This window comes from Rothia sp. P100, assembly GCF_023712425.1.
Classification (GTDB): domain Bacteria; phylum Actinomycetota; class Actinomycetes; order Actinomycetales; family Micrococcaceae; genus Rothia; species Rothia endophytica.
In genome coordinates this window covers 229,506-287,176 of record NZ_JAMAYG010000001.1, presented here as the reverse complement: position 1 = coordinate 287,176, position 57,671 = coordinate 229,506, and the positions used below count along the sequence as shown (strand labels likewise).

General features: G+C 55.8%; 50 protein-coding genes and 1 tRNA gene (1 of these 51 only partly in view). 40 read left to right on the top strand and 11 right to left on the bottom strand.

The window, feature by feature from the left end:
* Window positions 1–46: 46 nt before the first annotated feature.
* Together M3668_RS01355 and M3668_RS01350 are read right to left on the bottom strand one after the other, a co-directional pair.
* Window positions 47–646, bottom strand: coding sequence for a GDSL-type esterase/lipase family protein (locus M3668_RS01355; RefSeq protein ID WP_251379037.1), 600 nt, complete (start codon window positions 644–646; stop codon window positions 47–49).
* A 182-nt stretch (window positions 647–828) separates the two neighbouring features.
* The gene (locus M3668_RS01350; protein ID WP_251379036.1) at window positions 829–4,581 is read right to left on the bottom strand and encodes a multifunctional oxoglutarate decarboxylase/oxoglutarate dehydrogenase thiamine pyrophosphate-binding subunit/dihydrolipoyllysine-residue succinyltransferase subunit; all 3,753 of its coding nucleotides are present in this window, start codon (window positions 4,579–4,581) and stop codon (window positions 829–831) included.
* 488 nt (window positions 4,582–5,069) lie between these two features.
* On the opposite strand from M3668_RS01350, the gene M3668_RS01345 reads away from it, so the two are divergent.
* The 5 genes from M3668_RS01345 (at window position 5,070) to M3668_RS01325 (ending at window position 10,407) form a co-directional block, all read left to right on the top strand.
* Complete coding sequence (locus M3668_RS01345) at window positions 5,070–6,413, top strand: hemolysin family protein (RefSeq protein ID WP_251379035.1); 1,344 nt, start codon at window positions 5,070–5,072, stop codon at window positions 6,411–6,413.
* Window positions 6,410–7,495, top strand: a complete 1,086-nt coding sequence (locus tag M3668_RS01340; RefSeq protein WP_251379034.1) for a hemolysin family protein — start codon at window positions 6,410–6,412, stop codon at window positions 7,493–7,495. Before M3668_RS01345 ends, M3668_RS01340 begins: the two co-directional genes overlap by 4 nt.
* Before the next feature lie 151 nt (window positions 7,496–7,646).
* Window positions 7,647–8,603 (top strand): metal ABC transporter substrate-binding protein, encoded by a 957-nt coding sequence (locus tag M3668_RS01335; RefSeq protein ID WP_251379033.1) that lies wholly within the window; start codon window positions 7,647–7,649, stop codon window positions 8,601–8,603.
* Window positions 8,604–8,608: 5 nt separating this feature from the next.
* Window positions 8,609–9,493, top strand: a complete 885-nt coding sequence (locus M3668_RS01330) for a metal ABC transporter ATP-binding protein (RefSeq protein ID WP_251379032.1) — start codon at window positions 8,609–8,611, stop codon at window positions 9,491–9,493.
* A gap of 2 nt (window positions 9,494–9,495) precedes the next feature.
* Complete coding sequence (locus tag M3668_RS01325; protein WP_251379031.1) at window positions 9,496–10,407, top strand: metal ABC transporter permease; 912 nt, start codon at window positions 9,496–9,498, stop codon at window positions 10,405–10,407.
* Window positions 10,408–10,450: 43 nt separating this feature from the next.
* Here M3668_RS01325 and M3668_RS01320 read toward each other — a convergent pair whose 3' ends face one another.
* Window positions 10,451–10,864 (bottom strand): Fur family transcriptional regulator, encoded by a 414-nt coding sequence (locus tag M3668_RS01320; RefSeq protein ID WP_251379030.1) that lies wholly within the window; start codon window positions 10,862–10,864, stop codon window positions 10,451–10,453.
* A 175-nt stretch (window positions 10,865–11,039) separates the two neighbouring features.
* Here M3668_RS01320 and M3668_RS01315 point away from each other — a divergent pair, with 175 nt between their 5' ends.
* Window positions 11,040–11,690: an MBL fold metallo-hydrolase gene (locus tag M3668_RS01315; RefSeq protein ID WP_251379029.1), complete on the top strand. Its 651-nt coding sequence runs from the start codon at window positions 11,040–11,042 to the stop codon at window positions 11,688–11,690.
* Between the two features lie 11 nt (window positions 11,691–11,701).
* Complete coding sequence (locus M3668_RS01310) at window positions 11,702–12,127, top strand: HIT family protein (protein ID WP_251379028.1); 426 nt, start codon at window positions 11,702–11,704, stop codon at window positions 12,125–12,127.
* Window positions 12,128–12,145: 18 nt separating this feature from the next.
* Here the strand turns inward: M3668_RS01310 and hrpA are convergent, their stop codons facing one another.
* The gene (gene hrpA, locus M3668_RS01305; RefSeq protein WP_251379027.1) at window positions 12,146–16,528 is read right to left on the bottom strand and encodes an ATP-dependent RNA helicase HrpA; all 4,383 of its coding nucleotides are present in this window, start codon (window positions 16,526–16,528) and stop codon (window positions 12,146–12,148) included.
* 141 nt (window positions 16,529–16,669) lie between these two features.
* Between hrpA and M3668_RS01300 the strand changes: the two genes are divergently transcribed.
* Complete coding sequence (locus tag M3668_RS01300; RefSeq protein WP_251379026.1) at window positions 16,670–16,873, top strand: hypothetical protein; 204 nt, start codon at window positions 16,670–16,672, stop codon at window positions 16,871–16,873.
* Entirely contained in the window at window positions 16,873–17,547 is a 675-nt protein-coding gene (locus tag M3668_RS01295; RefSeq protein WP_251379025.1) for a rhomboid family intramembrane serine protease, read from the top strand. Before M3668_RS01300 ends, M3668_RS01295 begins: the two co-directional genes overlap by 1 nt.
* Before the next feature lie 40 nt (window positions 17,548–17,587).
* On the opposite strand, the gene deoD is transcribed toward M3668_RS01295, so the two are convergent.
* Window positions 17,588–18,319, bottom strand: a complete 732-nt coding sequence (gene deoD / locus M3668_RS01290; RefSeq protein ID WP_251379024.1) for a purine-nucleoside phosphorylase — start codon at window positions 18,317–18,319, stop codon at window positions 17,588–17,590.
* A gap of 61 nt (window positions 18,320–18,380) precedes the next feature.
* Here deoD and M3668_RS01285 point away from each other — a divergent pair, with 61 nt between their 5' ends.
* Window positions 18,381–19,364 (top strand): GNAT family N-acetyltransferase, encoded by a 984-nt coding sequence (locus M3668_RS01285; RefSeq protein WP_251379023.1) that lies wholly within the window; start codon window positions 18,381–18,383, stop codon window positions 19,362–19,364.
* A 42-nt stretch (window positions 19,365–19,406) separates the two neighbouring features.
* On the opposite strand, the gene M3668_RS01280 is transcribed toward M3668_RS01285, so the two are convergent.
* Window positions 19,407–19,479, bottom strand: a tRNA-Arg gene (locus M3668_RS01280).
* Window positions 19,480–19,751: 272 nt separating this feature from the next.
* On the opposite strand from M3668_RS01280, the gene M3668_RS01275 reads away from it, so the two are divergent.
* The 9 genes from M3668_RS01275 to M3668_RS01235 all read left to right on the top strand — a co-directional run bounded on the left by M3668_RS01275 (window position 19,752) and on the right by M3668_RS01235 (window position 31,855).
* Window positions 19,752–20,648 (top strand): alpha/beta hydrolase, encoded by an 897-nt coding sequence (locus M3668_RS01275; RefSeq protein WP_251379022.1) that lies wholly within the window; start codon window positions 19,752–19,754, stop codon window positions 20,646–20,648.
* Window positions 20,649–20,811: 163 nt separating this feature from the next.
* Window positions 20,812–22,473 (top strand): arginine--tRNA ligase, encoded by a 1,662-nt coding sequence (argS, locus tag M3668_RS01270; RefSeq protein ID WP_251379021.1) that lies wholly within the window; start codon window positions 20,812–20,814, stop codon window positions 22,471–22,473.
* A gap of 1 nt (window position 22,474) precedes the next feature.
* Window positions 22,475–23,959: a diaminopimelate decarboxylase family protein gene (locus M3668_RS01265; protein ID WP_251379020.1), complete on the top strand. Its 1,485-nt coding sequence runs from the start codon at window positions 22,475–22,477 to the stop codon at window positions 23,957–23,959.
* 29 nt (window positions 23,960–23,988) lie between these two features.
* Entirely contained in the window at window positions 23,989–25,281 is a 1,293-nt protein-coding gene (locus tag M3668_RS01260) for a homoserine dehydrogenase (protein WP_251379019.1), read from the top strand.
* 30 nt (window positions 25,282–25,311) lie between these two features.
* The gene (gene thrB, locus M3668_RS01255; protein WP_251379018.1) at window positions 25,312–26,316 is read left to right on the top strand and encodes a homoserine kinase; all 1,005 of its coding nucleotides are present in this window, start codon (window positions 25,312–25,314) and stop codon (window positions 26,314–26,316) included.
* 303 nt (window positions 26,317–26,619) lie between these two features.
* Window positions 26,620–28,674, top strand: coding sequence for a transcription termination factor Rho (rho, locus tag M3668_RS01250; protein ID WP_251379017.1), 2,055 nt, complete (start codon window positions 26,620–26,622; stop codon window positions 28,672–28,674).
* Window positions 28,675–28,778: 104 nt separating this feature from the next.
* Window positions 28,779–29,858: a peptide chain release factor 1 gene (gene prfA / locus M3668_RS01245; protein WP_251379016.1), complete on the top strand. Its 1,080-nt coding sequence runs from the start codon at window positions 28,779–28,781 to the stop codon at window positions 29,856–29,858.
* A gap of 3 nt (window positions 29,859–29,861) precedes the next feature.
* Entirely contained in the window at window positions 29,862–30,779 is a 918-nt protein-coding gene (prmC, locus tag M3668_RS01240; protein WP_251379015.1) for a peptide chain release factor N(5)-glutamine methyltransferase, read from the top strand.
* The gene (locus tag M3668_RS01235) at window positions 30,779–31,855 is read left to right on the top strand and encodes an L-threonylcarbamoyladenylate synthase (RefSeq protein WP_285835623.1); all 1,077 of its coding nucleotides are present in this window, start codon (window positions 30,779–30,781) and stop codon (window positions 31,853–31,855) included. The genes prmC and M3668_RS01235 overlap by 1 nt, the downstream gene beginning before the upstream one ends.
* Before the next feature lie 227 nt (window positions 31,856–32,082).
* Here M3668_RS01235 and M3668_RS01230 read toward each other — a convergent pair whose 3' ends face one another.
* Window positions 32,083–33,156 carry an NAD-dependent epimerase/dehydratase family protein gene (locus tag M3668_RS01230; RefSeq protein ID WP_251379013.1) on the bottom strand — a complete coding sequence of 358 codons (1,074 nt, stop codon included), beginning with the start codon at window positions 33,154–33,156 and terminating at the stop codon, window positions 32,083–32,085.
* Window positions 33,157–33,393: 237 nt separating this feature from the next.
* Here M3668_RS01230 and M3668_RS01225 point away from each other — a divergent pair, with 237 nt between their 5' ends.
* The 13 genes from M3668_RS01225 to M3668_RS01165 all read left to right on the top strand — a co-directional run bounded on the left by M3668_RS01225 (window position 33,394) and on the right by M3668_RS01165 (window position 46,020).
* Window positions 33,394–35,253 (top strand): glycosyltransferase, encoded by a 1,860-nt coding sequence (locus tag M3668_RS01225; protein ID WP_251379012.1) that lies wholly within the window; start codon window positions 33,394–33,396, stop codon window positions 35,251–35,253.
* Complete coding sequence (locus tag M3668_RS01220; RefSeq protein ID WP_251379011.1) at window positions 35,246–37,108, top strand: polysaccharide biosynthesis protein; 1,863 nt, start codon at window positions 35,246–35,248, stop codon at window positions 37,106–37,108. The genes M3668_RS01225 and M3668_RS01220 overlap by 8 nt, the downstream gene beginning before the upstream one ends.
* A 3-nt stretch (window positions 37,109–37,111) precedes the next feature.
* Window positions 37,112–38,140: an MraY family glycosyltransferase gene (locus M3668_RS01215; RefSeq protein WP_251379010.1), complete on the top strand. Its 1,029-nt coding sequence runs from the start codon at window positions 37,112–37,114 to the stop codon at window positions 38,138–38,140.
* A 16-nt stretch (window positions 38,141–38,156) separates the two neighbouring features.
* Window positions 38,157–38,549: a Cg1360 family ATP-synthase-associated protein gene (locus M3668_RS01210; protein WP_486374957.1), complete on the top strand. Its 393-nt coding sequence runs from the start codon at window positions 38,157–38,159 to the stop codon at window positions 38,547–38,549.
* Window positions 38,550–38,566: 17 nt separating this feature from the next.
* Complete coding sequence (locus M3668_RS01205) at window positions 38,567–38,827, top strand: hypothetical protein (RefSeq protein WP_251379008.1); 261 nt, start codon at window positions 38,567–38,569, stop codon at window positions 38,825–38,827.
* Between the two features lie 96 nt (window positions 38,828–38,923).
* Window positions 38,924–39,727 carry a F0F1 ATP synthase subunit A gene (gene atpB, locus M3668_RS01200; RefSeq protein ID WP_251379007.1) on the top strand — a complete coding sequence of 268 codons (804 nt, stop codon included), beginning with the start codon at window positions 38,924–38,926 and terminating at the stop codon, window positions 39,725–39,727.
* A gap of 118 nt (window positions 39,728–39,845) precedes the next feature.
* Window positions 39,846–40,049, top strand: a complete 204-nt coding sequence (gene atpE, locus M3668_RS01195) for an ATP synthase F0 subunit C (RefSeq protein WP_237204036.1) — start codon at window positions 39,846–39,848, stop codon at window positions 40,047–40,049.
* A 54-nt stretch (window positions 40,050–40,103) separates the two neighbouring features.
* Window positions 40,104–40,649, top strand: a complete 546-nt coding sequence (locus M3668_RS01190; RefSeq protein ID WP_251379006.1) for a F0F1 ATP synthase subunit B — start codon at window positions 40,104–40,106, stop codon at window positions 40,647–40,649.
* On the top strand, window positions 40,649–41,461 hold the full coding sequence (locus M3668_RS01185; protein ID WP_251379005.1) for a F0F1 ATP synthase subunit delta: 813 nt from the start codon (window positions 40,649–40,651) through the stop codon (window positions 41,459–41,461). The genes M3668_RS01190 and M3668_RS01185 overlap by 1 nt, the downstream gene beginning before the upstream one ends.
* 164 nt (window positions 41,462–41,625) lie before the next feature.
* Window positions 41,626–43,251, top strand: coding sequence for a F0F1 ATP synthase subunit alpha (atpA, locus tag M3668_RS01180; RefSeq protein WP_251379004.1), 1,626 nt, complete (start codon window positions 41,626–41,628; stop codon window positions 43,249–43,251).
* Window positions 43,252–43,329: 78 nt separating this feature from the next.
* Window positions 43,330–44,250 carry a F0F1 ATP synthase subunit gamma gene (locus M3668_RS01175; protein ID WP_251379003.1) on the top strand — a complete coding sequence of 307 codons (921 nt, stop codon included), beginning with the start codon at window positions 43,330–43,332 and terminating at the stop codon, window positions 44,248–44,250.
* 46 nt (window positions 44,251–44,296) lie between these two features.
* Window positions 44,297–45,760 carry a F0F1 ATP synthase subunit beta gene (gene atpD, locus M3668_RS01170; RefSeq protein WP_251379002.1) on the top strand — a complete coding sequence of 488 codons (1,464 nt, stop codon included), beginning with the start codon at window positions 44,297–44,299 and terminating at the stop codon, window positions 45,758–45,760.
* Window positions 45,761–45,762: 2 nt separating this feature from the next.
* A complete protein-coding gene (locus tag M3668_RS01165; RefSeq protein ID WP_251379001.1) occupies window positions 45,763–46,020 on the top strand; it encodes a F0F1 ATP synthase subunit epsilon in 258 nt (85 codons plus the stop codon).
* Between the two features lie 109 nt (window positions 46,021–46,129).
* On the opposite strand, the gene nucS is transcribed toward M3668_RS01165, so the two are convergent.
* Window positions 46,130–46,846 (bottom strand): endonuclease NucS, encoded by a 717-nt coding sequence (gene nucS, locus M3668_RS01160; protein ID WP_251379000.1) that lies wholly within the window; start codon window positions 46,844–46,846, stop codon window positions 46,130–46,132.
* A 69-nt stretch (window positions 46,847–46,915) separates the two neighbouring features.
* Here nucS and M3668_RS01155 point away from each other — a divergent pair, with 69 nt between their 5' ends.
* The gene (locus M3668_RS01155; RefSeq protein WP_251378999.1) at window positions 46,916–47,251 is read left to right on the top strand and encodes an Rv1322 family protein; all 336 of its coding nucleotides are present in this window, start codon (window positions 46,916–46,918) and stop codon (window positions 47,249–47,251) included.
* A 20-nt stretch (window positions 47,252–47,271) separates the two neighbouring features.
* Here the strand turns inward: M3668_RS01155 and M3668_RS01150 are convergent, their stop codons facing one another.
* On the bottom strand, window positions 47,272–48,453 hold the full coding sequence (locus tag M3668_RS01150) for an AI-2E family transporter (protein ID WP_251378998.1): 1,182 nt from the start codon (window positions 48,451–48,453) through the stop codon (window positions 47,272–47,274).
* Window positions 48,454–48,731: 278 nt separating this feature from the next.
* Between M3668_RS01150 and M3668_RS01145 the strand changes: the two genes are divergently transcribed.
* From M3668_RS01145 to M3668_RS01125, 5 genes are all read left to right on the top strand, one after another.
* Window positions 48,732–49,670 carry a tetratricopeptide repeat protein gene (locus tag M3668_RS01145; protein ID WP_251378997.1) on the top strand — a complete coding sequence of 313 codons (939 nt, stop codon included), beginning with the start codon at window positions 48,732–48,734 and terminating at the stop codon, window positions 49,668–49,670.
* A 94-nt stretch (window positions 49,671–49,764) separates the two neighbouring features.
* The gene (locus M3668_RS01140) at window positions 49,765–50,655 is read left to right on the top strand and encodes an ABC transporter ATP-binding protein (RefSeq protein ID WP_251378996.1); all 891 of its coding nucleotides are present in this window, start codon (window positions 49,765–49,767) and stop codon (window positions 50,653–50,655) included.
* The gene (locus M3668_RS01135; RefSeq protein ID WP_251378995.1) at window positions 50,637–52,238 is read left to right on the top strand and encodes a hypothetical protein; all 1,602 of its coding nucleotides are present in this window, start codon (window positions 50,637–50,639) and stop codon (window positions 52,236–52,238) included. Before M3668_RS01140 ends, M3668_RS01135 begins: the two co-directional genes overlap by 19 nt.
* 50 nt (window positions 52,239–52,288) lie before the next feature.
* Window positions 52,289–52,576, top strand: a complete 288-nt coding sequence (locus M3668_RS01130) for a DUF3039 domain-containing protein (RefSeq protein WP_251378994.1) — start codon at window positions 52,289–52,291, stop codon at window positions 52,574–52,576.
* Between the two features lie 288 nt (window positions 52,577–52,864).
* Window positions 52,865–54,649 (top strand): DEAD/DEAH box helicase, encoded by a 1,785-nt coding sequence (locus M3668_RS01125; RefSeq protein ID WP_251378993.1) that lies wholly within the window; start codon window positions 52,865–52,867, stop codon window positions 54,647–54,649.
* Window positions 54,650–54,745: 96 nt separating this feature from the next.
* Here the strand turns inward: M3668_RS01125 and M3668_RS01120 are convergent, their stop codons facing one another.
* A complete protein-coding gene (locus M3668_RS01120) occupies window positions 54,746–55,372 on the bottom strand; it encodes an isochorismatase family protein (RefSeq protein ID WP_251378992.1) in 627 nt (208 codons plus the stop codon).
* Between the two features lie 35 nt (window positions 55,373–55,407).
* A complete protein-coding gene (locus tag M3668_RS01115) occupies window positions 55,408–56,715 on the bottom strand; it encodes a nicotinate phosphoribosyltransferase (protein ID WP_502948941.1) in 1,308 nt (435 codons plus the stop codon).
* A gap of 122 nt (window positions 56,716–56,837) precedes the next feature.
* Between M3668_RS01115 and clpS the strand changes: the two genes are divergently transcribed.
* Window positions 56,838–57,170: an ATP-dependent Clp protease adapter ClpS gene (gene clpS / locus M3668_RS01110; protein ID WP_251378991.1), complete on the top strand. Its 333-nt coding sequence runs from the start codon at window positions 56,838–56,840 to the stop codon at window positions 57,168–57,170.
* Window positions 57,170–57,671, top strand: partial view of a DUF2017 domain-containing protein gene (locus M3668_RS01105; RefSeq protein ID WP_251378990.1) — the 5' portion only. 56 nt of this gene lie beyond the right edge of the window; the window shows 502 of its 558 coding nt (coding positions 1–502); it begins with the start codon at window positions 57,170–57,172; its stop codon lies beyond the right edge, outside the window. The genes clpS and M3668_RS01105 overlap by 1 nt, the downstream gene beginning before the upstream one ends.

The following is a 57,671-nucleotide window of genomic DNA, read 5'->3' as shown; positions in this document are numbered from 1 at the left end:
AGGTTGTGAACGTAAGCTCGGTGAAAGGGGCGCCTGATTCTCGTGTTTAAACAGGTTCTGAAATCTGCAACCAGTTGTACCAGCCGCGGTGCAACACCAGCCATGCGATGAGGCCGTAGCCTGACTGGCCAGGGCGCCCGTCATTAGCGGCTAGATCGTTACGCCACTGTTCGTGATGCAGAAGCGGGTTGAACGTATCAACATAGACGTGGTTACGGCGGGTCACCACATCCGCGTAAGCGGCTGAGAGGTCAGCAATTTTGCGGTTACGCTCAGTATCGAGAGTGGGGGGCGGGCCCACAACAAGGACCTTGACGTTATTCTGCGACGCCATATCCACCATGTTGGCAAGATTGAGGCGTGAGCGGGCACTGGTCATGCCTAAATCAATGTCATAGCTAGAAGGCGCAATGACCAGACGGTTTTCATGACCCTGCGCGAAACGACGAGATGCCTCTTCAAACCAGCGGCTGTTGAGCATCTCACTACCTTCACCAGGAGCAGCCAGGTTGTAAGCAGCAATCGAAGCTGAGGTCTGAGGGGTGCGCGCCATGACTCGACCGAACCACCCGAGGGTGCGGGGATCCCCGACGCCTGCGAGCAGATCATCGCCAACGGCTACAAGACGAATTTTTCGCTGATCCACGTATATCTTTCTGGTCAGTTGGCGCCTAGTGGCACCGCTGTGAATATGTACAGTTCTAACCCAGTCTAAACCCTCCTGCAGCCTCTGTGCACACCGTGACATCACTCAACACTGCACAAGAGACAGAAAATGGGCGGCCACCTCATAAAGGCTGGCCGCCCGTTTTCCTCAGTGCCTAGCTTTTAGCGGTCAAAGACCTCTGAAATGAGGTTATCGAGCTCGCGCTGGTGGCGCTTACCGGTACCAGCAGCGGGGGACGCCGCGGCAGGACGCGAGATAAGACGAATCTTATAATCCACCAGAGGCATAAGGTTCAGCGCCATGAAAGGCCACTGACCCTGGTTGGCCGGCTCATCCTGAGCCCACACAAGCTCTGCGTTGGGGTAGTTTGCAATCTGCTCTTTAATCTCTGCTACCGGCAGCGGGTAGAGCTGCTCTACTCGTACCAGGGCGGTGCTCTGGTCCTTGCGCTTGGCCCGCTCTGCTTCAAGATCGTAGTAGAGGCGGCCCGAAACGAAGACCAGGTTGGTTACCTCGTTGGGGGACAGGTTAGCTTGATCCTCGATGACCGGTTTGAAGCTGCCCTGAGTGAAGTCTTCCACCGAGGAAGCCGCCGCTTTGAGACGCAGAAGCTGTTTAGGAGTAATCACAATGAGGGGCTTATGGGGGCGTGAGTGTGCCTGGCGCCGCAACAGGTGGAAGTAGGACGCCGGGGTGGATGGCACAGCTACCGTCATGTTGTTCTCGGCGCACAGCTGCAGATAACGCTCCATACGGGCAGATGAATGGTCAGGGCCCTGGCCCTCAAAGCCGTGGGGAAGGAGCAGCACGAGGGATGAGCGCTGAGCCCATTTCTGCTCTGCCGATGAAATGAACTCATCAACGATGGTCTGCGCACCATTTGCAAAGTCACCGAACTGAGCTTCCCAGAGCACTAATGAGTCGGGGCGTTCAACGGAGTAGCCGTACTCGAAGCCCATCACACCGTATTCCGAGAGGAAGGAGTTGTAGATGGTGTACTTACCCTGGGTGGGTGAGAGGTTCTGCAACGGGTTCCACTCTTCATCGGTCACGCTATCGTGCAGCACAGAGTGACGTTGCACGAAGGTGCCGCGCTGAACGTCCTGACCGGTCAAACGAACATTCTTACCCTCAAGAAGTAGGGAAGCGAAGGCAGCAAGCTCGCCGAAGCCCCAGTTGATGCCACCTTCAGTCGACATCGCTATACGCTGTTCAAGGAGCTTCTTAAGCTTCTTGTGCACGGTAAAGCCTTCAGGGACATTGCCGAAAGCCTGACCGATCTGTGCGAGAACTTCAGGTGAAATTGCCGTGGAACCTGCCACCTGGACGGAGTCTTCGTTCTGCTGGGCAGCAGGACGCTCAATGTTTGAAACAGCAGCTGCGTCAGCGGTCACCAGCGGAGCGGATGAGGACTGAGCTTCGTGGGTCTCGGTAAAGATCTGCTCCAAGCGTCCCTGGTAGTCACGCAGTACGCGCTCAGCTTCTTCCTTGGTAATGTCACCACGGCCAACCAGGGCCTCGGTGTAAATCTTGCGGGTAGAAGGGATTTGCTCAATCTGCTGGTACATCTTGGGCTGGGTCATCGAGGGATCATCAGCCTCGTTGTGACCACGGCGGCGGTAGCACACCAGGTCAATGACGACATCTTTATTGAAGGCTTGGCGGTACTCAAAAGCGATGGCGCCTGCGCGGACGACGGCCTCGGGGTCATCTGCATTGACATGCAGAACAGGAGCCTGAACCATACGAGCGATATCGGTGGAGTAGGTGGCGGTGCGTCCTTCACGGGGAGTGGTGGTGAAGCCAACCTGGTTGTTAACCACGATGTGAACGGTGCCGCCGGTGGTGAATCCGTCCAGCCTTGACATCTGCAGGGTTTCCATGACAATACCCTGGCCAGCAAAGGCCGCATCGCCGTGAACCAGGATGGGCAGAACGGGGTAGCCGCCCACACCCTGCTCGGCCAGAACATCCTGCTTTGCGCGGACGATGCCCTCAAGCACAGTATTGACCGCTTCGAGGTGGGAGGGGTTAGCTGCCAGGTAGACCTGTGTCTGGTTACCGTTGTGGGAGGTGAAGAGACCTTCAGTGCCCAGGTGGTACTTCACATCGCCAGAGCCGCCGGTGAGGCGGGGGTCCATCTGACCCTCGAACTCACGGAAAATCTGGGCATAGGACTTACCGGCAATGTTGGTTAACACGTTGAGACGACCGCGGTGAGCCATGCCAATACCAACACCGTTGAGGCCGGAATCCGCTGCCTCAGAAATCACTGAATCCAGAAGAGGAATCAGGGATTCGCCACCTTCTAGTGAGAAGCGCTTCTGACCAAGGTATTTGGTCTGCAAGAAGGTTTCGAAGGCCTCAGCAGCATTGAGGGTGCCAAGAACGCGGAACTGCTCATCACGGCTGGGTTTGGTGTAGCCGTGCTCTAGGCGCTCCTGGAACCAGGCGCGCTCCGCTGGGGTTTCGATGTACATGTACTCCACACCCAGGGTTCCGGTGTAGGCCTCACGCAGCAGCTCCAAGATGGTGCGTAGAGCCAAGGTTTCGTTCTCACCGAAGCCACCGGTAGGCCAGTGGCGATCCAGATCCCACAGAGTAAGGCCGTAGTTCTCTAGGCGCAGGTCTGGGTGGGAGAGCATCTCGTAGCCGATGGGATTGGTCTGGGCGACCAGGTGACCGCGCACGCGGTAAGCGTGAATCAGCTGCTGGATGCGGGCAACCTTGGAGACCTCTGATTCAGGGTTTACCTGGTTATCACGGGCCCAGCGGACCGGTTCAAAGGGGATACGAAGATCCTGGAAAATCTGGTCGTAAAAGCCATCTCCACCTAAGAGGTAGTGCTCAACGATCTTAAGGAATTCACCCGAGCCAGCACCCTGGATGACGCGGTGGTCATAGGTGGATGTGAGGGTCAGTATCTTGGAGACGCCATTGCGGGCGATGACCTTCTCTGAGGTGCCGCGGTATTCAGCGGGGTAGTCCAATGCACCTGCGCCGATAATCGCGGCTTGACCCTTTGAAAGGCGGGGGACCGAGTGGACGGTGCCGATACCGCCGGGATTAGTCAGTGAAACAGTGGTGCCCTTGAAGTCTTCGACGCTCAGCTCACCATTGCGCCCACGCTTAACGATGTCGTTGTATTCATTCCAGAACTCTGAGAAGGAAAGTTTCTCAGCTCCCTTGATGTTGGGAACGACCAGATTGCGGGAACCGTCAGGGCGAGGAAGGTCAATGGCTAGGCCAAAGTTGACGTGAGCGTGTTGGATAGCAGCAGGCTTGCCCTTGGCGTCCTCGCCGTAACTGACATTCATGGAGGGGAAGTTCGCCAGGGCGCGAATGATGGCGTATCCGATGATGTGGGTAAAGGAAACCTTTCCACCACGAGTTCGGGTGAGGTAGCTGTTAATCTCAGTGCGGTTATCGATGAGAAGCTTGGCGGGAATCGCGCGCACCGTGGTGGCGGTAGGGACGCTCAGGGACTCGTCCATATTGGTGGCTACAGCCTTAGCTGGCCCGCGGAGGGTTACGACCTTATCCTCTTCCGGTGCTTCGGGCGCCTTCGCAGGTCTCTGAGAAGTTTCCTTGGAGGGGGCAGTAGTGGACTTTGCCACCGGCTGCTTAGTGGCAGGCTTAGATTCCTGAGCCGCAGGAAGAACCGCTGAACCAGACTTTTCGACCTTGGCTACGGTCTCTGGGCCGGGGGAAACAGTGTCGGGTGTCTGCTCTATAGGGGTTGACTTCTGATCGGTTTCAGAGCTAGCGCCGGTGCCAGCCCACTGATCGAAGAGGGGCCACCACTTTTCATCGACCGAGTTTCGGTCTGTCTCGAACTTCTCAAAAAGCTCTTCGACAAGCCATTCGTTACCCGCGAACTCTTCGGGTACTGTGCGCTCTGACTGGTTTGGCACTGGACTTACGCCTCTTCCATCTCTTGTGATTACAGTTAACGCACCGACTGGCGCGCCTGCGAGTTCATCGCACACTCCATTGGGTGCGTGATGTAACGCATATCTTTGTACAGTTTAGAAGTGATAAGGCCATACGTCCAACACAGCGAACGATATATGACACGCAGCGTGCAATATTTTCAGGTGAAAGCTTTGCCAACTGGCGGTCAAAATGACCAATACATTACCTTTGGGGTGCGTTTTGGTGGAAACTTAACTGGTATAGAGTCGCTCACCTAACGCTTTTCGCAGGCAGAGAACTTGGCTCTTGACCGTGCAAGCCTCCACAAGTTTTAGCTAGAATAAGACACCATGGACGATCCTTACAGTTGCCGCCCTAAGATGCGGCCTCACGAGGTTAGAGCCTTCACGCTCACCTCGCAGCCCCTGGCCACTTCGAAGTCTACATTCGCTCTCAGAGTGACGAAAACTCAAGGAGTGACAATCTAGTGGAATGGCTACTTCTCATCTTCGGTCTTCTGCTCATCCTGGGCACCGGTTTTTTCGTAGCGGTCGAATTCGCACTGGTAGCACTGGATCAGACCAAGGTGCAACAGGAAATTGAACGCGGCGATAAAGCGGGAGTTAAGGTTCTAGCCTGCCTCAAGTCCCTGTCTACTCAGCTCTCCAGCTGTCAGCTTGGTATCACTCTCACAACTCTGCTGACCGGTTATACCCTGGACAGTGCACTGCAGGCTCTGACGACCGACACCATCGCCTCCTGGGGTTTCTCCGAGGGTGCTGCTCGTCTAATCTCGCTGGTGGGCGCGATGGTCTTTGCAACCCTCCTTTCCATGATTATTGGTGAGCTGATTCCCAAAAACCTCGCTATCGCTGAAGCCTATCGCGTAGCGAGGGTTCTAGCACCCGCTCAGTTGCTCTTTACCAAGATAATGGGCCCTATCGTCCGTTCAGCTAATGGCTCGGCTAACTGGGTTCTTCACCGCTTCGGCATGGAGGCCAAAGAGGAACTGTCTGCCGCACGCTCACCTGAGGAACTATCATCCATGGTGCGTCGCTCAGCAGACCTCGGCACTCTGGACTCAGATACCGCCCGATTCGTGGATAAAACCCTTTCCTTCTCTGAACTAACCGCAGCAGACGTGATGACCCCTCGCCGCAAGGTCATCATGCTTGAAGATATTGCTCCGGTGAGCGATGTTATTGATCTGGCGCGCACCACTGGGCATTCCCGCTTTCCTCTCTACCGCGAAGACCAGGACAACATCGTAGGTGTTATTCACGTTAAAAAAGCGGTCAGCGTGCCCGTAGAGCGCCGTGACTCTCTAGAAGCTGGCGCTCTCATGGAAGATGTTCTACAGGTGCCTGAAACAGTCCACCTCGACTCCCTGATTTTACAATTGCGCGAAGGTGCCCTGCAGCTAGCTGTAGTGCTCGATGAGTATGGCGGAACCGCCGGTATCACTACCCTCGAAGATCTCGTGGAAGAAATCGTCGGCGAGGTGTCCGATGAACACGACACCAACTCGCTAGACAGCCGACCTCTTAGAGTAGGAAACGGCGACTACCTCTTCTCTGGATTATTGAGGCCGGATGAAATCAACGAGTACATCAACGTTCTAGATATTGAAGACGACCCCGCGTACGAAACCATGGGTGGCTTCATGATGGACAAACTGGGCCGGATTCCCGAGACCGGGGATACGCTGCCCCTCCCCGGTGGAACACTCAAAATTGAAAAGATGGAACAGCGCCGCATCGATCGCATCCGCTACACCCCTCACCCGGCTGAAAACCTCGCCGATATTGACCGAAAGAAGGCGCAGGCATGAACGACTGGGTAGCAATAGCCTTACTCTTTGTACTGCTAGCAGGTAATGCCTATTTCGTGGGTGCGGAGTTTGCCATCATGGCGACCAGACGTTCGCAAGTAGAACCCATAGCGGCTACGGGAAACAAGCGTGCAATCAAAGTGCTCTACGCACTTGAAAATGTATCCCTCATGCTGGCAACCTGCCAGTTGGGTATTACCGTATGCTCTTTGCTCATTCTGAACGTTTCAGAACCTGCCATCCATCACCTGGTAGCTGGTCCTCTTGAAAATATGGGCATTCCCTACGAACTAGCCAGCGGTTTAGCTTTTGCCTTCGCACTCATTTTGGTGACCTATCTCCACGTTATTTTCGGCGAGATGGTGCCCAAAAACATGGCAGTCTCAACGGCCGCTCAAGGCAGCGCTCTATTGATTGCACCTTCTTTAGTAACTCTTTCCCAGCTACTCAAACCTCTCGTTGGTATTCTGAACTGGATTGCTGACCACGCCCTGAGGCTAATGAAAGTGGAGCCTAAGGCTGAAGTGTCATCAACTTTCACCCTGGATGAGCTGCAAAGCATCGTGGCGCAGTCCACCGCTGAAGGCACCGTTGATGATGGTTCGGGCGTACTTTCTGGGGCGCTAGAGTTCAGTACAAAATCCGTAAAAGAAATTATGGTGGGACGCGATCGCCTGATCACCTTAAACTTCCCCTGCACTCCGCTGGATCTTGAAAAGGCTGTGGCACAGACCGGCTACTCCCGATTCGTCATGCAAGATCCCGCAGACGGCACCTACATGGGCTACCTACATATTAAGGATGCACTTGCCTACGAAGGTGAAAGGGTAAATCAGCCTATTGCCTGGAGCAAGCTACGCCCAATGTCCATTGTGAGTCCTGAAACTGAGATTGACGATGCACTGGCTATCATGCAACGCAACCGCGCCCACGTATCGCACGTGGTCGATGCCCAAGGCAAGAGCGTAGGTGTAATCTTCCTTGAAGATGTAATCGAGGAGCTGGTGGGTGAAATCAAGGACACCACACAGGACCACGTGCGCCGCAGGGAGGAGGCGGCATCACGCCGCGCTGGCGACTAAATAATGGCTCTGCCATAGAAAAGGTGGTGGCACCGCGATGGGCGGTGGTGCCACCTTTTCTGTGGTCGAAAGCATCCGACATTCATTTGCGAATGATTCGCATTTACTCTAGGGTGAATTACAACAACCTAATGCAGAAGATGAGGAAACGATGAAAAAGGCTCTACGTGCAATCTCCCTCCTATCGGCAGCAACTTTGATGCTTTCAGCATGCGGAGCCGGCGACAGCATCACTGCCGATGACGGCACCCTTAAAGTTGTCACCACCACCGATGTTTATGCTGATCTCATCACCCAGATTGCCGGTGATCATGTAGAAGTAACGCCCATCATTGCCTCAACCGCAGTAGACCCCCATTCCTACGAGGCAACCAGCTCTGACCGTCTTAACGTAAAAGACGCTGACCTGGTGGTGCTCAACGGTGGTGGGTATGACACTTTCCTTGAAGAGATGGCGGGCTCCGATAACAAAGAACAGATCATTATAAATGCAGTGGAAGTGTCCGAGCTTTTTGATGAAGAAGAGCTGGCACATATCAACGAGGAACATGCCCATCATGAGGGTGAAGAAGCTGAACATGACCACGCGCACACCTACAATGAACATGTTTGGTATGACCTGGATACCATGATTAAGGTGACCAACCAGGTAGCAGAAGACCTCGCAACCCTTGATGCAAAAAATGCCCAGAGTTACCGCGACGGGGCGTCCGCGATAGTTACTGAACTCGAAAGTTTGCTGGAGCGAACCCAGGCGCTAGCCACTCAAGAACGTAACTACCTGGCCACGGAGCCCGTGCCAGGTTACCTCCTTGAGGATGCCGGCTACACCGATGTCACCCCCGATGATTTGGTAGAGGCCGTTGAAACCAACAGCGACATCGCCCCGCTCACTATACAGGAAGCAAAAGACGTGCTGACCGGTCAGCAGGCTGATCTACTAGCCTTTAACGAACAGACCCAGACAGCTCAGACCAGAGAAATCTGGGACTTTGCAACCAGCGTGCACGTACCCACTGCCTCCTTCTCGGAAACTTTGCCCGACGGCCAAAACTATGTGCAGTGGATGACAGGCAACATCGAAAACATTGAAAAGGCAGTAGCATAAAACCTATGTCTTCTACTCCGTCTAAGCTCGTCCCTGCCGTAAAAGTACGCGGGGGCGGGCTTTCGTTTGGTCACCGAGTCCTCTGGCAAAATCTTGATCTTGAGATCCAACAGGGCGAGTACTTTGCAGTGCTCGGGCCCAATGGGTCGGGCAAATCCACGTTCATCAAGACGGTCTTGGGACTGACTACCCTCAGCTCGGGGAGCATAACGGTGCTCGGTAAACCTGCCCACCTTGGAAACTCTGGGATTGGCTACGTGCCTCAGCAACGAGCAATCGGCTCTGAGACACCGCTCCGGTCTAGAGATTTTGTGGGGCTCGGGGTGGACGGTCACCGTTGGGGCTTCCGCCTGACGCGAAAGAATTACCGGGCGAAAGTGGATGAACTGCTGGAAGCTGTGGGAGCCACTGAGTACGCTAATGTGCCCATCGGTCTTCTCTCTGGGGGTGAGCAACAGCGTCTGCGGATAGCCCAGTCTCTTGCTAATGATCCTCAGATTCTGCTGGCTGATGAAGCTCTGCTATCGCTGGATCTTAACCATCAGTACGCTGTTTCTGAGCTGATCCACCGCTACAACCGTGAACACAACGCCACGGTTATCTTTGTGACCCACGAAATCAACCCGATTATTGAACACGTTGACCGGGTGCTTTACCTGGCCGGCGGACGTTTCACCGTAGGAACCGTAGAAGAGGTCATGCGCTCTGAGGTGCTCACCGATCTATACCAAACACCTGTTTCTGTCCTACACACCAACGGACGCTATGTTGTAGTAGGCGGGGAACACTCTGAAAAAGACCATCACTGCAGTATCCAGGGACAAGACCTGATTCACGGGCCCCACATCAATGAAATACACCGCCCCGTCACCTCCGATCGGAGTGCATAGCCGTGCAACTCAATATTACTTTTACAGATTTCGTCTCTGAAGTCTTTGTCTTCGATCGCTACGGTGAGCTGGTGGTACTGCTGCACCAGTCAATTTTCGCCGGTGCAGTGCTGGGCATTATCGGTGGTTTTGTGGGTATCTTTGTCATGATGCGCCGTCACGCCTTTGCCGTTCACGCCATCGCAGAGATGTCCTTTGCTGGCGCTGCGCTATTTCTCCTGTTGGGCTATAACGTGGTCACCGGTTCGCTGGTGGGATCCATTGCCTCAGCTCTACTGATAGCACTCATGGGCTCAAAAGCCCACGAAAATGATTCTGTGATTGGAGCTCTCATGCCTTTTGGGTTGGGGCTGGGTATCCTTTTCCTCTCTCTTTACTCAGGCCGAGCTGCCAACAAATTCTCGCTGCTGACCGGTCAAATTGTTTCGGTAGACTCCGCACAGCTCACCACCATGATCATTGGTGCAATCGTTATTGTTGGTGTCCTGGCCCTCATGTGGCGTCCCCTCATGTTCGCTTCGCTTGATCCGGTAGTAGCTCGGGCAAAAGGCGTGCCGCTTCGCACGCTTTCTCTTGCCTTCATGATTGTTCTGGGTATCGCCACCGCTCTTTCAGTTCAGGTAGTGGGCTCCTTGCTGGTTCTTGCCCTACTGATTACTCCCGCTGCAGCTGCCCTGCAGGTAACGGCGTCCCCCCTCAAAGCTCTGATTCTTTCCGTGATTTTCGCTGAGATTGCAATGGTGGGTGGCATCATGCTGGCACTGGCTGGGTCCCTTCCCATTAGCCCCTACGTCACCAGCATTTCCTTCTTTATCTTCGTAGTCTGCAGAGTAATCCGCGCCGTACGTCAGCGCCACAGCGCCTCAGGACGTACACAGCCCAAGGAAATTCAGCACACCCCCGCCGCCGCATAAGGGGACGAAAAAGCCCGCTCATTTTAGAGCGGGCTTTTTATATCTAACCAGCTGAACAGTTGCCACATACGCCGGTAATCTCGATGGTGTGGTTGACCTCGGTGTAGCCGTGTTCGCCAGCGATTTTTAGGGTCCAGTCCTCAAGCTGGGGAACCTCAAACTCAACCGCCGCACCGCATACCCGGCAGAGTAAATGGTGATGATGGTGCTCAGACTCGCAACGGCGGTAGATAGCCTCACCCTCCTCTGTCTTGAGGGACTCCACCTCGCCAGCAGAAAGCATAGACTGAAGAATTCTGTAGGTCGTCGCAAGAGAAACTGACTCGCCCTTAGAGACCATAAGCTGGTGCAGATCCTGAGCTGAAATAAAATCTTCGAGAGTATCGAGAGTAGCGGCCACCGCACGTCGTTGCTTTGTGTTGCGCACCTCGGTAGTTTTCTGCGCGGTGGTCGCCATTAGGCCCTCTTTCGTTAAAAGTCATCTTGCTTTACAGTCCATAATAACCTTGCAGAGCCATCCACGTTGCTCAGTTCACCGGCAGGGGAGGGAAGCCCCGTTCACCCCAGGACAAAATAACACCGGCAGGCACCCACAGCTGTTGTGTGACCGTCGAAACTACTAGGGTAGAGATATGAAACTTACCAAATACACCCACTCCTGCGTCCGTCTCGAAGATCACGATACCGTGCTGGTGCTTGACCCCGGTGGCTTCTCAGAGGTGGAAGAAGCTTTGGAAGGTGCACAGCACATTCTCATCACTCACGTTCACCCCGACCACTTTGATGAAGAGAAGGTACTCGCCTTTCTCAAAAAGAATCCCGAGGTAACCCTGCACGCGCCAGATGCTGTTGTTGATAGCATCAAAAAAGCTTTGCCCAATGCCGCGGCAACTGCCGTTACCGCTGACGGTCAGCTAGAGCTGTCAGGCTTCACCATCAAGACCTTTGGCGGCCAGCACGCGATAATCCACCCTCTGCTGCCTGTGATCGACAACGTTGGTTACCTCATCGATGACAACCTCTTTCACCCGGGTGACTCATTCGTGGTTCCTCACGGCATCGAGGTCAAAACCCTGCTGGTCCCTCTCCACGCGCCCTGGAATAAGATTTCTGAGGTAATCGACTTCATCATTGCTGTGCGGGCTCAGAAAGCATTCCAGATTCATGATTCCCTGCTGGCAGAGAATGGCAGGAACATGATTGTTGGTCACGTCACCAACTTCGGCAAAAAATACGGCACCGAATTTGAGTACCTGCCTGCGGGTACCTCAGTCCACATTTAGAAAGAGTAGCTATGAGCACCGTTTTCACCATGATTATGAAGGGCGAGATCCCCGGCCGCATAATTTGGCAGGATGAAAAGGCAGTCGCCTTCTTCACCATTGAACCCTTTCAGTACGGTCACACCTTGGTGGTTCCCCGCGAGGAAATTGATCATTGGGTTGATATGCCCCAAGATCTTGCCAGCCACGTCTTTGGCGTAGCCCACAAGGTTTCTGAGGGCCTGCAGAAGGCCTTTGACCCCCAGCGGGTTGGCATGATCATCGCGGGCTTCGATGTGCCCCACGCCCACATCCACGTCTGGCCCTCCCAGCATCAAAGCGAATTCACTTTTGAGCAGGCCAACCGCAACCCGGACGCCGCCGCTATGGACGCCGCCGCAGCCAAGCTCCGCGAAGCTCTACGCGAGCTAGGCTACGGGGATTTCGTAGCTGACTAAGTAGCAACGCCCCTCTTTTTAGCTGTTCTTCATGGCGTCTAGGGCTTCGCGCAGCGCTTTGGAGATTCGCTTCTCCGAAACGGTGTAAGCGGTGCCTAGTTCCTGGGCGAAGAAGCTGACGCGTAGCTCCTCAATCATCCAGCCGACCTGCTCCAGCTCAGGGCTGGGGGATAGCCCAGCGGGCAGGGACTTGACTGCCTTGTCGTAGGCGTCCTCAAGGGTCTGTACCGTGAGCATCAGCTGGTTGTCCCGGTGCACATTGGGCCCTAGCTTTTCCAGGCGTTTGCGCATAGCGGTCAGGTATCGGGGCAGATGGTGCAGCTGGGCTGCACCAGTAGCTGCTACGAAACCGGGGTAAATCAGATGCTCAAGCTGACCCTTCAGATCGCCCATAGCGTGGATGACTGCCAAGGAGGTGCTTTTCTTGATGAGCTTGCGCACGGCGGCTGCCTCACTGAGGATATCTGCCACGAGTTTGGTAATGATGAAGACCGTATCGATCAGTTCAGCCCTTACCGTGTTGAAAAGCTCCGTGTACTCATCCTTGGTAAAGGGCGGGTTTGCCGGAATCAGCTGGTCAATGGCCGCAACCGTGCAGTCGCTAATCAGCTCATCGATGGAACCGTGGGGGTTCTGGGTAAAGATGAGCTTCTCACGATTATTGAGGTGATCACTCACATACCGTTCGGGCGACGGGGTACCCAGCTTGAGCAGACGAATCACACCACCGCGCTGGGCGCGCAAAGCCTCAGCCTCGGTGGGAAAAATGCGAACCGCAACGCTAGTACCTTCATCAACTAAGGCGGGGTAGCCCGCCACCGTCTGAGTAGCGATGACCCGCTCAATCTTGCGGGGGAGGTCTGCATCGGGCCAGCTAGTGAGCCCGGAGACCTCGCGGACTGCTTGAGTCTTTGCCCCGGACGCACTGCCCTCGGTGCCCTTCATGGTGAGTGCAGGTCTGACATCCGGTGTGCCCTGAGCAGAGATCTGACCCGGCGCACCTTTCTTCTTTCCACCGGCCATCACTTGCATGGCTCCAAGAGTCTCAGGGGATGCTCCCAGAGAAGCCGCCAGGGCCGAACGAATCTCAGTGTGCAGGTTTGCCTGCAGGTCTTTAAGGTTCTTGCCCTCACCCAAAATTTTATTTTTGTGGTTGCGTACCTGGAAGGTGAAACGAAGATGCTCGGGCACAGCGTCCCAGTTGAACTCTGCCGGGTCCACCACTTGTCCGCGCAAACGGCGCAAAGCTAAAGCAAGCGCCTCAGTGAGGCTGTCGGTGAGCGGTGAAAATTCTTCGGTCAGCTTTTTAACCGCCTGACGGGCGACGTCCGGGGCCGGCACAAAGTTCTTACGGACCTGCTTGGGCAGGGACTTAATGAGGGCGGTGACCAGCTCCTCGCGCAGGCCCGGAATGAGCCACTCAAAGGGGGCAGGCTCCAGCTGGCCTAAGAAGAGCACCGGCACCTGAACTGCGATGCCATCGGTCTGCGCCTGTGAAGAGCGAACCCCACCTATAGAAACTGAGGGCGCAAACTCATACCGCAGGTCAAGAGAAAGCTCTCCGCCGCTGGTGGCTACCTGCCAGGTGCGCGGGAAGAGGGACTCATCGTAGTCGGCCGCCTCTTCATCAATGAGGTGTTCGGGGTTGAAGTCGAGCAGGTGCTCATTTTTGGTGCGCTCTTCCTTCCACCAGCGGTCAAAGTGGCGCTCTGACACGACATCAGCGGGGATGCGGGCATCATAGAAGTCAAAAAGGGTCTCGTCATCTACTCGAAGGTCGCGGCGGCGCAGGCGGGCTTCCAGCTCCTCAACCTCGGCCAGTGCCTTCTGATTGCGGGCGAAGAACCGGTGACGGGTAGACCAGTCACCCTCGATCAGAGCCGAACGAATGAACATCTCGCGGGCAGCTACCGGATCAATACGCCAGTACTGAACCCGGCGGTCAGCGATAATAGGCACACCAAAAAGAGTGACCTTCTCATGAGCCAGAACCGCGCCCTGCTTAGCAGACCAATGGGGGTCAGAATACTGACGTTTGACCAGATGGGCAGCTAACTCTTCGACCCATTCTGGCTGAATTTCAGCGTTGACTCGCGCCCAGAGCCGGCTGGTTTCAACCAGTTCAGCTGAGACTAGCCACTCCGGGTTTTTCTTGAAGAGACCAGATCCGGGGAAAATTGCGAAACGGGTGCCGCGGGCACCGCGGTATTCGTGCCGGTTAGTTTCATCCTTAATCCCGATGTGGGAGAGCAGACCGGTCAGCAGCGACTTATGTACTGCCTCCTCATGAGCCGCTGGGTCGATGTCACGCCCGCCACTAACGCTGATACCTGCTCCGCGTCCAATTTCGCGTAGCTGAGCAAAAAGATCCTGCCACTCCCTGATACGCAGGTAGTTGAGGAACTCTCGGTGACACATCTTGCGGAACTGGCTAGAAGAGAGCTCATCCTGCTTCTCATTGATATGTTGCCAGAGCAACAAGAAGCTAGAAAAGTCAGATTTCTCATCCAGGTAACGCTTGTGCAGAGCATCAGCTTCGCCGCGTTTATCAGCCGGGCGCTCGCGGGGGTCCTGGATGGTCAGGGCAGCGGCCAGCACCATCATTTCTTTAGCTACCCCGCGCTTGGACGCCTCAACGATCATACGGGCAAGCCTCGGATCAACGGGCAGAGCAGCCATGGCCCGCCCGGCTGCGGTCAGCGGTGAACCGGGGCCGCGGCGCCCCCGCCCCCTCCCTGCCTGTGCTCCGGCCTCACGAAGAGCACCTAGCTCACGCAGAAGGTTAACACCATCGTTGATGGCGCGGCTTTCGGGAGGCTGTACGAAGGGGAATACCGAGATGTCTGCGGGGGTCTTGACCACGCCGATGGCGGTCATCTGCAGGATGACAGCCGCCAGGTTGGTGCGCAGAATTTCCGGATCAGTGAACTCAGGGCGAGCTGCGAAATCCTCTTCAGAATAAAGACGAATAGCGATACCGTCAGAGACTCGACCACAGCGGCCAGAACGCTGGTTGGCACTGGCCTGAGAAATACGTTCAATGGGCAAGCGCTGCACCTTGGTGCGGGCTGAATAGCGCGATACGCGGGCTGTTCCGGTATCAATCACGTACTTGATGCCGGGGACTGTCAGTGAGGTCTCGGCGACGTTGGTGGCAAGGACGATGCGGGGCCTGCCAGCGGGACGGAAAACCCTGTGCTGTTCAGCCATAGAAAGTCGGGCGTAGAGGGGAAGAACCTCGTAATCTCGCAGGCGGCGGGTGGTGCGCACCATGTCATTGATAGCATCCTCAGCGTCGCGGATTTCGCGCTCACCCGAGAAGAAAATCAGGATATCACCGGGTGCCTCTTCAGAGAGCTCACGAATAGCATCCAGGATGCCGTCCAAAGGGTCGCGGTCTTCATCCTCTAGGCCGTCACCGGCATCCATATCGTCTTCACCGCCGTCTCCGGTGCGGGTACCCTCTAGAGGGCGGTAACGGATCTCAACGGGGTAGGTGCGCCCCGAAACCTCGATGATGGGCGGGGCGTCATCGGGTAGGGTTGCTTCAGCTATTTCTTTCTCTTCGGCGCTCAGTGATTCATCAACAATGCCTACGCCGGGCACGAAGCTGGGGGAGAAGTGGCGGGCAAAGCGCTCGGGGTCGATGGTTGCCGAGGTGATGATGATTTTGAGGTCCGGGCGCTGGGGCATGATGCGCTTGAGGTAGCCCAGAATAAAGTCAATATTGAGGCTGCGCTCGTGAGCCTCATCGATGATGATGGCCGAGTATTTGCTGAGTAGCCGGTCGTGCTGAATCTCAGCCAGCAAAATACCGTCAGTCATGAGTTTAATCGCTGAATTTTCGCCCACCTCAGAGGTGAAACGCACCTGGTATCCCACGGTTTCACCAATTTTCTGGCCCAGCTCTTCAGCAATTCGCTCAGCCACTGAACGGGCTGCCAGACGGCGGGGCTGGGTATGACCGATGAGGCCGTGGTCAGCCAGCCCCAGCTCCAGGAGCATCTTGGGCAGCTGGGTGGTTTTACCCGAACCAGTCTCACCTGCAACGATGGTGACCTGATGATCGCGAATGGCCGCCATAATGTCATCTCGGCGAGCTGAAACTGGCAGAGCTTCGGGGTAAGTAATGGTCTGGGGTACTAGACGTTGAACCGGAGCGTCCTTACCTACCGATTCTGCACTTCCTGGCGAACGGCGATTCTGCCGGACCCGGCCCCTATCGTTGTTTCCTCTGGATCGTTTGCCCTCGTCCTTGCGGCGCGAGCGCTTGCGTGCATCCGGTTTGTCAGCTGTTTCAGAGCGAGCTGGTTCGGACGCTCGGGTGGGGGCGTTGTGCATAGCAGCAGCCAGGGCACCCAGGTTAGAAGTTTTTGAGGAAGAATCAGATGAAGTAGACATACTGACCTTAAGTTTAGTGCAGGGGTAAGGTTGCGGCTATTGACGGCTTTGCTGTTGAGAGCGAACGTAACCGCTAGACACCAGTAGTGAGCAAAGAGACCTAGAATAAAACAAACATATTCTCCAGGGAATGAGGGCTCGTTGGGCACCCGTCACTTCTTTCGTAAAGCGAGCGCTGTCTCTGCTCAAGAAGCACTCGAGCTATGGTTAGAGGCTAGAGCCGTCATTTTTGATGTGCGTGTTACCAACCTGCTCACCCAACGAGGCTTTGAGTCAGCTAGCAGAATTCGAGCGCTTATTGGATGGCGAGCTGCCGGTGGGCCGCTTGAAGGAGTTACCCGCTAATGTCAGATTTCTGGGAGCGTTTCAAAGAAGCACGAACGCACCGCTATCAGCAGATGGGCAATGCGCCAGATGCGAACTCGCCGGTTAAGGGGCGAGGGCGAGCGCCTGTGATAAACGCCGGTGTGTTTACCCCGCTGGTGGTACTGCTGGGTGTCATGTGGGTGGAATACGCTATTTCTTTTGTTGTGCCGGGCAGCTTGGGCTGGCTGGGAATTCGCTCCTGGAATTTGGCCGGCTTAGGCGGTATTTTTACCGCACCCTTCATTCACTCCGGATTGCGTCACCTGGTGGGTAATACTCTCTCATTGGCTGTTCTTGGTGCCCTGATTTCTTTGGAGGGCGCTCGCCGTTTCCTCAGTGTTAGCCTGCGGGTGGCGACTGTTGCTGGGCTGGGAGCATGGGCGGTAAATGCACCGGGCGTGGTGACCGTGGGCGCTTCCGGGCTGGTCTTTGGCTACTTTGGCTACCTAGTTGCCGGTGCCTTTTTTACCGACTGGGGTAGCGGCAAGTTGCTGCGCGTCGTGCTGGCTGTGCTGGTAATCGCGGTCTACGGGGCAAGTATATTCTTTGGGCTGGTGGGCGTGCGCGCCGGCATTTCTTGGCAGGCTCACCTCTTTGGGTTACTGGGTGGGGTTCTTGCCGCCTGGATGATTCGGGGCAAAGGCAGGGTATAAAAAAGGCGGGGTTGGCGTAACCAACCCCGCTTTAGATTGGTTAGAGACCGGCTGCTACGGGCAGGACCAGCTCCATCATGTCGGTGAAGGAAGTCTCTCGCTGTTCAGCGGTAGTATCTGAACCCTTGAAGAGATGGTCTGAGACGGTGAAAACTGACAGAGCTTCCACGCCGGCGGCTGCGGCCACCGCATAGATACCCGCGGTTTCCATTTCAACGGCGAGAACGCCCATGTCTGCCCACTTCTTGTTATCGGAGAAGTCGGACTTGTAAAAGACGTCGCTGGAGAGCACGTTGCCTACGTTCAGTTTCACGCCCTGCTTCTCTGCTTCCTGTGCTACTGCTGAGAGCAACGACCAGGAGGCGGTAGGAGCGAAAGTGCCGGGTAGTTTGTAGTGCGCCATGAAGTTGGAGTCTGTGGAGGCAGAGGCAGCTACAACGATATCGAAGGTGTCGACAGCGTCAGAAAGACCGCCGCAGGTGCCAATACGAATCAGACGCTTGGCTCCAAAGGAGTGGATGAGTTCGTGGGTGTAGAGGGAGGCTGAGGGGATACCCATGCCGGTACCCATGACCGAGACGTTCTGGCCTTTGAACTCACCGGTGTAGCCGAACATATTGCGCACGGTGTTGAACTGGGTGACGTTCTCAAGATAGGTCTCTGCGATGAACTTGGCACGCAGCGGGTCGCCGGGGAGTAAGATGGTCTCAGCGATTTCAGCGCTGTTGGGGGCAATGTGAGGGGTGTTGAGGGGCACGGGTTTCTTCTCCAAAAGTTTCTGGCAAGGTTGCCTTCTATTCTATAGTGAGCACAGGAAGACCGTGAGAGGGGCAATGATGCACCTAAGATACTGGCAGGTTTCGGACGCCGCTGATCTGCTCAAGCTTTACCAGCAGGTTGAGGACCTGCGACGGCAGCTACCGATTTTGTTGTCCCTTGAAGATGCTCGCCGGCATATCGAAAGTTCGTTGCTCCCTGCTGAGGGGCGAAGTGTTTTTGCGCTCGATTGTGAAGCGAAGCTTGCGGGGCTGGTAGCAGTAACGGTTACTGCTGAAGATGACGAGGGTAAGCCTGACCGTGGCTGGGTTTACTACTGGTCAGCCCCGGTTATTCGGGGGACAGGCGCCATGAAAGAAAGTGTGCGCGCTGTTTGTGATTGGACCTTAGGAGAGCAGTCTCAGCAATCCGAGGTGCAGTTCAGAGAGGGCTTATTTGATTGCAGTGTTCTGACCGAGGAAACATCACCGGGGTTGCGACGTCTTGAGCTGGGCTACCGGACCAATAACCCGGCCTCCGGCGCAGTTGCCGCAGCCGCAGGATTCACGGTTGAGGGGGTCGAACGAGAAAAATTTTTCTACGATGGGCAGGCTTACGACGCTGTGATAGCGGCGCGTTTGCGAGACAAAACGGTGCCGCCGCGGGCAAATGTTCACCATATCGAGCTGTGGACTACAGATTTTAAGGTAGCCAAAACCTGCTGGGACTGGCTAATGGAACAGCTCGGATTTACCAGCTATCAAGCCTGGGAAGGTGGAACTTCATGGCGTGCGCCCGACGGCTCCTATCTTGTGCTTGAACAGTCCGCGGACGTTAGCGGTGATCATCAGCGCACTCGTGCTGGCCTCAACCACCTGGCGCTCAACTGCGCTAGCAGGCAAGAGCTAGAAGACATCAGAGAGCAAGCACCCAAATATGGCTGGACTGAACTTTTTGCTGACCGTTACCCTCACGCAGGAGGGGAGAAACACACAGCCCTCTATTTAGAGAATGATGAGGGCTTTGAGGTTGAGCTAGTTCTGGTTGACGGTCCCAAATAACAGAAAACCCGCTCCTACTGCTGTAAGTGCGGGTTTAAGCTGTGCCCCCGAAAGGATTCGAACCTTCGACACCCAGCTCCGGAAACTGGTGCTCTATCCACTGAGCTACGGGGGCATATTTATTTATTCAACCATAGAACCCGTAGCGCAGGGGATGCGCTCCGCGCCGAGTCCTTGATGTGTATTTCCTCGCGCGCTCAGCAAATCAACGACTCGATCGAGCTACGGGGGCATATTCATTTATTGAACCATGTCCGCTGTTATCACAGCGAACGGAACATAACTTTACCAGAAACATCTGAAGCATTTTCACAGGCGCCCCGCTAGCGGTTACATTAGAGAGGACGCCGGGCCCAGCCACCCGGGCGCGGTCAGAAAGGGTAGCACATGGCAGCGCACTTTATCTCTGGTAACTACGGCGAGGAGGGAAACCCCTCGCAAACCTACGACTACTATCCCGGTACCACCCCCACTTCGCCTCTGTTGATTTACGTACACGGGGGAGCCTGGCGCTTCGGTGACAAGTCCTCTTTTCACCGCTCCGATAACGATGTCCATAAAATTCGCGAATACTTCCAGGCAGCCGGTTTCGCTACGGCAACCATCAACTACCGCCTTTCCGATGAGGCTCTCTTTCCTGCCCAAATTCACGATGTCAAAGCAGCCATCCGCTATCTGAAGCAGCACGCTAAAATCTTGGGCTTCGATCCCGCTAAGATAGCGCTGGCAGGAGGCTCTGCCGGCGGTCACCTGGTGCAGTTGGCCGCGGCAAGCACGGCTCTCAAGGACCCCTACTTTGAAGGGTTGCCCGCAGCAGATATACCGGCTCATCCTTCGTCCTCAGTGAGCTGTGCCATTAGCATTTACGGCGTTTCTGATCTGCGTACCATTTTCGATGACCGTGTAGCCTGTGGCTTTGATCGGAATCATCCTGAGGACGATGGGGCGGAATGGCGGTTGCTGGGCAGCCCCTATCCAGCTCCCGTCGGGAGCGCGGCGGAGACTAACTGGTCAAAGGCTCACCCTATCGACCTGGCGCAGCAGGCAGAAAAAACTGGGAACAGAAGGCACGCACCGGTTTTCTACGTGCACGGCACGGGCGATACCTGTGTGCCGCCCAACCAGTCTGAAAAAGCCCACCGAACCTTGGGGGATCGGGGAGTGGCTACCGAGCTGCTTCTGGTCCCCGGTGCTGAGCACGCTGACCCTGCTATCTATGCAGACCGAAAGGCCTGGGAAAGAATCATTGGCTGGGTTCAGGCTCAGTTGACGCTGAAAAACTAACTGGATGACTGAGCCTGGAGAGGACATCCGTGTAGGCGAAGTGGTTCCCAAATAGAGCTGGAGTTTTCCATGGCTTGTGTTCATTGTTAAAGGCAGGTACTCCAACCAGCCGCATTGTGAACCGTACTTAGGGGGTTGCCTATAACCCTGTAAACTGGTGGCTATGACTCCCGAAGAACTCTCACTTGCTATTGACGGCGCGCTGAATGCAGCGATTGACGCCGGTGAACTGACCCTTGCTGATGGCGAAACCGCACCTGCTGTGCGTGTTGAGCGCCCTAAGAATCGTGACCACGGTGACTGGGCAACCAATGTTGCTTTGCAGATTTCTAAGAAGGTGGGTAAGAACCCCCGCGAGGTTGCTCAGGTTTTAGCTACCCGTATCTCCGAGCTAGATGGGGTTGCTTCTGTTGATATTGCTGGCCCCGGCTTCTTGAACATTGTGCTGGACGCCGCGGCTGCCGGTGAGCTGGCTGTGACGATTCTCGATCAGGGGTCGGCTTTTGGCCGCAGTGATGTGCTGGCTGGGAAGACCATTAACCTTGAATTTGTCTCGGCTAACCCCACCGGCCCTATCCATCTGGGCGGTACCCGGTGGGCAGCTGTGGGCGACTCACTAGCTCGCATCCTGGAAGCTCAGGGTGCCAACGTTGTGCGTGAGTACTACTTCAATGATCACGGCAACCAGATTGACCGCTTCGCCAAGTCTCTGCTGGCCCGTGCCAAAGGCGAGGCAGCTCCTGAAGACGGCTACGGAGGAGAATACATCACCGATATCGCCAACCGCGTTCTGGCATCCCACCCTGATGCGCTGAGCGCTGAGGACCCCCAGGAAGTCTTCCGTTCGGTGGGCGTTGAATTGATGTTCGAGGAAATCAAGCAGTCCCTGCACGAGTTCCGCGTAGACTTCGATGTTTACTTCCATGAGAACTCTCTCTTCGAGGACGGCAAAGTTGATGAGCTGCTTGAGAAGCTCAAGGAATCTGAGAATCTTTACTTCAAGGACGGCGCCTGGTGGCTGAAGTCTACCGATTTCGGAGATGACAAGGACCGTGTGGTTATCAAGTCAGATGGCAACGCTGCTTACATTGCTGGCGACATCGCCTACTTCCAGGACAAGACCAAGCGCGCCGAAAACCCTGCTGACCTAGCAATTTACATGCTGGGCGCTGACCACCATGGCTATGTGGCCCGTCTGAAGGCAGCAGCTGCAGCTCTGGGCGATGATCCAGATATGGTTGAGGTCATGATTGGCCAGATGGTTAACCTGGTCAAAGACGGCAAGCCCGTGCGTATGTCCAAGCGCGCCGGCACCGTAGTGACCATGGAGGACCTGGTCGAGATTGTAGGTGTAGATGCTGCCCGCTACTCGCTGACCCGCTACTCGGTAGATTCCAACATCGACATTGACCTGGACCTGCTGACCAAGCAGTCCAACGAGAACCCGGTCTTCTACGTTCAGTACGCCCACGCCCGCACATGTGGCCTAGCACGTAATGCAGAACTCGCCGGCGTCACCACTGATTCATACGATGTCGCTCAGCTCAGCACCGAGGCTGACTCAGCGCTACTGGCAGCATTGGGTCAGTTCGCTGGTGCTGTCAAAGAATCAGCTGACTTCCGCGAACCCCATCGCGTCGCTCGTTACCTGGAAACCCTCGCAGGTGCCTACCACCGCTGGTACGGCGTCTCGCCTGTGGCTCCCAAGGGCGAAGAAGAAATTACTGACCTGCACCGTACTCGTCTGCTCCTGAACAACGCAACCCGCCAAGTTCTGGCCAACGGCCTGGGCCTGCTGGGTGTCTCAGCTCCGGAGAAAATGTAATATGGGCGCCGAACCCGCTCTCTTTGCCCCGAGCTGGCTAACCTACCCGCAACAGCCTGCTCACCTGCCCCGTAGCATCTGGATGCCATCCTTCAAGCGTGCTGAAAGCGGTGAGCTGACCGTTGATGGAACTCCGGTTTCTGCCCTGGTTGAAGAGTTTCAAACCCCTGCCTATGTCTTTTCTGAGGACACTTTCCGTGCTCGCGCTACCGAGTTTCGCTCGGCGTTTGAAACCGCTTTTGCGGCCCACGGGGCAGAAGTTTCGGTCTACTATGCCGGTAAGTCCTTCCTCACCACAGCTGTAGCAAAGTGGGCAGAAGAAGAGGGGCTCTATCTGGATACCGCTTCTGGTGGCGAGCTTGCTCTCGCTCAGCGCGCCGGTGTTCCGGGGGAGCGTATCGCCCTGCACGGTAACAACAAGTCGGTAGCTGAAATTCGTCGAGCCTTGGATTACGGGGTGGGGCGTATTGTGGCTGACTCAGTCCCCGAGGTTCAGATGATTGCCAGTATCGCCGCTGAGATGGGCCGTGTCGCCCCGGTGATGCTGCGTGTCACCCCAGGCGTCCATGCTTCAACGCATGACTTCATCGCCACCGCGCACGAAGATCAGAAGTTTGGTCAATCTATGGCCGCGGGCACGGCTCCTTTAGCTGGCCTTACCCTAGTGGAGCTCAACGAACTGGGTATCACCGCTGAGGATGCTTACGCGAGCGTGGCAGTCGCTCTGGCCCACCAGGCAGAGAGCATCGACTTGCGCGGTTTGCACTGCCATATTGGTTCACAGATTTTTGAGGCAGATGGCTTTGGTGCCGCTGCCCAGAAGGTGCTGACCTATATGCAGCAGCTCAACGAACGCTTTGGGTTTGTGCTTCCCGAAATTGATTTGGGCGGCGGCTACGGCATCGGTTACACCGAGCAGGACGCCCCGCGCGGCTCCGCTGAAATCGCCACCGAACTTGCGGACATGGTCTCTAAGACCTGCGCCAACGTTGGTATGGCTATACCGCACCTGTCCTTTGAGCCAGGTCGGTCAATTTCTGGCCCTTCGGGTATCACCCTCTACACCGTGGGCACCATCAAAAATGTGGCGATTGAAGACGAGAACGGGGATACCCGCGTGCGCCGCTACGTCTCGGTAGATGGCGGTATGAGCGATAATCCCCGCCCCGTCCTCTACGAGTCTGACTACGCGGTGACCCTGGCTAACAGGGAACCTGCCGGGGAGCAGATTCTTAGCCGCGTGGTGGGTAAACACTGCGAATCAGGCGATATCGTGATTCGGTACTGCTATCTGCCTGCTGACCTGGCTGCGGGGGATATCCTGGCGGTGCCCGGGACCGGAGCCTACAACCACGTCATGAGCTCTAACTACAACTACCTCACCCGCCCGCCGGTGATTGCTACCTCTGGAGCTAAGGCTCCTCGTGCTATCGTGCGACGTGAAACCGAAGAAGATATGTTGGCCCGTGACCTCGGGCTAGTCTAAGTGTGAAACCAATTTCAGGAGAGAAGCCTATGAGCTCCGTCCCGTCCATTAAAGTTGCTCTGCTGGGTGCCGGTAACGTCGGCTCTCAGGTAGCTCGTATGCTCACCGAAGATGCTCAGGTGCTGAGCGAACGTATTGGCGCGCAGATTGAGCTGATTGGTATTGCGGTGCGTGATACCTCAGCCAAACGTCACTACTCTGCTAATCCCTCGCTTTACACCACCGATGCAGAGGCGCTGATTGACGCTGCTGATGTGGTCATTGAGTTGACCGGTGGTATCGAACCAGCCCGCGAGCGCATCTTGCGCGCTCTGAAAGCAGGCAAGTCGGTGGTCTCGGGTAACAAGGCTCTGCTGGCTAAGCACGGCGTGGAACTCGCTGGGGCTGCCGCTAAGAGCGGTGCGCAGCTGTCCTATGAAGCGGCTGTTGCTGGTGCTATCCCAATTCTGCGCCCCCTGCGTGATTCCTTGGCAGGTGACCGCGTGACCCGCGTGCTGGGCATCATGAACGGCACCACCAACTACATCCTTGACCAAATGCACACCACCGGTGCCCAGTTTGAGGACGCCCTGGCTGAGGCTCAGCGTCTGGGCTACGCCGAGGCTGACCCCACCGCTGATGTTGAGGGGCACGACGCGGCGTCCAAGGCGGCGATTGTTGCCTCCCTGGCCTTCCACTCAGATTTCACCATTGATGATGTTCATTGCGAAGGCATCACCTCCATTACCGCTGATGATGTGCAGGCTGCAGAAGCCGATGGTTACGTGATCAAGTTGCTGGCAGTCTGTGAACGGGACGGCGATGGAGTTAACATCCGGGTCAACCCCACCCTGGTGCCCGTAGATCACCCTCTCGCTAATGTTCACGGCGCGTTCAACGCTGTCTTTGTGCAGGCAGATAATGCCGGAGAGCTGATGTTCTACGGCCCCGGTGCCGGTGGCGCTCCTACCGCATCAGCCGTTTTGGGTGACTTTGTTTCCCTCTCCCGTCGCCTAGTGTTGGGCGGCCCTGGCGTTCCTGAATCCTCCTACGCTGACCTGTCGGCTACCGGCATGAGCGACGTTGTTTGCCGCTATTCTGTGGGCATCGTGGTGGAGGACAAGCTGGGCGTGCTCGCTAATATCGCCCGTATCTTTGCCGAGCACGGCGTCTCGATCGAAACCATGCGTCAGACCAAGAAGCGTGACGGTGAAACCGCGCACGCGATCATTCGTATCGTGACGCACCGGGCTACCGACTCCAACCTGCGCAAAACCATGGCAGTAGTTGACGCTCTTGATACCGTCAACGAGATTACCTCCGTTATCCGCGTTGAAGACTAAGCGCCAGTTACTACTAGGAGCACCCTGACTATGAACCTCCCCATCATCGATGACTCTAATGAACCGGCGCTGTCACCCGATATCATTCCTGTGGGCTGCGCAGTTTCGGTGAGGGTACCGGCTTCCTCGGCTAACCTTGGACCGGGTTATGATTCCTTGGGCCTGGCATTGGCTCACTACGATGACCTGACTATCACGCGCACAGAGTCTGGGCTCACTTTTGAAGTGACCGGTGAGGGGGCTGACAAGGTACCTCAGGACGCTAGCCACCAGGTAGTTAAGGCTATGCAGACAGCCTGGAAGGCAGTGGGGTTGCTGGAATTACCCGGCTTGCATATTAAGGCTCACAACCGTATCCCGCACTCACGGGGTATGGGCTCATCTGCGTCCGCAATCGTTGCCGGGGTAACCGCGGCCAACGGCCTGCTGCCTGAAGAGCTGCGCCTGGATGATGATGCTGTACTCCAGCTTTGCTCGGGAATGGAAGGGCACCCGGATAACGTGGCACCCTCACTGTACGGCCAGCTGGTGGTGTCCTACGCAGAAGACGGCGGCTGGCACTGTCTGCCCATCGCGGCTCATGATCGGGTGCTACCGGTTGTAGCTATCCCCGATTACGAGGTGCCCACTAAGATTGCCCGCGGCCTCATCCCCGAGACCGTGCCGCACCGCGAAGCGGCAATCAACTCGGGCAGGGCGGCGTTGCTCACCCAGGCGGTCTCTACCTACCCGGACTTCCTGCTACCTGCCACCTCCGACCTGCTACACCAGCCCTACCGGGCGGTCGCCATGAAACCCAGTGCAGCACTCGTATCGGCTCTGCGCGGCCAAGGCTACGCAGCTGTCATCTCGGGCGCCGGCCCCACCGTTATGGTGCTGGCTAATGGCAAGGAAGAACGTGCTAGCGTCCTTGACGCCATTGAAAGACTCACCAGCACATCGGATATTAATGAGTATGAAAGCTCACCTATCAGCTGGCGCGTGCTACCCGTTGATATCGACACAGAAGGTGTTATGCTTACACATGAAGAATGAAGCCTCAGAGCTTTCATGCCCCAGGGCATGAAGCCCAGCTTTCTTCTTACCCACGGTTTAGAGCCGCGTGAAGCCCGTACCTCTACCGTTCCCTAACACTCTCGGATCACCGAAAACCAGTGTTTCTCTGCTCTAAGCGCGTAGCCGCGCGTTTATCAGAGCAGTCAACGCCCCAGCGGTAGCCTCACCAGTGCTGACGAGAGCACTGTGTCTACCGCACTCCCAGGGCAAGGGCCAGCCAGTCTGAGGCAGCCCGACCTACCGCCCCGCGAAACCAAACGCATTTCGAAAGAAGGAATCTTCGTGGCAGAAACTACCGACCTCACCGCAGGTACGGAGACCGCAAACGCGGCTGACAATAAAGCTCCCAGTCTGAGCACCCTCAAACTAGCTCAGCTCCAGTCCCTCGCCTCACAGCTGGGCATTACCGGTGCGCGCCGTATGCGCAAGTCCGATTTAGTTGAGGCTATTACCACCCATCAGCGTGGCGGAGCAGTCGCTGATCGCGACGAGGCTCCCGTTGCTGAGGAAAAGCCCAAGCGCACCCGCAAAACTGCAGCTAAGACTGAAGACGCAACTGCAGAAACTGTAGTAGCAGAAGAGAAGCCCAAGCGCACCCGTAAGACCTCGGCTAAGGTTGAAGTTACGGCTGAAACCTCAGAGGCTCCTGCCGAGCAAAAGACTGAAGAGAGCACCGGTACTCAGCGCCGCGGTAACCGCCGCGCGAGCAGCGCAGGTGCACCCCAGGCCGAGACCTCCGGTCTGGAAGCTGTAGAAGCAGCGCTGGACGCCGTTGAATCTGAAAAGAACGCCTCAGCCGGCCAAAAGAACCAGAAGTCTGATGAGACTGACGGCGAAAACGGCACCAAGCGCACTCGCACTCGTAACCGCAACGATCGCCGCCGTGGCCGCCCTGAGAATGAGATCTCGGGCAACCAGGACGCCGGCGAAAAGAACGAGACCGCTGCAACCGACTCCGCTGAGGAGAACGGTGAGAAGTCCGAGCGGGAGAACCGCTCAGAGCGTGGGGACCGCAAGAACAACCGCCGTGACCGTAACGACCGTTCAGAGCGCGATAACCGTTCAGAACGCTCCTCTACCAATGGTCCCGACGAGGATCGCCGCAACGCCCGCAAAAACCGCCGCGACCGTCAAAACGAACGCCGCGACCGTCGAGGCAACCGCCGTGACTTCGATGAGCCTGAAATCACCGAAGATGACGTGCTGGTCCCTGTAGCTGGTGTCCTTGATGTGCTCGATAACTACGCTTTCGTGCGCACCTCCGGCTACCTGCCCGGTACCAACGATGTCTATGTATCTTTGGCCCAGGTCAAGCGCTACGGTATGCGCAAGGGTGACGCCGTGGTCGGTACCATTCGCGCTCCCCGCGAGAACGATAACAGCAGCCGCCAGAAGTTCAACGCCTTGGTGCAGCTGACCAGCATCAACGGTATGACTCCAGAAGAGGCTAAGGGTCGCCGTGAGTTCAATAAGCTCACCCCGCTTTACCCCAACGAGCGTCTGCGCCTGGAAACCGATGCTAAGAAGATTTCAACCCGCGTCATTGACCTTGTCGCTCCCATCGGTAAGGGCCAGCGTGGTCTGATCGTTGCACCGCCTAAGGCCGGTAAGACCTTAATGCTGCAGTCCATCGCCAACGCAATCACCACCAATAACCCCGAGGTTCACCTCATGATGGTTCTGGTGGACGAACGCCCCGAAGAAGTCACCGATATGCAGCGCACTGTGAACGGTGAAGTTATTGCCTCAACCTTTGACCGCCCCGCAGACGACCACACCACCGTGGCCGAACTGGCGATTGAGCGTGCCAAGCGTTTGGTGGAGCAGGGTCGCGACGTCGTGGTTCTGCTGGATTCCATGACCCGCCTGGGGCGTGCCTACAACCTGGCAGCTCCTGCATCAGGTCGTATCCTCTCGGGTGGTGTTGATGCCGCTGCGCTTTACCCGCCCAAGCGTTTCTTCGGCGCTGCCCGCAACATCGAAGAGGGCGGCTCGCTAACCATTCTCGCTACCGCTCTGGTTGAGACCGGTTCAAAGATGGACGAGGTCATCTTCGAGGAATTCAAGGGTACCGGCAATATGGAACTGCGCCTTTCACGTCAGCTCGCTGACAAGCGTATCTTCCCCGCCATCGACCTGAACGCCTCAAGTACCCGTCGCGAGGAGAACCTGCTTTCAGCTGACGAAATCAAGATCATGTGGCGCCTACGCCGTGTACTGGCTGGCATGGACCCTGAGCAGTCACTCTCTGTCCTGCTCTCCAAGTTACGCGAGACCGGCTCTAACGTTGAGTTCCTGCTGACCGTTGCCAAGAGCGGACTGGGCCACTCAGAGTAACCGAGCGATAGCACCACCCCGAGTGTGGGGTGGTGCTCAGCCGCTTAACCATCAAGTTTTTGCGCCCGGGTATCGGGCGCCATCAAGATAAAGGCACAAGAGACGTGATTGACTCAATCCAGGGTCTGCTCGATGAGCACACCGACCTACAGAAGCAACTGGCTGACCCCGCGGTGCATGCTGACCAGGGTAAGGCCCGCAAACTAGGGCGCCGCTACGCTGAACTCAACGGTATTGTTGAAGCCTACAAACGCGTCAATACCCTGCGCGATGATATCGAAGCGGCCCGTGAAATGGCAGCTGAAGATGAAGACTTCGCAGCAGAGGTTAAAGAACTAGAAGCCCAGCTACCGGCAGCTGAAGAGAAGCTACGCCGTCTGCTGATCCCCCGTGACCCGGACGATGGCCGCAACGTCATCCTTGAGGTCAAGGGCGGCGAAGGCGGCGACGAGGCATCCCTCTTTGCTGCTGACCTCTTGCGCATGTACATGCGCTATGCCGAGTCCAAGGGCTGGAAGACCGAAATGATTTCGGCACAGAGCACCGATGTGGGCGGCTACAAGGACGCCCAGGTCGCGATCAAGACTAACTCCACCGATCCCGCTGAGGGCGTATGGGCTCACCTGAAGTACGAGGGCGGTGTTCACCGTGTCCAGCGCGTTCCCGCGACGGAATCTCAGGGACGTATTCACACCTCAGCTGCTGGTGTGCTGGTCTTCCCCGAGGTCGATGAGCCCGAGGAAATCGAGATCAGCCAGAACGATTTGAAGATCGATGTCTACCGTTCATCAGGCCCCGGTGGCCAGTCGGTGAACACCACCGACTCAGCTGTCCGTATTACCCACCTGCCCACCGGCATCGTGGTCGCCATGCAGAACGAGAAGTCACAGATTCAGAACCGTGAAGCCGCTATGCGCGTGCTGCGTGCACGTCTGCTCGCTTGGCAGCAGGAGCAGATTGACGCTGAAAACGCTGAAAAGCGCCACTCCCAGGTGCGTACCATGGACCGCTCAGAGCGTATCCGCACCTACAACTTTCCCGAAAACCGCATCGCGGATCACCGTACCGGTTACAAGTCCTACAATTTGGACGCTGTTATTAATGGTGACCTTGAAGCTGTTATCCAGTCCGCCATCGAGATGGACGAGGCAGCCCGTCTAGAGAAGCTGGGCCAGGGTAAGTAAACTGTGGGTGAGTTTTCACTGCACCCCGGTGAAGAGCTGGCAACAGCCCTTCGCCGGGGTGGCGTATACCTGCAGAGCTGTGGTATTGAATCTGGCCAGGTGGACGCTGAGTTATTGGCTGCTTTCCTCCTGGAAAAGTCTGGGAAAGAGCCGGTATCTCGTGGCCGGGTTCAGGCTTTAGCGCTGATGGGGTCTGCGGTTCCTGAAGGCTTTGAAAGTCTCATTAACTTGCGCGGAGACAGATTACCCCTGCAACACTTGACGGGTCAGGCGCACTTCCGCGGACTGACGCTGAGCGTTGGCCCCGGAGTTTTCGTGCCTCGACCTGAAACCGAACTGCTGGTTGAACATGCCAAGACCGCCTACCTCTCACTGGTAAACCAGGGAAGTACCGGGGTGGTAGTGGATCTTTGCGCAGGCTCCGGCGCCATTGCTGCTAGCTTGGCGGCAGAACTGGCAGGTGCCAGCGTCCACGCCGTTGAGCTGTCCTCTGATGCTGCTGCCTGGGCGCAGCGTAATCTGGCTGAGCACGCTGTTCACCTGGTGCAGGGGGACGCCCTGACTGCCCTGCCAGAACTGCTGGGGCAGGTAACAGTGGTTGCCTCGAACCCACCCTATATCCCCGATGGCGCTGTTCCTCGAGACCCAGAGGTACGCGATCATGATCCCAACTTAGCTCTGTACGGCGGTGGGGAGGACGGTATGAAAATGCCCCGAGCCATCACCGCCCGAGCTTTTGACCTGCTAACTCCGGGGGGCTATTTCATCATTGAACATGCTGAAACTCAGCGGGAACTCATGGTAACTGCCTTCAAAAGGGCCGGTTTTGAGCGTATAGAATCAATAGATGACTTTGCCGGTAAACCGCGTCATACCAGCGGCTATAAACCCTTGCCTGCCCCTTCGAGTGTGAAAGAATGATGAGCGTGAACGCAAGCATTATTACCACCACCAATGAGACCTCCCGCCGCGAAGCGGTTGAGACTGCCAAGGCAGCGATTAGCTCTCATAAGACCGTGGTGATTCCCACCGATACGGTCTATGGAATCGCTGCTGACGCTTTCTCCGTTGAGGGGGTTTCTGCGCTCCTGGCAGCCAAGGGTCGTAGCCGTCAGATGCCACCGCCCGTTTTGATTTTTAACGAGTCAGTGCTTGCTGGTCTGGCAGACGGTGTATCTGAGGACGCCGCGGCGCTAGCCGCCGAGTTCTGGCCCGGTGCGTTGACCCTGATTTTCTATGCTCAGCCTTCGCTGAACTGGGATTTGGGGGAGACCCAGGGAACGGTTGCCCTGCGCGTACCCGATGATCCCACGGCTATTGAACTTCTGCGTCACCTTGGCCCGCTTGCTGTCTCTTCAGCTAATAAGACCGGACGCCCGGCAGCTACGACCGCTCAGGAAGCGATGGAACAGCTGGGCAATGATGTCGAGGTTATCTTTGATGGTGGTCCCAGACCGCTCGAACGAGGGGAAGGGTTTGACCCTGCTTCTGTTCTGCCCTCCACCATTGTTGACTGCACCTCTGACCGTCTGGTCATCGTGCGTGAAGGCGCAATTTCGGTAGAGCGCCTGCGCGAGGTGGTACCTAACCTTATGACTCGTGCTGAGGTAGAGGCCCAGGAGCAGGCAGTGCGTGAAGCGCAGGCCGCGACTACTGAAACTCAGGTCGCCATGGATTATGCCGATTACCATGCGCTAGAGTCAGCCGATGCAGAGCCGCTGGCTCGGCGTGCATCGGCGCCCGAGAGCGGCACTGTTGCTGCGGGCTTGGTGGGTGCCTCAGGGGTTGCCGGGATAGACCAGCGACGTGTGTCGCATGCTCAGGCTCCTGAGACGAAAGTGGTGCGGGATAGCACCAAACCCTACTCGGTTGATGCTGCCAGGAACCTAGTTTTCGGCGCCGCACCGGGGGCAGCTGAGGTGCTTTCCGCTAGCGAAACAGAACTGCCCGAAAGCACTTCACCCGAAGGCACTGAGGCTGAGGAACAGGCCGGTTAAGCCCCACTCCATCAGCTAGATTTTCTGAGCAGAAAGGGGGGACCCCATGGGGTCCCCCCTTTCTGCTTATTCTTGTTAGAGCTTGTCCAAACTGTTGACGCTAACTTCCACGGTATTGGCAAGCTGACTCTCTCGCCCGGTTCGCTGGCGCTCACTAGGCGATTCATTCCAGCCCGACCAGCTTGCCAATACCGTGCCGGTCAGCTTCCCCGTTCTCCCACCAAGACTTAGTCCGCGAAGCGGCGGTCTGATTTTTTGCCCAGCGAACTGTGGGCGGTGCGTAGCACCTCTGAAACGCGGGCGGTAGGAATGAGACCGTTGGTGCGTGCCCAGCTGTCATCGAGGTCCTGACCGAACCACATGACTTCGAGACGGCGCACGGGGCCAGCTAGCCTGTCACCTACGTAGTGTGAGGCTTTGTAGCCGGCACTTAGCAGGGCGCGGCAGAATTTTTCGGGAAGGCGCATCGGGCGGCGTCGTCCAGCATCGATGAGCACTGATTCAGTGGTGGCGCACTCCCAGGGTTGAAGGACGATGGGGGGCAGCTCGCCGTCAAAAGCTCCTACCATGGCGGTGAACTCTGCTAGGGCGTAGTTTGACGAGACGGGAGTGCGGTGCTGACCGTCCCCGGCAACGGAGGCTAGGGGAGAAGAGGCAATCTTAGCGAAAGCTTGGGTGGTGCGGCGGCCTTGCCCCTGCACGCTAGTTGCTCGCAGTATACAAATTTCAAGGGCGTGATGGCGAGCTACTTGGGCAGGGGCGTGGGAGGGAGCTGCTGGAAACTGCGATGCGGCAGAGCCCGGTGCTGTTCCCTGGGCGGCTTTTTCTTCAATGAAGGAGCGCAAGCCGAGCAGTACTTCTTCGCCCAGTGCTTTGGAGAAGGAATACGCAGAGAAGGGGTCAGTTTCTGGTGTATCTGTGAGCACGGGAACCGGTCCCAGCACAGCGGCTGAACTCATGTGAATCAGTCTGCGAACCCCGGTACGCTGAGCCGCGATAGCGATAACGGCTGGCAGTAGGGCGTTGGCACCGAGTAAGGGCGCTAAATCTTCCTGATCCGGGGCTGCTAGACCGGAGGCATTGATGACGACATCGCAGCCGGCGAAGGAATCTGCAAGGGAGTTGATGATGCCTTCTAGCTTGCGGGCGTCGCTAATGAGCTGTTGGGGGTCTGTTTCACGGGTAACTAGCCGGGGGGCCTCGATTGCATCTACCGTGAGACCTTCAGTCGTCAGCCTAGCCAAAATAGATGAGCCAACAAACCCACTCGCGCCAATGATTTTCCAGGAAGTATCTGCCATAGTGTGTCCCATCGGTTCAAATAAGCTCCCGCACCTGTGCGGGTTTACCTCTAGGGTGTCATACAGTGCCGGTAAAACCCCGTAAGCAACCCTGAGAAAAGCCCGTATCTTGTGCGCTCACCGGCTGACTGTAGATAGTTTAAGCTAGAAGTTAGGTAAACTTTAGAAGATTATGCGGTGATCGTGCCGCATAGCTTGAACAGGCTACCACCCGCTGAAAGGATCAAGCAGGTTTCAATGGTTTCTCCCGGTGAACCCGCAGCAGCACACGCTGCTCGCTCAGAACGCATTGTGGCGGTGGTTGTTACTTACAACCGTCTAGACTTGCTTCCCCAAACTTTAGCTGGAATAGCGTGCGGTCAACTAGTGCCGCACACCGTTGTGATTATCAACAACGCATCAACAGACGGCACTAGCGACTATCTTGACTCACTGAGCAACGAGCTGAATACCGATATCGTGCATTTACCTAAGAACGTGGGTGGTGCCGGAGGGTTCGCGGTAGGGATTGACCGAGCTTTGGCACGCCATCAGGCGGATCTCGTATGGGTGATGGACGATGACACTGAACCGACCGCCAATACCCTGAGCGAAGCCTATCGGGCCTGGGCGGATTACTCACCGGTTCGAAGTGAACGTCCCGTTTTTGTGGCCTCCAAGGTGGTGTGGGACGACGGCCGCGACCACCCCATGAACACCATGCGCACTATGTTCGCAGCCGGTGAGGAGCGCACCCAGAAAGCGGCCGCGGTGGGAGCCCGCCCCATCCGCTCGGCGTCATTCGTCTCGGTTCTGCTGGACGCCGCAGCTATGCGGGCCACTGAGCTGCCTTTGGCTGATTTCTTCATTTGGAATGATGACTTCGAGTACACCACTCGCCTTGCCCATCATGGCAATGCTATTGCCACCGAAAAATCCGTGGCTCTGCACCACACCAAAACTTTTGGTACTACCGATGCCAACCCCGGGCCCCGCTTTTATAATGACGTACGGAACAAGCTTTGGGTTTTCTGCGCACGACGCACGCTGAGCCCACTAGAAAAGCTGCTCTACGGTGGTTCAACCGCCAGGTTATGGGCGAGCACTCTACTCCGCACCAGCGATAAGAAGACCTACACCGGTTACTTTCTCAAGGGAGTGAGGGATGCCGCTCGCGGCTACCGCAGTAACGATCAGGTGCTGGCTGATGTCTATGACCTGGAAACCGTTAATTCCTCTCAAAGGCAAAGAAGTCACCGGTCTGATAGTGCTGCTTTCAGTCTGCTCATGAGCGTGTACGCGAAAGATAAGGCACACCAGCTTAAGGACGCTCTGCGGTCTAATACAGAAGCGCAGAGTCTGCGCCCTGATGAAGTAGTTCTGGTTGAAGATGGGCCTCTCTCTGCTGAACTCTCGGCGGTACTCGATGAATTCGAAGCTTCTGCATCAATGCCAGTTAAGCGCCTGGCGCTGCCGCAGAATTTTGGTTTAGCCGCCGCTTTGCGTGAAGGCCTGGACGCCTGTGCTCACGATATTGTTGCGCGGGCTGATGCTGATGACATTTCACTGTCCCATCGGTTTGACGTTCAAATCCCTCTGATAGCCAACTGCACTTACGATGTTGTTGGATCAGCGATGAATGAGTTCCTTACCGATCCAGAAGTGGTGGAGTCTGTACGGTCGGCACCTTCCCACCCTCGGACTATCAGCAGTACCTTTGCAACCCGCAACCCTATGTTGCACCCTACCGTTGTGTTCAGGAAATCAGCGGTTCTTGCCGTGGGGAGCTACACCGAAGTTCCTGGGGCAGAGGATTACTGGCTGTGGGTGCGCATGAATAAAGCCGGTTTTATCTTTGGCAACGTCCAGGAGCCTCTGGTCGCCTACCGGGTCACTGAAGCCTACGCTCGGCGTGGAGGGCTTGTTGCTTTTTCCAAGGATTACGAGGTGCAGCGCAGACTCTATAACGGTGGAGCTTTATCAAAACTTCAGTGGGCACGAAACATCACCGTTCGTTCTGTCTACCGTTTCGTTCCAGAGTATGTTCGAAAAAAGATTTTTAGAGCCGTGACGCGCGGCAAAACAGCAGTAGTCCAGCGAGAGGGAGACCGTGGCTAAAGAAGCATCCTTGCAAACAGCCAGCATGCCCGTGCTCCCCAACACCTATGAACGCAAAACCTGGTGGAAGTACATTCAGATGGGGCTTGACTCAGTAGCTTGGCTGGTCGCCCTTCCCGTAGCTTTTATTCTGCGATACGGACTTGATATCGGTCAGATCGATGGTAGTGGTTTAGCTCTTATTGCCTCACTAGCCGTCGTATTGCAGCTGGGTTTTGGTCTCTGCGCTGGGCTCTACCGCGATCGCTACTCTTATGGCAGCTTCCATGAAGGTCGCATCCTCTATCCTCTAGTGGTTGCCAACGTCATTACCATCCAGTTCGTTCTATTACTATCCGCCCGTCATATTGGTGTTCCGCGTTCTGTAGTGATTATTGCCTTCCCCATCGCTATTTTGCTCATGATGGGGCTGCGTTACGTCAAACGCATGTATGAGGACCACACTAACCGGCCTGATTTGGATAGCTCTGAGCCGGTCATCGTTTTTGGAGCGGGCTTCTTAGGGCGAAATGTGGTTTCTAATCTCATGTCGGACCCCAAATCCAAGTACCGTCCGGTAGCCATTGTCGATGATGATCCGTCGATGAGAAATGCGCGGATCCATTCGGTGCATGTCGCCGGCGAAAGCGCAGAGCTCCCGCAGTTGGTCAAACGTCTGCACGTCAGTAAAGTCCTCATTGCTATTGGAGATAACATCTCAGAGCGTCGTCTGATGAGGGTCACCCAGGCGATGAAAGAGCTGGGCGTAGAAACTCTTCGCATCACTTCTGCCATTCCTGACATCTCGGGTATTAAGGGGGAGGAGCTGGCTAACAACGACCGTTACCTTCTCGAGAATATCCGCGGAAAAATTGATTACCAGATTAATCGGGACGCTATTGCCTCCTATGTTAAGGGTAAACGGGTTCTGGTAACAGGAGCCGGTGGTTCGATTGGCTCTGAACTCTGCCGGCAACTCAGTAAGTACGCTCCAGCTGAACTGATGATGCTGGACCGCGATGAATCCCTGCTCATGGATACAAAATACTCTCTGACCGGTCTTTCTAGTCTTGATGATCGTTCCATTGTGCTAGCTGATGTACGCGATGCGGACGCCATCAGGGCAGTTTTTCTTGAACGTCAACCTCAGGTTGTATTCCATGCTGCGGCACTTAAACATGTGTCGGCTCTGGAGGCTTATCCTAAGGAAGCCTACAAAACTAATGTGATGGGCACCGGGAATGTTCTCAAGGCTGCCTCTGAAGTAGATGTTGAAGTTTTCGTTAACGTCTCAACGGATAAAGCTGCTGATCCTACTACGGCTTTGGGCCAGTCCAAACGAACTGCTGAGATGCTTACCAGTTGGTATGGTCAGCAAACCGGCAAGAAATATGTGTCCGTACGCTTCGGTAATGTTTTTGGTTCTAGAGGTTCTATCAAACCCCTCTTTACTCAGCAAATACAGGATGGGGGGCCCATTACGGTCACCCACGAAGAGGCCACCCGTTTCTTTATGCTCATCTCAGACGCCTGCCTCTTAGTGATGCTGGCAGGACATATTGGTGATAGTGGTGAAGTGCTAGTGCTCGATATGGGTAAACCGGTATCAATTCTCAAGATTGCTGAGCACATGCGCCGAATGTACGAGCGTTACGATGTCGAGATTGACATCATCGGGCTTCGTCCCGGCGAGAAAAAGGACGAAGTGCTCTTCGGCGCGGGCGAAGAGGCCCGCAGAAGCGAGCTTAACCCCTATATCTTGCACGCCAAAGCACCCGTACAGGCACCTAGCGAGCTGGATTACGCCCTCTGGTTTAGAAACTACCGGGAGCACAGAGGCTATGAACGTATTGACCACGCAGGGCAGGGTGAGTAGGCCATGAACTCTGAGCTTTTGCTCCTTATTCTGGTAGCCGGTGGGGTAGCTGCCGTGGCGGGTCTTCTCCTGCCCTTCGCAGTACGACCACTCTTGCACCGTTGGAACCTTGTAGACATCCCAACAGAGCGCTCATCTCATACCTCTCCGGTCTATCGCGGAATGGGCTTAGCAACGGCGCTAGCAGTCCTTTTGGGGTACGTTATTGCCTTGCTTGATGGGCAAATTTATACCGATCGCTCGGTTGCCCTGTGCGTTCTCTTTGGCATGATGTCCGCCGGGCTTCTCGGCTGGCTTGAGGACTACCGCGGTGTCTCTATTAAGGTACGAGCTGGGGCTCAGGTGCTGATTGGTGTAATCGTCACTTTAGGTCTCACCTATGTTCTGGGCACCCCTGTATGGTGGCTACCGCTGGGGGTCATCGCTGTAGCTGCTTATATCAATGTCACCAATTTTATGGATGGCATCAACGGCATTTCAGGGCTACACGGCTTTGCTGTTGGGTTGGCCTACAGCTACGCAGGCTGGGCAAACTCGACACCCTGGCTCATAGGAGGTGGCGCCGCCCTAGCTGCAGCCTACCTTGCCTTCTTGCCCTGGAACGTGCGCACCGGCAAGAATGTTTTTCTGGGGGATGCAGGGTCCTACTTCCTGGGTGGAGCCATCGCTTCAATGGCTATCGGCGCCTTCCTGTCGGGAATCTATCTTGAGTACATCCTGGCGCCCCTACTGGTCTATCTGACTGATACCGGTGTAACTCTCTTGCGGCGAGTACTCAGGGGGGAGCAGTGGTACAAACCCCACCGCACCCACGTCTATCAACAGCTTACGGACTGCGGACTGAGTCATATTGGTAGCGCGTCTTTGGTAACAGTATTTACCCTGGTCATTACAGCTATCACGGTTCTCGCTCTACCTTTTGAGACTCAGGATGCCATCTGGTCAGCACTCCTCGTGGTGTGTCTATTGGGGATCTACCTGTCCCTTCCCTCAGCTCTGAGAAAGGTTAAAGGTGCATCGATTATTCGGTAACCCGCCCGTTGGCCAGATGCCGTGGTGGCGCATCCTGTGTTACGTGACACTATCTTTTGTAATCTTGGCCATTATCGGTACGATTATTGGAGCGATAATAGAAGGCGTTGACGGCGCTGGTGGCTTTCTAACCGGTGTAGGTATCGTCTATCTTAGTTTCCTGATCAGCATCGTAACGGTGCTTGTGGGGGAGCGACGGTCGATGACATCGGCCGCGCGTTCACTGGTTATCGCTTATGTGGTGAAGGTAGTTATCTTTACGCTGCTGTTGATTCTCGCTCCTGTACCCGATGGTTTCAGGAACGGCTGGATGATGGTAGCGGCCCTTATCGCGATTCTTCTGCAGCTGGGGCTTGAAGCGTACGTCATCACCAAGCAACGACTGCTGTACTTTGACGCAACTGACTGAAGGAAAGTGAGCGGCTGTTGAAAGAAGATAAGGACACCTGGTATAGCCAGGATAAGAAGCTTCGCTCAACCGGCGAATTAATTGCCGGAGGAGGTACTGCTGGTGCCTTTATGACGCTTCTCTATGTCATTATCGGCATAGCGGTCTGGGGTTTGGTAGGCTATGGCTTGGACCACTTGCTCGGAGCCTCTTGGATTCGGTGGGTAGGAGTTCTTATTGGCGCCTTTGGTGGTGTCTACTTGGTTTTCCTCCACATGCGACAGACGCACCAAAAATAAATATCTCTTTTCAATAAGAGACCACACATACTTTTGATTCTTTGAACACCTATGAGGTTGCGCAAGCGGCCAACAAGTAGCAAGAAAGGACTTGCCTTGATTTCAAACGGGCTAGTTGTTGCAGCTGGAGAACAGCAGGGCTATCAAGCTCCCACGATTGATGACATGCACCTACCTGCAATCTTCGAGATCGGCTCGTTTGCTTTTGGCAAGCAGATGCTCTTGGTGATGTTGTCGGTGGTCATTGTGGCAGGCTTCTTTATGTATGCCGCTCGCAAGCGTGCCATGGTTCCTTCCCGCACCCAGTTCATTGGCGAAATGGGTTACGGTATGGCACGCAACAGCCTGGGGAAAGAAATTATCGGCGCTCACGCCTATAAGCCCTTCGTGCCGTTGCTCTTTACAGCATTCTTCTTCATCCTGGTCAACAACCTTTACGGTTCCATTCCGCTGATTCAGCTGCCCACCATGTCATATGTAGGCTCAGCCTACGCACTGGCGATCATTGCTTATGTGACCTGGGTTGGTGTTGGTATTAAGCGAAAAGGTCTGGGTACTTTCTTCAAGGACATGACTATGCCATCCGGTGTTCCTCCGGTCATCTATGTCATCCTCATTCCCATTGAGTTCATGTCCAACATGTTGATCCGCCCAGCCACCCATGCTCTTCGTCTCTTCGCCACCATGTTCGGTGGTCACTTGGCGATTATGGTTGCCGCCTCACTGACCCAGTACCTCATCATGGAGGCAGGCGGCTTCGCTGCACTGGCATCGGTTGGTTCTGGTGTCCTGGGCATCTTCCTCTTCTTCCTGGAGCTGATGATTCAGTGCATCCAGGCCTACGTCTTCACCCTGCTCCTCGCGGTTTATCTGCAGGGCTCGGTTTCAGAAGGCCACTAAAGATTTTCTCTGCTGCTCACCGTAGTAGATGAATACAGCGACCCGTGCAAGCGGGTAGTTATCCAAATAAATACTCTGCCCACATAACACCCACGTGGGCTCTGTGAAAGGAAAAACCATGGAAGGTTCACTTACCGCAATCGGCTACGGTCTCTCAGCTATCGGCGGCGGCATCGGCGTAGGTCTGATCTTCGCTGCTTACATGACCAGCGTTGCCCGTCAGCCCGAGTCACAGAAGACCCTGCAGCCCATGCTGTTCCTGGGCTTCGCTCTGGTTGAAGCACTGGCAATTCTTGGTCTGGTCCTGGCATTCATTATGTAATGTTCGACTGATGTCGAACCTACTTGACCAATCTATAGAACAGGAAAAACCCCTATGTCTTTTCTAATGGCTGCGGAAGAGGGCGCTAATCCTCTCATCCCCAACATTTGGGAAATCGCCATTACCGCCATTGGGTTCCTGATCCTCCTCTTCATCGTTACCAAGTACGTCGTCCCGGCATTCGAAAAGATTTACCAGGACCGTAAGGAAGCAATCGAAGGCGGTCTTGCTAAGGCTGAAAAGGCCCAAGCAGAAGCAGCAGCAGCACGCGAAGAGTACGGTCAGCAGCTTGAAAGCGCTCGACTTGAGGCTCAGAAAATTCGTGAAGAGGCCCGTGCCGAAGGTGACAGCATCATCGCTGAAGCCAAGGAACGTGCATCGGTTGAGGCCGCTCGCATCACCGAGAACGCACAGAAGACTATTGCCGCTGAACGTGCATCTGCACAGGCTTCACTTCGCACCGAAGTTGGAACCCTGGCGACTGCACTAGCAGGCAAGATTGTTGGCGAGTCACTCGCTGACGATCAGCGTTCATCACGTGTGGTCGACCGTTTTCTTGCTGATCTCGATGCACAGCAGCAGGCAGGTGCTACTCGCTAATGTCAGCAGTATCAACTGAATCACTGAACAAGGTGGAACAGGTTCTGGCAGATAATACTGCCTCTAACCCCAACCACCTCGCAGCAGAGCTTTTCGCTGTCGTCGATCTTATCGATGGCAACGGTGGCTTGAGGCGAGGTCTAACCGATCCTTCTCGCGAAGCGGAACAGCGCGCCGGTATTGCCCGCGCAGTTTTGAGCGGCAAGGTTTCAGAAGGCGCTCTCAACGTCGTTTCTGCAGCTGCAGAGGCACGCTGGAGCTCCGAGCGAGACCTGGCAGATGCTCTTGAAAAAACTGCCGTGACCGCGATTGCGATGTCAGCTGAGCAGCGCGGCGGTGCAGATGCACTGGACGCAGTCGTCAACGAACTGTTGACTTTTGTCAACACCGTCAATAGCTCAGCGGAGGCTCAGTCAGCGCTAGCTGACAGCAGGGCAAGCAAAGAAGCACTCAAGAAGCTCGCCGTTAATCTTGGTGGTCAGGTTACCACTGAAGAGGGCAAGCTTCTGCTCGAACGAGTTGGCTCAGCGACTCGCGGTAGCACCGCAGCTCGCCTGGCTAATGAGTTTGTTGAAATCATCGTCAAGCGTCAAAACCGTTGGATTGCACGAGTAACTGCCGCTGAGGCACTCTCAGCTGAGCAAATTGCTAAGCTGCAGGGTTCACTCAACACAACCTACGGTAAGGACCTAAAGCTCGATATCACTGTCGATCCTTCGGTTCTGGGCGGTCTGCGTGTTCAGGTAGGGGACGAGGTCATTGATGGCACTCTTTCAACCCGCCTAGCAGATCTCAGCCGATCCTTCGCATAGGCAGTGTGACAAACCGTTTACGACGGTGATTTAGAAGATACATAAGGCAGTAGCGAGTTCCCGTTCATCCACTGATGGCGGGCGGGAACCTACGTCTTGCAAGTTTAGATGGACGCACCCATTCAGTGCAGACCATCAACCAATTAGGAGAGCAGGGACATAAGATGGCCGATTTGACCATCAATGCCGATGATGTCCGTAACGCGCTGAACGAATTCGCAGCGTCTTACGAACCCGGCAATGCAGAGCGCGTAGAGGTGGGTCGTGTTGCATCAGCATCCGACGGCATCGCACGCGTCGAGGGTCTTCCCTCAGTAATGGCTAACGAGCTTCTTCGCTTCGAAGATGGCACCCTTGGCCTGGCACAGAACCTTGATACCCGCGACATCGGTGCAATCGTCCTAGGCGACTTCACCGGCATCCAAGAAGGCCAGGAAGTTCACCGCACCGGTGAAGTTCTGTCCGTACCCGTAGGCGACGCCTACCTGGGTCGTGTCGTTGACCCCCTGGGCAACCCCATCGATGACCTGGGCGAGATTGAAGCTGAAGGCCGCCGTGCCCTGGAACTTCAGGCACCTGGAGTTACCGCGCGTAAGTCAGTGCACGAGCCCCTCCAGACCGGTCTCAAGGCTATCGACGCCATGATTCCCATTGGTCGTGGACAGCGTCAGCTCATCATTGGTGACCGCCAGACCGGTAAAACTGCCATCGCAGTTGATACCATTCTGAACCAGAAGGATAACTGGGAAACCGGTGACCCTAACAAGCAGGTTCGTTGCGTTTACGTAGCAATCGGCCAGAAGGCTTCGACCATCGCGGCCGTCCGTGAAACCCTGAAGCAGAAGGGCGCGCTGGATTACACCACCATCGTCGCTTCTCCTGCATCAGATGCAGCAGGCTTCAAGTACTTGGCACCTTACACCGGTAGCGCCATCGGCCAGCACTGGATGTATGGCGGCAAGCACGTTCTCATCATCTTTGATGATCTCTCAAAGCAGGCAGAAGCTTACCGTGCGGTTTCACTTCTGCTCCGCCGCCCGCCGGGCCGCGAGGCTTACCCCGGCGACGTCTTCTACCTCCACTCGCGTTTGCTCGAGCGCTGTGCAAAGCTCTCAGATGAGCTGGGCGCAGGTTCCATGACCGGCTTCCCGATCATCGAAACCAAGGCTAACGATGTTTCGGCCTTCATTCCCACCAACGTCATCTCCATCACCGACGGCCAGATTTTCTTGCAGTCAGACCTGTTCAACGCTAACCAGCGTCCCGCAGTCGACGTAGGTATTTCTGTTTCCCGTGTGGGTGGCGCAGCACAGACCAAGGCAATGAAGAAGGTCTCCGGTACCCTCAAGCTTGACCTTGCTCAGTACCGCGCAATGGAAGCATTCGCTATGTTTGCATCCGACCTGGACGACGCTTCAAAGGCTCAGTTGACCCGCGGTGCTCGCCTGACCGAGCTGCTGCGTCAGCCCCAGTACACTCCTTACGCGGTTGAAGATCAGGTTGTTTCCATCTGGGCTGGCACCAATGGCTACCTGGACGATGTAGAAGTTTCTGACGTCCTGCGCTTTGAAACAGAATTCCTGGATCACTTGCGCCGTTCAACCTCCGTTCTGCAGGACATTGCAGCTAGCGGCAAGCTTGAAGACGAAACCGTCAACGCTCTGAAGACTGCCGTCGCAGACTTCAAGGCCGGTTTCCGTTCAGAGGGCTCAAGCCACCTGGTTGAGGCTGGTCACGAGGAGCACAAGCCACTCGTAGACGGTGACGTCTCACAGGAAATCATCGGTTAGCGATTTACCCGAGTTTTGTTGGTGCTCATCTCTTCTATGAGCTGAGCACCATCAAAGCAGGGAACGAAAGGAATCTATATGGGAGCCCAGATTAGGGTTTACCGCCAAAAGATTACTTCAACATCGTCTATGAAGAAAATCTTCAAGGCGATGGAGATGATCGCGACCTCACGTATCAGCAAAGCGCGTAAGAGTTCAGAGGCAGCAAGCCCCTACGCTAACGCGCTGACCAAGGCTGTCACCGCCATTGCTACCCAGCATCACATTGAGCACCCGCTACTTGCATCTGGTAGCAAAGGCAGTAGTGGCCGTTCAGCGGTACTGGTTCTGACCAGCGACCGCGGTCTTGCTGGCTCCTACTCATCCTCCGTCCTTAAAAAAACTGAGGGGCTCATTGAGAAGCTCCGCGGTGAAGGGCGCGAGGTCAAGCTCTACCTCATGGGGCGAAAGGCAAAGTCCTACTTTGACTTCCGTGAACGTGAGTACGAGCAGGCGTGGGAAGGCAACACCGATAACCCCAACGTGGAGATGGCTGTAGCTGCCCGCGATGCCATTCTTTCAGCCTTTGAAAGCGGCGAGGTAGATGACCTTCATATCGTCTACACCGAGTTCGTTTCAATGGTGACCCAGGAAACCCGCGTTCTGCGCCTGCTACCTATCGTGGTAGCTGACGCTCGCGCTCTGGGGGAAGAAATTGTTCCCGGTGAACACCTTGAGAACGATCAGTTCGAACAGAATTCAGTCTTTGAATTCGAACCGAACCCTCAGGAAGTACTCGATGAACTTCTGCCCCGTTACGTCGCTTCTCGAATTTACGCTTGCCTCCTTGAGGCCGCAGCGTCTGAACTTGCTTCACGCCAGCGGGCGATGAAGTCCGCAGGTGACAACGCTGACGATCTCATCAAGAAGTACACTCGCCTGATGAACAACGCTCGCCAGGCTGAGATTACTCAGGAACTGAGCGAAATTGTTGGCGGCGCGGACGCACTCGCCTCCTAAACTTCGAAGACAACTTTTCCACGCTCTACACAAGTAAGTGAGAACAATGACTGCAACTCTGAACGAATCGGCTGCACAGCCGACTCAGGGCGCAACCGGTCGTATTGCTCGCGTTATCGGCCCCGTCGTCGACGTTGAGTTCCCTGCCGGCCAGGTACCTGACATTTACAACGCGCTGACCGCTGACCTTACCCTCAACGGCACCACCCGCAAAATCACCTTCGAGACTGCTCAGCACCTCGGTGATTCGCTGGTACGCGCAATTTCGCTCCAGCAGACTGACGGCCTCGTGCGCGGTCAGGCTGTAGTGGATACCGGTGCTCCTATCTCCGTCCCAGTGGGCGACGGCGTTAAGGGCCACATCTTCAACGTTCTGGGCGATGCCCTGGACGTATCCAATGATGAGATCAAGGCTGACACCTACTGGCCTATCCACCGTTCTGCTCCCAACTTCGCTGACCTTGAAGGTTCAACCGAAATGCTGGAGACCGGTATTAAGTCCATCGACCTTCTGACCCCCTACATTAAGGGCGGTAAGATCGGTCTGTTCGGTGGCGCCGGCGTTGGCAAGACCGTTCTGATTCAGGAAATGATTACGCGTGTTGCTCGAAACTTCGGTGGTACCTCAGTGTTCACCGGTGTTGGCGAGCGTACCCGCGAAGGTAATGACCTCTGGGTTGAAATGGAAGAGGCAGGTGTCCTCAAAGACACCGCCCTCGTATTCGGCCAGATGGACGAACCCCCTGGAACTCGTCTGCGCGTAGCACTGACCGGTCTGACCATGGCGGAGTACTTCCGCGATGTTCAGAACCAGGACGTTCTGCTCTTCGTTGATAACATCTTCCGTTTCACCCAGGCAGGTTCAGAAGTTTCAACCCTTCTGGGTCGTATGCCTTCTGCAGTGGGCTACCAGCCCAACCTGGCAGATGAAATGGGTCTGCTGCAGGAACGTATTACCTCAACTCGTGGTCACTCCATTACCTCGATGCAGGCTATCTACGTACCCGCGGATGACTACACTGACCCCGCACCCGCGACCACCTTCGCGCACCTCGATGCGACCACTGAGCTCTCACGTGAAATCGCTTCACGCGGTCTCTACCCCGCAATCGATCCGCTGACCTCGACCTCACGTATTCTGGACCCCCAGTACATCGGTCAGGATCACTACGATACTGCGATTCAGGTCAAGGCAATTCTGCAGGAAAACAAGGAACTCCAGGATATCATCGCGATTCTTGGTGTGGACGAACTTTCCGAAGAGCAGAAGGTCGTTGTTTCCCGTGCCCGCCGTATCGAGCAGTTCCTCTCACAGAACACCTACACTGCTAAACAGTTCACCGGTGTTGAGGGTTCAACCGTTTCGGTGAAGGAGACCATCGAATCATTCCAGATGATCTGCCGCGGCGATGTAGACCACATCCCCGAGCAGGCCTTCTACAACATCGGTGGTATGGACGACGTTATGCGCCGTTACGAGGAACTCAAGGCACAGTCTGGAGCCAAGTAATCATGGCACTCAAAGTAGAAGTCGTTTCACGCCAATCGGTCGTGTGGGCTGGCGAAGCGAAGTACCTACGTGCTCGCACCGTCAACGGTGACATCGGCATCATGCCCGGTCACATCCCCACCATGGCTCTTCTAGCTGAAGACGGCGAACTTCTTATCGAGTCGGTTACCGGCGAGAAGAAGGTGACCCGCCTGCACGAAGGTTTCTTGACCGTTTCAAACGATCGAGTCACCATCGCAGCTAAGCACGCGACCATTTAGGTTGCACAAAAGCCGGGCTTCCCCACGCATGTGGGGAAGCCCGGCTTTTGTTTTTAATGCCATCAGAGCAAAAAGCTTTCTGAAGGGTGGGCTAGTTGCAACCCAATCACTAAAAGAGGCGGGACTCCACATCATCCACCCCGCGCATAGCGTCATAGTCAAGGGATACGCAGCGAATGCCCCTGTCCTCAGCCAGCGTGCGAGCTTGAGGCTTAATACGCTGCGCGGCAAAAACACCCTGTACTGGAGCCAGCAGAGGGTCACGGTTAAGAAGTTCAAGGTAGCGAGTTAGCTGCTCAACACCGTCAATATCGCCCACACGCTTGAGCTCAACAGCAACGGAAACTCCCGAGGCGTCTTTAGCGAGGATATCAACGGGACCAATGGCGGTGGGGTACTCGCGGCGAACCATGCGGTAGCCCGAGCCTAAGAGCTCAATCTGATCAGATAGCAGGCGCTGGAGGTCAGCTTCAACACCGTCTTTAATGAGCCCGGGGTCACTGCCCAAGTCATGGCTCATTTCGTTGATCTTCTCGAAAACTCTAATCACCAAGCGGTCATCGGTTTTAGCCGCCTGTACCGTCCAGAGCTCACAGACATCACTGTCCAGCTCATCGGCTAAGGAGGTGCTGTCTATTTCAACTCGGTCGGCAATGTGTAGGCGAGCAGGTGGGCTCATCCAGTTCAGCGGCTTGTAGGAACCGCCATCCGAGTGAATAAGCACTGACCCGTCATTCTTCACCACCAAGAGGCGGGTGGCGCGGGGCAGATGAGCAGAAAGTCTACCCATATAATCAACAGAACAATCAGCAAATACTAAACGCACCGTACCACTCTAGCACCCGGGTCTAGGCCTTCAGCCTACTGGCCCACAATCCGTGAGAAAATAGTGAGCATGCCCCGTAAAGCCCACCCCGCATCCCGCAAAAATAATTCTGGCCCTGTTCCCAGCAAATGGCAGAAAGCTCGCCCCCCGGGGCGGGATATCTCGCGCATCTTAGACCCTGCACCCTACATCGAGAAGGCAGGGGATGGAGAGTGGTTCGTTCAGTACATTCCTTCAGTCAACGCTGTCAAGACCTATAAGTGTCCCGAATGCAAACGTTCCATTATCCCAGGTACCGCTCACCTGGTGGTCTGGCAGCAAGATCACATCTTTGGTAAACAAAGAGCCATCGAAGAGCGGCGCCACTGGCATAAACATTGCTGGGAGACGCGCAGACTCTGGTAGAAGCTCTTCCTTCTGTAGACCTAGAGGGTGTCTTGGCGGGGGATGAGCACTTCGCGGAGCAAGATGAGCAAGGACGCGGCAACGGGGATAGCAATAATGGCGCCGAGTACACCCCAGAGGGCGGCACCGGCTGCCACAGCGATGACGGCCACCCCACCCGGCACAGCTACGGCTTTGCTCATAATTCGCGGAGAAATGAAGTATGCCTCGATCTGCAAGTAGACCAAGTAGGGGATCAAAAAGAAGACAGCAGTCTGCCAGCTTTCTAGAAGAGCTACTAGCGATACAAGGGCTGCGGCGCTCACCCCACCCACCAGGGGAATGAAGGCAAGGATAAGCACAAAGAGCATGAGCAAGTGGGGGAAGGGCACTCCCACTAGAAGCATCACTACTAGGGCGAAGGACGCATTACAGACCGCTACCACCGCCTGACCTGAGACGTACTGGCCAACTGAGCTGGTAATTTTCTCTGTGAGGTCTGCCACCCTTTCCCGTTTGGATGCAGGAGCTAAACGAACTCCCCAGGCCTTGATTGTGGGCAGCGAAGCCAGGACGTAGCCCGATAAAAAGAGAACAATGATAGTGCCGGTGAGAAATTCTGCCAGAGTGGAACCTGCATTGATGAGCGAATTAAAAAAGCTACTCATCACTGAAGAATCAGCCGTGATATCGGCAAAGAACTTATCGACCTCAGCATCGACTGCTGTGCGAATGTTATAGCGGCTATCGAGCCCCTCAAAGAAATCTGAGTTGAGGAAGTTTTCGAACTGTTGGGGGAAGCCGTTGATGAAAGTAATAGCCTGGCGGGCAATCACCGGTATCACCCAGAAAATGATAGCTGAAAGGAAGGCTGTAAAGGCAAGGAACACGGTGCCTACACCGAAGCCCCGGGGGATCCCGAGCTTTTCTAGCTTTCTCACCATGGGGTCAAGGCCCAAACCAATAAAGACAGCTCCTGTTAGCCAGCCCGCTAGAGCCCCAACGTTGATCATCAGGTAGTAGCAGAGCAAGGCAAAGCCCACTCCCACTGTCACCATAAACCCAAAATAAATGGGGTTGGTGATGTGCCGAGCTTTGCCATCTGGAACACGAGCTGATCTTGACCAACGGGGTTGCTCACCGGTGCCGATATCTTCAGTTTCTACCGTGGTGGGCTCATCGGGTAGCACAAAGCGGTGCCGGGGGAGAGCCCCTGGAATCACTGGGAGCGTGAACCATTCTTGCTGTGCTTCAGCACCCGAACCAGATATTGGAAAATCACTCTTCGGTGATCTCTGGGAAGAAGCTCTGCGATTTAAAAAACGCAAACGGCGGGGACGCGGAATTTTTGGCATGGGCTATTTTCGTAACTGGTAAGGCTGGTTTTCTACCACTGTATACCTGATTCAGCCTTAGGCTAGAAAAAACCCGCTGGGGTGGGCATACCCTGATTTGTTTGGCACCATGGAGTACAGAATCTAGCTTTAATCAGGAGACCACCATGAGCACCGCTAACAACGAATTTTCTGCAGAACACCTTCCCGCCTCTGTGCGTAATGCCCCGGAATTAAGTGTTTCTCTACAAGATCAGAACGGCTCGCTAGCTCCTTCTGAGGCACTAGCAGCGGGAGAACCCAGCTGGCGCGTGGATGTAACGGACGCTGAGAGCTTCCAGCAGTTGGTGCAGCTTTCCAATCAGGGTGCCGTAATTTTTGCCCTGTGGGCACCGCACTCACCAGCATCGGTCTCGATGCTAGAACAGGCGGAGGCACTCGTTAATTCTGCGGGTGGCAATCTTCTGCTGGCAGCTGTAGATATCACCAAAGCACCTGAAATTGGGCAGGCTTTTCAAATTCAGGGTGTGCCAGCGGCGGTAGCAATCATTGGTGGTCGCCCAGCCCCGCTCTTCAACGGCCCTGTTGACACTGAGGCGTTGACGGACGTCCTGGGACAGGTGCTTCAACTGGCTGCTCAACAGGGTCTCCGTGGGGGGTTTGAACCGGTGGTATCTGAAGAGGAAAAGCCCCTGCCGCCTCTGCATGCGGAGGCAATTGATGCCCTTGACCGAGGGGATTATGCCGCTGCTACTTCGGCCTACACCCGTGCACTCAACGAGAACCCCGCAGACTCTGATGCCAAGATTGGTCTAGCACAGGTGCATCTTCTGGAACGCGTAGCTGGGCTGAATCTCGCTGATGAGCGTGAGAAGGCTGCTGCTGACCCCACTGATGTGCAGGCGCATCTCAATGTGGCTGATCTCGATATAGCTGGTGGGCACGTTGAGGACGCTTTTGCGCGCTTGCTGCGCCTCTTTAAAGCCGTTGATACTGAAGCTAAAACTTCGGTGCGCGAACGTTTGCTGGAGTTGTTTACAGTGGTAGGTTCCAGCGACCCCCGCGTTACTAAAGCCCGGTCAGCTCTAATGACTGCCCTGTTCTAGATTCACACGGCTATAGAATATCGATAAGCCGAAAAAACGATAATCCCCCTGACGGGGGAGGGAATTAGTGCGCTGTTTCACTACTATGGAGGGTATGAGTGAAGAAAACTTTCCCCACAGCGCTGTTCCAGCTCACGATGAATCGTTACAGCAACCCGTTGCACATGCCCAGGTAGCTTCGCAGATAACGGACAACATCGTAGATGCTGAGGTAGCTCCCCAGAGCCAAGGAACCCCAGCACTCGATATACGGTCTCTGGTCAAGATTTTTGACCAAAGAGCTGTCGTTGATGGAATTAACCTGACCGTTCCCCGCGGCTCGTTTTACGGGCTGGTGGGGCGCAATGGGGCGGGTAAGACCACCTCTCTCTCTATGGCTACCGGTATGCTCAAACCTACCCAGGGCCAGGTGCTCATTGGCGGGGCAGACATCTGGGCGCAGCCGCTGGACGCTAAACGTAAGGTGGGGGTGCTACCAGATAGCGTCCACCTCTTCGATAAATTGACCGGTGAGCAATTGATCACTTTCGCCGGTCGGCTTCATGGGTTAGATCGGCAAACAGTGGCTCATCGTACCCGTGACCTGCTAATAGCCATGGACCTCACCGGGGCTGCAGGCCAACAGGTCGCTGACTACTCAGCCGGTATGACCAAAAAAGTGGCCCTAGCGTGCGCCATGATTCATGCGCCGCAACTGCTGGTACTTGACGAGCCCTTTGAAGCGGTGGACCCTGTTTCAGCATCGAATATTCAAGACATATTGCGAGCCTATGTGGCTGGCGGAGGTACGGTTATTATTTCCTCCCACGTCATGGATCTAGTGCAGCGTCTATGCGATCATGTTGCCATCATGGATAAGGGCCGCATTCTTGCTTCAGGCACGGTGGATGAGGTCAGAGCAGGGCAGAGCCTTGAAGAACGATTTGTTAGCCTGGTCGGTGGCAGAGTGGTGTCGGAGGGTATTTCATGGTTGCAGTCCTCCTAAAACTCAAATGTGCCAATTTCGCTGCCCTTTTCACCAGCAAAAATGTGTGGGTGATCGTCGGTGTAGCCTTCGGAGGTCTCTACGCACTGGGCGCAGCCTTTGGACTGGGGGCTTTGGGCCTTACCGTTGATAAAACCTGGTCCCTCACTTTTATGGTGCTGTTTGCTACCGTACTTTCCCTAATCTGGTGGATTGTACCTCTGGTAGCGGCGGCCGCCGACGCGACCCTGGACCCTGAGCGTCTGGCACCCTACCCCTTGACTGCTCCCCAGCTTATGGGCGGGCAGATGCTGGGAGCTTTCGTGGGAATCCCCGGAGCAGTCACCCTTATGATGAGTCTGGCCGCGGCCACGTCGCTGACCAGCACCGGCTGGGCCCTAGCCTTCTACCCGCTTTCACTGGTGCTGGGTTTAGCGCTAGTTGTGGTGGTATCGCGCCTGATTACACAGCTTTCTATCCCTATGAGAGCCCGCCGCGGTGTCACTAATCTTCTCACCATTATTAGCTTTAGCATTTTGGTCATGCTGGGCCCCATCATGATGGGTGCAGTCACTGGGCTCTATTCAATGATTGACCGGCTACCCACGGTGGTTTCCTCCCTGCAATGGACACCTTTCGCGGCTCCCTGGGCGGTGGCTGTTCATGCAGGGCAGGGGCACTGGGGCACAGCCGGTTTACTGGTACTTATTAGCCTGGTCTACCTGGCTCTTGCCTGGGCGATGTGGCGACGTGCAATGGAAAAGACCATGGCTAACGTCGGGGCATTAACCCCCCATAAGGCCGCTACCATCTCAGAGGCGGGCAAGCTTGGCTTAATGGGGCTCTTCCCTGACAAGCCCAGATGGGCTATTACAGCTCGTGTTCTCCATATGATGTTCAAGGACACCCGGTGTAACCTCAATATCCTGATGGTGCCCCTCTTTTATACGATGTTCATTTTTATGGGCACCTCCATGCCTTCTTCAGAAACGGGCAGTAATATCATCGGGCAGTTCTTCCTGACAGTCTTTCTACCAGCTTTTGCCGGCTATATCTTTGCCTACCTAATTTCCTATGAAAATACCGCCTTCTCCATGCATGTGCTGGCACCCCTACGCGGGATTGAAGACCGACTGGGGCGACTCTATGCCATGCTCATGATTTATCTGCCCCTGCTGGTCATTGGTAGCTTGATCTATGTACTGGTGGTGAGCCAGCAGACGGTTTACCTTGCTCCGATTATGTTGACCACGGTTGGGGTTTTCTTCGTGAGCTTAGGTGTCTCCGCGTTATCGGATATGTATTTCTCGGTTCCGGCACCTCCGCCCGGCTCCAGTCCCTGGAAAACACCTAAACAGCCCGATGGTTTTGCGAAGGCACTTGTCCGTGGTCTGATCATGTTCATCCCTATGGTGCTCTCTTTCCCCGGCGGGGCAGGGCTACTGGCCCAAGAAATCACAGGGAACCCTCTGTGGGGATGGCTCGGTGGTGGTGCCATGCTCATACTTGGCCTCATCATCTTGATTCTGGGGATCAAGCTAGGGTCACGTCGCTTTGAGCAACATGCGGCAGATGCGTTGCAGCGTGTTGCCCGCTTCGGCTAACAGGGCTAGTAGCTCCATTACACTAGGAAGAAACCCACGAAAGGAAAGCCATGTCCTCCATTCCCGGAATCGAAGATCCCTTCCCCGAAACCCAACGAACCGGTGGCACAGCACTACTAGAACGCGAAGAAGTTCAGGACGTTGAACCAGGTGATCACGAACGTTTCTCCCACTATGTCCGCAAAGAAAAGATCATGGAATCAGCCCTCACCGGAAAGCCGGTCAGAGCTCTGTGTGGCAAAAAATGGACACCGGGCCGTGATCCCGAAAAATTCCCGGTCTGCCCAGAGTGCAAGGAGATCTACGAAGGTCTAGCACCGGGGCAAGACGACAACTAAAACCCTACCTGTAGCAGGGGCGCTTCCCCCATTGCGCCCTTGCTACACTCATGCGCAGGTACCTTTGCCAGCCGTCCCCTGATAGGTTGGTAACGATCTACAATGTGGCGGGGCGCACTGTCACCGCTGAACTATCTGTCATCACAGCACCTTAACGACTCAAGGCAGATAGAAACTTATCGGCGTGACCAAGCCGGTAATTTTTCTAGCCCCATTCCTGACCGAATGGGGCTAAACTTTTCTGGTGCCCCTTTGGGCACAGCGTCATTGCAAGGGAAGGGACTCACCATGTCAGATGCACAGCCCACACTCTTTGGAGAAGGCTCAGCACCTCTACCCCCGGCCTATCCTGACCGAGCGGCTTGGGGCACAGCGCCTAAACTGCGTGCCTGGCAGTCAGAGGCAATGACAAAATATTTTGCTGAGAACCCGCGGGACTTCATGGCGGTGGCGACCCCCGGTGCGGGTAAGACAACTTTTGCCCTCACCGTAGCGAAAGAGCTCTTCAACCGCGGCACTATCAACCGTATGACCGTGGTGGCTCCCACCGATCACCTCAAGCGTCAGTGGGCGGATGCCGCTGCGCGAGTGGGTATCTCCATTGACCCCAACTTTAAGAACTCAGACGGCACCACGGGCCGGGGCTATCAGGGCGTAGCTCTGACCTACTCCCAGGTTGCTAACAAACCCATGCTGCACAGGGCACGCACCGAAAATGGCCGCACCCTGGTCATCATGGATGAAATTCACCATGCAGGTGATGCCCTCTCATGGGGTGACGGTCTGCGCGAGGCCTTTGAACCGGCCACCCGCCGTCTGGCCTTGACCGGTACACCCTTCCGCTCAGACACATCAGCTATTCCTTTTGTGCAGTATGAAGAGGACAAAGAGGGCATCCGCCGCTCTACATCTGACTACTCCTACGGCTATGGCCCAGCTCTTAAAGACCACGTGGTGCGCCCGGTCATTTTCATGGCCTACTCAGGCCAGATGCGCTGGCGCACCAGCGCCGGCGAAGAAATGGCGGCCAACCTAGGGGAGGGCTTCACCAAGGACGTGACCGCCCAGGCCTGGCGTACTGCCCTCAACCCTGAGGGCGAATGGATCCCTACCGTGCTCTCGGCTGCTGATAAACGTCTAACACAGGTGCGTCGCACCGTACCGGACGCCGGTGGGCTAGTCATCGCTACCGACCACGCTGACGCACGCGCCTATGCTGCCCAGCTACAGAAAATTACGGGAGAAAAGCCAGCCCTCATTCTCTCCGATGACAAAGAAGCCTCCAATAACATTGAGGCTTTCAGCGAGGGAATGGCTCGCTGGATGGTGGCGGTCCGCATGGTATCCGAAGGCGTGGACGTACCCCGTCTAGCCGTGGGCGTCTATGCCACCTCAACCAGCACACCGCTCTTCTTTGCCCAGGCGATTGGACGTTTTGTGCGCTCGCGTAAGCGCGGCGAAACCGCCTCGGTTTTCCTGCCCTCGGTTCCCCAGCTCATGATGCTAGCCAACGAGATGGAAGCTGAACGCGATCACGCCTTGGATCGAAAAGGCTCCAATGACGAGCCAGCAGACCCGCTCAACGAGGGCCTGGACGACCACCTCATTGAAGAAGCCAACCGTGAAGAAGTAGCTTCGGATCAGCTAACGCGCGGCAGATTTGAGGCTATCGGTTCTCAGGCTTCCTTCCACGGTGTACTCTTTGACGGCAGTGAATTTGCTTCTGGCGGTCTTGAAGTGGGGTCAGACGAAGAACAGGACTTCCTGGGCATACCTGGGCTACTGGACGCCGACCAGGTGGGCACTCTTCTGCGTGCACGCCAGCAGGATCATGCCTCCAGGCGTCCTGCCACCAGCGCGCCGCAGGTGGTGGACCACCGTCAGCTCAAGGACCTGCGTAACCAGCTCTCTAAGAATGTTGCTGCTTGGGCTGCCCGCACCGGCAAACCCCACGGTTCCATTCATAACGAGCTGCGCCGTATGTGCGGTGGCCCCGCCGTCGCTCAGGCATCAGCCGAGCAACTCCAAGCCCGTCTTGAAAAACTGCAGGATTGGTTCGTGGGCAGAAAGTAAGCGAGGGCTCGCCTAGAAAGTTTTCGCCCAGAAGGGGGTAGAAACAAGTAGTTTTTAACCCCTTCTGGGCGAAATTTTTTTGATGCTCTGAACTGCCTACAGAACTTCGGTGACCGTCACGCCGGCATCCTCTAGTTCGTCAACGGCGTCGTCCTGTCCCTCTTCAGAGACCGGCGCGGTGAGATCCAGGAGCACTCGTGTCTCGTAGCCAGCGTCCACAGCATCGAGGGCAGTTGCCTTGACGCAGAAATCGGTGGCGATGCCCACCACGTCAACATCGGTGATTTCGTGTTCCTGTAACCAGTCATCCAGAGAAAGCTTGGGGGTTTCATCCTCAACTGCTGCTCCGGCCTCGCGCTCACCGGTCATGACCGAGTTCTCGGGTGCCAGTAACCCTTCAAACCCAGAGTAAGCGGCCTCAAAGGCACCCTTACGGAAGAATGCTTCGATGTAGTCGGTATCCAAATTTTCGTGAGTATCAGCGCCACGGCTCTCGGCTACACAGTGACGAGGCCAAGAGGTCTTGTAATCCGGGGTATCAGAGAAGTGGTCGCCCGGGTTCACATGCCAGTCCAGGGTAGCCACGATTGCCTCGTAGTCACTATGACGGGTTTCTACATACTCGCTAATCAGCGCAGCAACTTCGGCGCCGCGCTCGGTGGCCAAACTACCACCTTCACAAAAGTCGTTCTGAACATCAACAATAATAAGTGCTTTGGGCATGGGTGCTCCTTACGCCAGAGAATGAATCTACTAGTTTAGCTGTTCACAAATTCGGTGGGAATCACGGGGTCGCCGGGTGAAAGGCGGGTTGCGGCAACAGGCAACTCAGTGAGGGAACGGGCATGACGCTCAGAGGCTCTGCGCACCCCTTCGGCACCGGTGAAACCCGGTTGAACGGCGCCGTCCACCACCAGGTCAACCATGAGATCGCGGTCGTTGGAGTCAGCCGGGGCAGTGATATCAACACCAATGACCTCAGCCGTTGCCCTGCCTTTAGCGTTGAGCCTGCGGACTGCGCTCTTCTGACCACCGATAGAGGCTTTACCCGAGGATGCTTTAGCCACGGGCTCCATAACACCTTCGCTGTTTTCACGCAGTACTACCTTATAGACCATAGACGAGGTGGGAACACCTGAGCCGGTAACCAGTTTGGTGCCCACACCGTAGGCATTGACGGGCGCAGCGGCCAGTGAAGCAATGGCGTACTCATCGAGATCGCTGGTCACGGTAATGTTGGTACCGGTGTTTCCCAGCGAATCCAGTAGCTCTCGCACGTACTGAGCCTGTGCTACCAGATCACCGGAGTCCAGGCGAACGCCGCCCAGCTCCGGGCCAGCTAGCTCCACGGCAAGGCGCACAGCCTTTTCAACGTCGTAGGTATCAACGAGCAAGGTGGTGTCCTTGCCCAGGGATTCGAGCTGAGCTTCAAATGCTTCGCGCTCAGAATCGTGCAGCAGGGTGAAAGAGTGAGCGCTGGTGCCGATGGTGTGCAGGCCATAACGCCGGCCAGCTTCAAGGTTAGAGGTGCCAGCGAACCCGGTGATGACGGCGGCGCGGGCAGCTGCTACGGCTGCTTCTTCGTGGGCTCGGCGGGAGCCCATCTCAAGGCAGGGACGGGTGCCAGCGGCAACGCTCATGCGGGAAGCCGCAGTTGCTACAGCTGAGTCGTAGTTGAAGATGGAGAGAATGAAGGTTTCTAAAATGCAAGCCTCGGCAAAGGTCGCTTCAACTTGCAAAACGGGGGAGTGGGGGAAGAAGATCTCACCCTCAGCGTAGCCTCGGATAGTGCCGGTAAAACGGAAATTTCGGAGGTAGTCCAGGGTCTGCTCGTTCACCACTTTACGGTCAGCAAGAAAATCGATCTCATCGGAGGTGAAGCGAAAGTCGTGCAGCCCTTCTAGGAACCTGCCGGTGCCCGCCAGCACACCGTAGCGGCGTCCGCCAGAGAGCCTGCGGGTAAAGACCTCAAAGACGGTCTTGCGGTGGGCGGCACCTGATGCCAGGGCAGCCTGCAGCATCGTCAGCTCGTAGTGGTCTGTGAAAAGTGCAGTTGAAGAAGTCACGGGCACAAGTTTACCCCCGCCCGGTTCAATCCGTTAGCTGGACCTAGCCGAGCCCTATGATAGATAGGGTTAGTCAGCAACTAATCCATCATAACTTGCCCCCAAGGGAGTGCCTCCGCGAGATGTCCAATCAATATCAGCCGGTTTTATCAACCGCCGGTGCTGAAACCCTGCCTGACCTTGATCATCTTCTTGATGCTGATACCTTCACCGCCCCCGATGTACCCTGGCACGTGCTGGTGTGGAATGACCCGGTTAATTTGATGAGCTATGTAAGTTACGTCTTCCGCTCCTATTTTGGCTATGACCGTGCCAAGGCAGAAAAACTGATGATGACAGTGCACACCGAGGGCAAAGCCACCGTATTTACCGGCAGTAAAGAAGAAGCCGAACGGCACACCTCAGCCCTGCATACCTGGGGTTTGTGGGCAACTTTTGAAAGGGCGGAAAGCTAATGGCACAAGGCTTCAAATCAACACCCAGAGGCTATACCGCCCGCTTTACACCTGAAGAGGTGCAGGTTCTCACCCAGCTCTTTGAAGACGTCGCCCTTACACTCGAGCCCGATGAAGAAGCTGCAACAGACCCGCTTGCTGACCTGGTGGGTATCTCTGAAAATGCCCAGATTCCCACGGACCCTGCCCTGGCCCGTATGTTACCCGTAGCCAGCAATGACCCCGAGATGGCCGATGAGTTCCGCCGTTTTACAGAGCTTTCACTGCGCCGGGGCAAAATAGCTAACCTCAACATGGCAGCTATGGACGCTCGGAGCGGCGACCTAGCGTTGGACGCTGAGCACGCCCATGCCTGGGCAACCGCTCTCAACGATGTACGCCTGACCCTGGCCACCCGGCTTGAACTGAAGACCGAAAAAGACGCCGCTCGCATCAGTCAGATGACCGAGTGGAAGGATGTGGAAACCACTGACCAGTATATGGCCCTGCTCTATAACTTCA

Excerpts from the sequence above, each read along its gene's own strand:
- M3668_RS01310 (WP_251379028.1), top strand. The coding sequence starts at position 11,702 with ATGAGCACCGTTTTCACCATGATTATGAAGGGCGAGATCCCCGGCCGC.
- M3668_RS01275 (WP_251379022.1), top strand. The coding sequence starts at position 19,752 with ATGGCAGCGCACTTTATCTCTGGTAACTACGGCGAGGAGGGAAACCCC.
- M3668_RS01330 (WP_251379032.1), top strand. The coding sequence starts at position 8,609 with ATGTCTTCTACTCCGTCTAAGCTCGTCCCTGCCGTAAAAGTACGCGGG.
- M3668_RS01235 (WP_285835623.1), top strand. The coding sequence starts at position 30,779 with ATGAGCGTGAACGCAAGCATTATTACCACCACCAATGAGACCTCCCGC.
- M3668_RS01210 (WP_486374957.1), top strand. The coding sequence starts at position 38,157 with ATGCCGTGGTGGCGCATCCTGTGTTACGTGACACTATCTTTTGTAATC.
- M3668_RS01190 (WP_251379006.1), top strand. The coding sequence starts at position 40,104 with ATGTCTTTTCTAATGGCTGCGGAAGAGGGCGCTAATCCTCTCATCCCC.
- M3668_RS01315 (WP_251379029.1), top strand. The coding sequence starts at position 11,040 with ATGAAACTTACCAAATACACCCACTCCTGCGTCCGTCTCGAAGATCAC.
- hrpA (WP_251379027.1), bottom strand. The coding sequence starts at position 16,528 with ATGTCTACTTCATCTGATTCTTCCTCAAAAACTTCTAACCTGGGTGCC.
- atpD (WP_251379002.1), top strand. The coding sequence starts at position 44,297 with ATGACTGCAACTCTGAACGAATCGGCTGCACAGCCGACTCAGGGCGCA.
- M3668_RS01260 (WP_251379019.1), top strand. The coding sequence starts at position 23,989 with ATGAGCTCCGTCCCGTCCATTAAAGTTGCTCTGCTGGGTGCCGGTAAC.
- thrB (WP_251379018.1), top strand. The coding sequence starts at position 25,312 with ATGAACCTCCCCATCATCGATGACTCTAATGAACCGGCGCTGTCACCC.
- M3668_RS01265 (WP_251379020.1), top strand. The coding sequence starts at position 22,475 with ATGGGCGCCGAACCCGCTCTCTTTGCCCCGAGCTGGCTAACCTACCCG.
- M3668_RS01155 (WP_251378999.1), top strand. The coding sequence starts at position 46,916 with ATGCCCCGTAAAGCCCACCCCGCATCCCGCAAAAATAATTCTGGCCCT.
- M3668_RS01335 (WP_251379033.1), top strand. The coding sequence starts at position 7,647 with ATGAAAAAGGCTCTACGTGCAATCTCCCTCCTATCGGCAGCAACTTTG.
- M3668_RS01140 (WP_251378996.1), top strand. The coding sequence starts at position 49,765 with ATGAGTGAAGAAAACTTTCCCCACAGCGCTGTTCCAGCTCACGATGAA.
- M3668_RS01230 (WP_251379013.1), bottom strand. The coding sequence starts at position 33,156 with ATGGCAGATACTTCCTGGAAAATCATTGGCGCGAGTGGGTTTGTTGGC.
- M3668_RS01320 (WP_251379030.1), bottom strand. The coding sequence starts at position 10,864 with ATGGCGACCACCGCGCAGAAAACTACCGAGGTGCGCAACACAAAGCAA.
- M3668_RS01295 (WP_251379025.1), top strand. The coding sequence starts at position 16,873 with ATGTCAGATTTCTGGGAGCGTTTCAAAGAAGCACGAACGCACCGCTAT.
- M3668_RS01215 (WP_251379010.1), top strand. The coding sequence starts at position 37,112 with ATGAACTCTGAGCTTTTGCTCCTTATTCTGGTAGCCGGTGGGGTAGCT.
- M3668_RS01165 (WP_251379001.1), top strand. The coding sequence starts at position 45,763 with ATGGCACTCAAAGTAGAAGTCGTTTCACGCCAATCGGTCGTGTGGGCT.
- atpE (WP_237204036.1), top strand. The coding sequence starts at position 39,846 with ATGGAAGGTTCACTTACCGCAATCGGCTACGGTCTCTCAGCTATCGGC.
- M3668_RS01185 (WP_251379005.1), top strand. The coding sequence starts at position 40,649 with ATGTCAGCAGTATCAACTGAATCACTGAACAAGGTGGAACAGGTTCTG.
- clpS (WP_251378991.1), top strand. The coding sequence starts at position 56,838 with ATGTCCAATCAATATCAGCCGGTTTTATCAACCGCCGGTGCTGAAACC.
- M3668_RS01285 (WP_251379023.1), top strand. The coding sequence starts at position 18,381 with ATGATGCACCTAAGATACTGGCAGGTTTCGGACGCCGCTGATCTGCTC.
- M3668_RS01120 (WP_251378992.1), bottom strand. The coding sequence starts at position 55,372 with ATGCCCAAAGCACTTATTATTGTTGATGTTCAGAACGACTTTTGTGAA.
- argS (WP_251379021.1), top strand. The coding sequence starts at position 20,812 with ATGACTCCCGAAGAACTCTCACTTGCTATTGACGGCGCGCTGAATGCA.
- M3668_RS01340 (WP_251379034.1), top strand. The coding sequence starts at position 6,410 with ATGAACGACTGGGTAGCAATAGCCTTACTCTTTGTACTGCTAGCAGGT.
- atpA (WP_251379004.1), top strand. The coding sequence starts at position 41,626 with ATGGCCGATTTGACCATCAATGCCGATGATGTCCGTAACGCGCTGAAC.
- M3668_RS01125 (WP_251378993.1), top strand. The coding sequence starts at position 52,865 with ATGTCAGATGCACAGCCCACACTCTTTGGAGAAGGCTCAGCACCTCTA.
- M3668_RS01225 (WP_251379012.1), top strand. The coding sequence starts at position 33,394 with ATGGTTTCTCCCGGTGAACCCGCAGCAGCACACGCTGCTCGCTCAGAA.
- M3668_RS01175 (WP_251379003.1), top strand. The coding sequence starts at position 43,330 with ATGGGAGCCCAGATTAGGGTTTACCGCCAAAAGATTACTTCAACATCG.
- M3668_RS01130 (WP_251378994.1), top strand. The coding sequence starts at position 52,289 with ATGTCCTCCATTCCCGGAATCGAAGATCCCTTCCCCGAAACCCAACGA.
- M3668_RS01145 (WP_251378997.1), top strand. The coding sequence starts at position 48,732 with ATGAGCACCGCTAACAACGAATTTTCTGCAGAACACCTTCCCGCCTCT.
- M3668_RS01135 (WP_251378995.1), top strand. The coding sequence starts at position 50,637 with ATGGTTGCAGTCCTCCTAAAACTCAAATGTGCCAATTTCGCTGCCCTT.